This window comes from Pseudomonas sp. YNh (genome assembly GCF_037993085.1).
GTDB lineage: Bacteria > Pseudomonadota > Gammaproteobacteria > Pseudomonadales > Pseudomonadaceae > Aquipseudomonas > Aquipseudomonas putida.
On the sequence record NZ_JBBMRJ010000002.1, the window covers coordinates 284,921 to 342,591 of the forward strand.

49 protein-coding genes and 2 pseudogenes (1 of these 51 cut by a window edge) are annotated in these 57,671 nt (G+C 62.8%); 24 read left to right on the plus strand and 27 right to left on the minus strand.

The features are described 5' to 3' along the window. Positions 1-2,859, plus strand: partial view of a hypothetical protein gene (locus tag WF331_RS03305; RefSeq protein WP_340622654.1) — the 3' portion only. It extends 1,902 nt beyond the left edge of the window; only the last 2,859 of its 4,761 coding nucleotides appear in the window; its start codon lies off the left edge, out of view; its stop codon occupies positions 2,857-2,859. An 18-nt stretch (positions 2,860-2,877) separates the two neighbouring features. Here the strand turns inward: WF331_RS03305 and WF331_RS03310 are convergent, their stop codons facing one another. Continuing rightward, entirely contained in the window at positions 2,878-3,153 is a 276-nt protein-coding gene (locus WF331_RS03310; protein ID WP_003249289.1) for a polyhydroxyalkanoic acid system family protein, read from the minus strand. 124 nt (positions 3,154-3,277) lie between these two features. On the opposite strand from WF331_RS03310, the gene ubiE reads away from it, so the two are divergent. From ubiE to WF331_RS29230, 13 genes and pseudogenes are all read left to right on the plus strand, one after another. Continuing rightward, positions 3,278-4,048, plus strand: coding sequence for a bifunctional demethylmenaquinone methyltransferase/2-methoxy-6-polyprenyl-1,4-benzoquinol methylase UbiE (gene ubiE / locus WF331_RS03315; protein ID WP_016501988.1), 771 nt, complete (start codon positions 3,278-3,280; stop codon positions 4,046-4,048). Then, positions 4,048-4,671: a ubiquinone biosynthesis accessory factor UbiJ gene (locus tag WF331_RS03320; RefSeq protein ID WP_016501989.1), complete on the plus strand. Its 624-nt coding sequence runs from the start codon at positions 4,048-4,050 to the stop codon at positions 4,669-4,671. The genes ubiE and WF331_RS03320 overlap by 1 nt, the downstream gene beginning before the upstream one ends. Beyond that, positions 4,668-6,290, plus strand: coding sequence for a ubiquinone biosynthesis regulatory protein kinase UbiB (ubiB, locus tag WF331_RS03325; protein WP_016501990.1), 1,623 nt, complete (start codon positions 4,668-4,670; stop codon positions 6,288-6,290). Before WF331_RS03320 ends, ubiB begins: the two co-directional genes overlap by 4 nt. Positions 6,291-6,362: 72 nt before the next feature. Beyond that, positions 6,363-6,755, plus strand: coding sequence for a phosphoribosyl-AMP cyclohydrolase (gene hisI, locus WF331_RS03330; RefSeq protein ID WP_019472588.1), 393 nt, complete (start codon positions 6,363-6,365; stop codon positions 6,753-6,755). Position 6,756: 1 nt separating this feature from the next. Further along, positions 6,757-7,092, plus strand: coding sequence for a phosphoribosyl-ATP diphosphatase (locus WF331_RS03335; protein ID WP_016489563.1), 336 nt, complete (start codon positions 6,757-6,759; stop codon positions 7,090-7,092). A 164-nt stretch (positions 7,093-7,256) separates the two neighbouring features. Continuing rightward, positions 7,257-7,529: a twin-arginine translocase TatA/TatE family subunit gene (locus WF331_RS03340; protein WP_016489564.1), complete on the plus strand. Its 273-nt coding sequence runs from the start codon at positions 7,257-7,259 to the stop codon at positions 7,527-7,529. Between the two features lie 3 nt (positions 7,530-7,532). Further along, positions 7,533-7,910, plus strand: a complete 378-nt coding sequence (gene tatB / locus WF331_RS03345) for a Sec-independent protein translocase protein TatB (protein ID WP_016501992.1) — start codon at positions 7,533-7,535, stop codon at positions 7,908-7,910. After that, entirely contained in the window at positions 7,907-8,695 is a 789-nt protein-coding gene (tatC, locus tag WF331_RS03350; RefSeq protein ID WP_016501993.1) for a twin-arginine translocase subunit TatC, read from the plus strand. Before tatB ends, tatC begins: the two co-directional genes overlap by 4 nt. Next, positions 8,692-9,399 carry a 16S rRNA (uracil(1498)-N(3))-methyltransferase gene (locus WF331_RS03355; protein WP_284358944.1) on the plus strand — a complete coding sequence of 236 codons (708 nt, stop codon included), beginning with the start codon at positions 8,692-8,694 and terminating at the stop codon, positions 9,397-9,399. Before tatC ends, WF331_RS03355 begins: the two co-directional genes overlap by 4 nt. A 218-nt stretch (positions 9,400-9,617) precedes the next feature. Further along, positions 9,618-10,562: pseudogene (locus WF331_RS29215) on the plus strand (methyl-accepting chemotaxis protein); the annotation flags it as partial. Between the two features lie 141 nt (positions 10,563-10,703). After that, on the plus strand, positions 10,704-11,417 hold the full coding sequence (locus WF331_RS29220; RefSeq protein WP_371321170.1) for a methyl-accepting chemotaxis protein: 714 nt from the start codon (positions 10,704-10,706) through the stop codon (positions 11,415-11,417). A 263-nt stretch (positions 11,418-11,680) separates the two neighbouring features. After that, positions 11,681-12,721 (plus strand): annotated as a pseudogene (locus WF331_RS29225) (methyl-accepting chemotaxis protein); the annotation flags it as partial. 198 nt (positions 12,722-12,919) lie between these two features. Then, on the plus strand, positions 12,920-13,624 hold the full coding sequence (locus WF331_RS29230; protein ID WP_445324371.1) for a methyl-accepting chemotaxis protein: 705 nt from the start codon (positions 12,920-12,922) through the stop codon (positions 13,622-13,624). Between the two features lie 120 nt (positions 13,625-13,744). On the opposite strand, the gene WF331_RS03370 is transcribed toward WF331_RS29230, so the two are convergent. The 14 genes from WF331_RS03370 to hutC form a co-directional block, all read right to left on the minus strand. Next, positions 13,745-14,479: an amino acid ABC transporter ATP-binding protein gene (locus WF331_RS03370; protein WP_041168148.1), complete on the minus strand. Its 735-nt coding sequence runs from the start codon at positions 14,477-14,479 to the stop codon at positions 13,745-13,747. Further along, complete coding sequence (locus WF331_RS03375) at positions 14,472-15,434, minus strand: amino acid ABC transporter permease (protein WP_016501998.1); 963 nt, start codon at positions 15,432-15,434, stop codon at positions 14,472-14,474. The genes WF331_RS03370 and WF331_RS03375 overlap by 8 nt, the downstream gene beginning before the upstream one ends. Before the next feature lie 77 nt (positions 15,435-15,511). Then, positions 15,512-16,309: a transporter substrate-binding domain-containing protein gene (locus tag WF331_RS03380; RefSeq protein ID WP_024717349.1), complete on the minus strand. Its 798-nt coding sequence runs from the start codon at positions 16,307-16,309 to the stop codon at positions 15,512-15,514. Between the two features lie 280 nt (positions 16,310-16,589). Then, complete coding sequence (gene mdoH, locus WF331_RS03385; RefSeq protein ID WP_016501999.1) at positions 16,590-19,163, minus strand: glucans biosynthesis glucosyltransferase MdoH; 2,574 nt, start codon at positions 19,161-19,163, stop codon at positions 16,590-16,592. Next, the gene (locus tag WF331_RS03390; RefSeq protein ID WP_202916033.1) at positions 19,156-20,895 is read right to left on the minus strand and encodes a glucan biosynthesis protein G; all 1,740 of its coding nucleotides are present in this window, start codon (positions 20,893-20,895) and stop codon (positions 19,156-19,158) included. Before WF331_RS03390 ends, mdoH begins: the two co-directional genes overlap by 8 nt. 263 nt (positions 20,896-21,158) lie before the next feature. Continuing rightward, positions 21,159-21,596 carry a D-aminoacyl-tRNA deacylase gene (gene dtd, locus WF331_RS03395; protein WP_049275031.1) on the minus strand — a complete coding sequence of 146 codons (438 nt, stop codon included), beginning with the start codon at positions 21,594-21,596 and terminating at the stop codon, positions 21,159-21,161. Then, positions 21,593-22,564: a prolyl aminopeptidase gene (pip, locus tag WF331_RS03400; protein ID WP_016489576.1), complete on the minus strand. Its 972-nt coding sequence runs from the start codon at positions 22,562-22,564 to the stop codon at positions 21,593-21,595. Before pip ends, dtd begins: the two co-directional genes overlap by 4 nt. Before the next feature lie 78 nt (positions 22,565-22,642). After that, positions 22,643-23,446 (minus strand): N-formylglutamate deformylase, encoded by an 804-nt coding sequence (gene hutG / locus WF331_RS03405; protein WP_084966650.1) that lies wholly within the window; start codon positions 23,444-23,446, stop codon positions 22,643-22,645. Positions 23,447-23,456: 10 nt separating this feature from the next. Beyond that, positions 23,457-24,662, minus strand: coding sequence for an imidazolonepropionase (gene hutI / locus WF331_RS03410; protein WP_084966651.1), 1,206 nt, complete (start codon positions 24,660-24,662; stop codon positions 23,457-23,459). A gap of 15 nt (positions 24,663-24,677) precedes the next feature. Beyond that, positions 24,678-26,081 carry an amino acid permease gene (locus WF331_RS03415; protein WP_016502004.1) on the minus strand — a complete coding sequence of 468 codons (1,404 nt, stop codon included), beginning with the start codon at positions 26,079-26,081 and terminating at the stop codon, positions 24,678-24,680. Between the two features lie 151 nt (positions 26,082-26,232). Next, positions 26,233-27,765: a histidine ammonia-lyase gene (gene hutH / locus WF331_RS03420; protein ID WP_016502005.1), complete on the minus strand. Its 1,533-nt coding sequence runs from the start codon at positions 27,763-27,765 to the stop codon at positions 26,233-26,235. 108 nt (positions 27,766-27,873) lie between these two features. After that, positions 27,874-29,547: a urocanate hydratase gene (gene hutU / locus WF331_RS03425; protein WP_016502006.1), complete on the minus strand. Its 1,674-nt coding sequence runs from the start codon at positions 29,545-29,547 to the stop codon at positions 27,874-27,876. 216 nt (positions 29,548-29,763) lie between these two features. Continuing rightward, positions 29,764-30,336, minus strand: a complete 573-nt coding sequence (locus WF331_RS03430; RefSeq protein ID WP_284358968.1) for a HutD/Ves family protein — start codon at positions 30,334-30,336, stop codon at positions 29,764-29,766. Then, positions 30,333-31,043: a histidine utilization repressor gene (hutC, locus tag WF331_RS03435; protein ID WP_169725194.1), complete on the minus strand. Its 711-nt coding sequence runs from the start codon at positions 31,041-31,043 to the stop codon at positions 30,333-30,335. Before hutC ends, WF331_RS03430 begins: the two co-directional genes overlap by 4 nt. Before the next feature lie 144 nt (positions 31,044-31,187). Between hutC and WF331_RS03440 the strand changes: the two genes are divergently transcribed. Next, entirely contained in the window at positions 31,188-32,552 is a 1,365-nt protein-coding gene (locus tag WF331_RS03440; RefSeq protein WP_284358970.1) for a formimidoylglutamate deiminase, read from the plus strand. A 116-nt stretch (positions 32,553-32,668) separates the two neighbouring features. Here WF331_RS03440 and WF331_RS03445 read toward each other — a convergent pair whose 3' ends face one another. The 5 genes from WF331_RS03445 to WF331_RS03465 all read right to left on the minus strand — a co-directional run bounded on the left by WF331_RS03445 (position 32,669) and on the right by WF331_RS03465 (position 37,964). Then, entirely contained in the window at positions 32,669-33,241 is a 573-nt protein-coding gene (locus WF331_RS03445; RefSeq protein WP_016502010.1) for a lipocalin family protein, read from the minus strand. Continuing rightward, entirely contained in the window at positions 33,238-33,492 is a 255-nt protein-coding gene (gene bamE, locus WF331_RS03450) for an outer membrane protein assembly factor BamE domain-containing protein (protein ID WP_003249234.1), read from the minus strand. Before bamE ends, WF331_RS03445 begins: the two co-directional genes overlap by 4 nt. A 227-nt stretch (positions 33,493-33,719) precedes the next feature. Next, positions 33,720-34,316 carry a DUF924 family protein gene (locus WF331_RS03455; RefSeq protein ID WP_016502011.1) on the minus strand — a complete coding sequence of 199 codons (597 nt, stop codon included), beginning with the start codon at positions 34,314-34,316 and terminating at the stop codon, positions 33,720-33,722. Positions 34,317-34,319: 3 nt separating this feature from the next. After that, positions 34,320-35,330, minus strand: a complete 1,011-nt coding sequence (locus WF331_RS03460) for a class 1 fructose-bisphosphatase (RefSeq protein WP_012274595.1) — start codon at positions 35,328-35,330, stop codon at positions 34,320-34,322. A 183-nt stretch (positions 35,331-35,513) separates the two neighbouring features. After that, positions 35,514-37,964, minus strand: a complete 2,451-nt coding sequence (locus WF331_RS03465) for a glycogen/starch/alpha-glucan phosphorylase (protein ID WP_016502012.1) — start codon at positions 37,962-37,964, stop codon at positions 35,514-35,516. Positions 37,965-38,148: 184 nt separating this feature from the next. On the opposite strand from WF331_RS03465, the gene WF331_RS03470 reads away from it, so the two are divergent. Continuing rightward, complete coding sequence (locus WF331_RS03470; RefSeq protein ID WP_003249225.1) at positions 38,149-38,553, plus strand: YkgJ family cysteine cluster protein; 405 nt, start codon at positions 38,149-38,151, stop codon at positions 38,551-38,553. Between the two features lie 184 nt (positions 38,554-38,737). Here the strand turns inward: WF331_RS03470 and typA are convergent, their stop codons facing one another. Next, entirely contained in the window at positions 38,738-40,561 is a 1,824-nt protein-coding gene (gene typA / locus WF331_RS03475; protein ID WP_016502013.1) for a translational GTPase TypA, read from the minus strand. A 127-nt stretch (positions 40,562-40,688) separates the two neighbouring features. After that, a complete protein-coding gene (gene thiI / locus WF331_RS03480) occupies positions 40,689-42,143 on the minus strand; it encodes a tRNA uracil 4-sulfurtransferase ThiI (protein WP_016502014.1) in 1,455 nt (484 codons plus the stop codon). A 470-nt stretch (positions 42,144-42,613) separates the two neighbouring features. On the opposite strand from thiI, the gene glnA reads away from it, so the two are divergent. The 3 genes from glnA (at position 42,614) to ntrC (ending at position 46,894) form a co-directional block, all read left to right on the plus strand. Further along, positions 42,614-44,020: a type I glutamate--ammonia ligase gene (gene glnA, locus WF331_RS03485; protein ID WP_016489592.1), complete on the plus strand. Its 1,407-nt coding sequence runs from the start codon at positions 42,614-42,616 to the stop codon at positions 44,018-44,020. Positions 44,021-44,375: 355 nt separating this feature from the next. After that, a complete protein-coding gene (glnL, locus tag WF331_RS03490; protein WP_016489593.1) occupies positions 44,376-45,461 on the plus strand; it encodes a nitrogen regulation protein NR(II) in 1,086 nt (361 codons plus the stop codon). Then, a complete protein-coding gene (gene ntrC, locus WF331_RS03495) occupies positions 45,458-46,894 on the plus strand; it encodes a nitrogen regulation protein NR(I) (protein WP_016502015.1) in 1,437 nt (478 codons plus the stop codon). The genes glnL and ntrC overlap by 4 nt, the downstream gene beginning before the upstream one ends. Positions 46,895-47,351: 457 nt before the next feature. Here the strand turns inward: ntrC and WF331_RS03500 are convergent, their stop codons facing one another. Continuing rightward, the gene (locus WF331_RS03500; RefSeq protein ID WP_016502016.1) at positions 47,352-47,789 is read right to left on the minus strand and encodes a hypothetical protein; all 438 of its coding nucleotides are present in this window, start codon (positions 47,787-47,789) and stop codon (positions 47,352-47,354) included. On the opposite strand from WF331_RS03500, the gene trmL reads away from it, so the two are divergent. Further along, positions 47,788-48,249: a tRNA (uridine(34)/cytosine(34)/5-carboxymethylaminomethyluridine(34)-2'-O)-methyltransferase TrmL gene (gene trmL / locus WF331_RS03505; RefSeq protein WP_013974580.1), complete on the plus strand. Its 462-nt coding sequence runs from the start codon at positions 47,788-47,790 to the stop codon at positions 48,247-48,249. The genes WF331_RS03500 and trmL overlap by 2 nt on opposite strands. Positions 48,250-48,374: 125 nt before the next feature. Here the strand turns inward: trmL and secB are convergent, their stop codons facing one another. From secB to WF331_RS03520, 3 genes are read right to left on the minus strand one after another with little or no spacing between them, the layout of a single operon-like run. Further along, entirely contained in the window at positions 48,375-48,860 is a 486-nt protein-coding gene (gene secB, locus WF331_RS03510; RefSeq protein WP_016489596.1) for a protein-export chaperone SecB, read from the minus strand. A 39-nt stretch (positions 48,861-48,899) separates the two neighbouring features. Further along, positions 48,900-49,154, minus strand: a complete 255-nt coding sequence (grxC, locus tag WF331_RS03515; protein ID WP_003249204.1) for a glutaredoxin 3 — start codon at positions 49,152-49,154, stop codon at positions 48,900-48,902. A gap of 1 nt (position 49,155) precedes the next feature. Beyond that, positions 49,156-49,569 (minus strand): rhodanese-like domain-containing protein, encoded by a 414-nt coding sequence (locus WF331_RS03520; RefSeq protein ID WP_016502017.1) that lies wholly within the window; start codon positions 49,567-49,569, stop codon positions 49,156-49,158. A 206-nt stretch (positions 49,570-49,775) separates the two neighbouring features. On the opposite strand from WF331_RS03520, the gene gpmI reads away from it, so the two are divergent. The 4 genes from gpmI (at position 49,776) to WF331_RS03540 (ending at position 55,029) form a co-directional block, all read left to right on the plus strand. Then, the gene (gpmI, locus tag WF331_RS03525; RefSeq protein WP_197863764.1) at positions 49,776-51,311 is read left to right on the plus strand and encodes a 2,3-bisphosphoglycerate-independent phosphoglycerate mutase; all 1,536 of its coding nucleotides are present in this window, start codon (positions 49,776-49,778) and stop codon (positions 51,309-51,311) included. Positions 51,312-51,541: 230 nt separating this feature from the next. Beyond that, positions 51,542-52,858, plus strand: coding sequence for a murein hydrolase activator EnvC family protein (locus WF331_RS03530; protein WP_059394467.1), 1,317 nt, complete (start codon positions 51,542-51,544; stop codon positions 52,856-52,858). 78 nt (positions 52,859-52,936) lie between these two features. Next, positions 52,937-54,253 (plus strand): S41 family peptidase, encoded by a 1,317-nt coding sequence (locus WF331_RS03535; RefSeq protein WP_016502020.1) that lies wholly within the window; start codon positions 52,937-52,939, stop codon positions 54,251-54,253. An 8-nt stretch (positions 54,254-54,261) separates the two neighbouring features. Further along, complete coding sequence (locus WF331_RS03540) at positions 54,262-55,029, plus strand: divergent polysaccharide deacetylase family protein (protein WP_016502021.1); 768 nt, start codon at positions 54,262-54,264, stop codon at positions 55,027-55,029. Between the two features lie 175 nt (positions 55,030-55,204). Here WF331_RS03540 and WF331_RS03545 read toward each other — a convergent pair whose 3' ends face one another. Then, positions 55,205-57,151, minus strand: a complete 1,947-nt coding sequence (locus tag WF331_RS03545; RefSeq protein WP_229609090.1) for a BCCT family transporter — start codon at positions 57,149-57,151, stop codon at positions 55,205-55,207. Positions 57,152-57,671: the final 520 nt, after the last annotated feature.

The window sequence follows — 57,671 nt, forward strand, 5'->3', positions numbered from 1 at the left end:
CACCCGCACCTGCACCCGAACATTACCGCGCTGACGCACCTGCTCAATGTGCCGGTCGAGCTGCTGGACGGCCTTTTGCAACGCCTCAGACGCCCGGTCCAAGTCTTGTTCAAGGCGTGGACGGAGGATCTGGCCACCCACCTGTTCAACGCCCGCATCGACACCATGTTATTGGCCTCAGCCAGCAATAGCGTATCCAATGCCCAGGAAGTGCGGGCTTTGGTGAAGGAGGCTGCCTGGGCGATCTTCAATACCGTCACCCAGCTTTGGCATGGCCCGATGACCACCCTGGCGTGGCTGGTCGTGGCGCTGTCGGCGGCCAAGGAAGACGTGGAGGCGCTGATCAAGCGCAGCGGTGACAACAAGATCGTCGCCGCCATAGACCTGCTCACCAACATGGCCTTGCTCCTTGCCCACCGCCCGGCAACGCCCCCTGCCAACAGCGAAGCGGCCGTTACGTTGCGTTTTTCAGGCCCTGCACCGAAGGAAGAATCCCCGCCCCCGGCGCTCGAGCAGCCACAGGAGAAACCCTGGCAAGCCCCCGTCGAGGCGCCGCAGCCCACGCGGGTGCGTGTAGAAAGCTGGCATGACGAGCAGCGCCTGAGCAACCTGTCGGTACAGGAGCGCCAGTCACTGGCCCAACTGCAAGCCTCGCAGTCACTCGAAGGGCACGCGCCACTGACAAGGGGCCGTTTGCGTGGGTTGTTCAATATCGCCGGCCGTTACTACGTCAAGCTGGGCGATGACGTCTATGAAGTCATCGAGACCTGGAACGGCATGCAGATCATCGGCCCAGAGCCGAGCAGCAGCGAATGGGTGTCCCAATGGGATGGCGCCCCGGACGGCTACCATATCGTTGGTCGTGAACGCCCAAAAGGCCCTTGGTTGACGCGCTGGCATGGCCAATGGACTTTGAATCTTACCCTCTTTGGCGGCATGCCAAGGAACAGGCTGTCCATCAACGCGGAAAACCGCCAGCGGTTCGACACGTTGAGCGCAACCGCCACGGCTAACCAACAAGCGCTGAATCAGATGGCACCCCTGATGGAACGCAGCCAAGTGCAACTGCAGGTTTATGACGACCTCGCGCGGGAATACAGCATGGGTGTCGATGCACTACCTGCACATGAGCGTGATACACCGCCGCCAGCCTTGCAGCTTCAGAGGCAGGCACTCAAAGCCCAGCGCCTACGGCACTTACCGGAAATCAGGGCATCCGCGCTCTACCTGGAACGGCAAAGCACGCTGCTACACGGGAATATCGAAGTGTTCAAGGAGATGGCCGAACCACGGTTCAGCAAATTCGACACCCGAGCCCCGAGCCGACGCCGATACGGCAACTGGTACGGTGCAGCCATCGAAAACGACATGCTGCTGTGCCGCCGCTTGCTGGAGCAGGTCGACCACCAGGCACTGAGCGCACAGTCCATCGGGCTGCCCCGCGTTCCAGAGACTGCCGAGCAGATACAGCAATACCTCGATTATTGCGAACGGGTACGCGATTCCAGCCAGGCCAGCCGCCGCCTGCTTGTCGTCAGCCAGCGGCTGGACCGGACCTTGGCGCAAGTACTGCCGGACCCCAAGATCGAATTTGCCGACAAAGCCACAAAACTCGCCCAGACCATTCGACGCAGGACGTATTCGACACTGGTCATTCGGGCCCAGTTGCTCAGTGACCTGGCCTACCTCGCCGTGGACAAGACTCGGCTCTCTGCGGACACGGCCGAGCATTTGCTTGCGATGCGCGCGCCGCTCAGCGGCATCGAATTCAGCCGTACGATCTGGAGCCAGGACGGTCTGGAAGCCACCGAAGAGACGGCCCAGGTCAAAGCCGAACTGCTTGAGGATATCCTTCAGAAATACCGTACCGTGCTGGACCGCGCCCAATACATGAAGACACTGGACTCGCCTGCGCTGGTCGCTGACGTGCTGGACGAATATATACGCGAACTGTCCACCATTACCCAGATCACGGAGCAGCAACTGAGCGCGACCTTGACCAATCTCGACAGCGGCATCACTCTCCCCCCGCCAACGCCCTATCATCGCCCCGCAACGATCAGGCGCCGGGTCATCCGTGTTGACCGAGGTCGACCGCTGTTGGTGGAAATCGACCAAATGGGCAATCGGGCCATCCAGCGCAGTGCATTCAACCAGGAGCCTGCGGGCAGTTTCGCGCAACGCGACGGGGTGTGGCATGCCGTGCCTGAGCAAGCGCGGCCGGCCCGGCACGACCGGGCACAGCTGCGCCAGCGAGCAAGCCGCCTGCTGGCAGAGGTGGATGGGAAAATTGCCTTCGCCGCTCACTATGCCGATGAGCCCAACAGCCTGGCCGACTTTCTGGAATGGCCGGCAGGTGACATGCGCGAAGTGCAGCAGCAACTGACCGAGCTGAACAATCCACTGGATTCCAGCTTGGTCGACCTCCTTCGGGCAGCGGTGGACCGCGTCCATCACGAAAGGCTTCGGCTGCTCACCGACGCATACCTGAACACCCGCCATCCCGACGGCAAGGCCCTTCGCTTCCTGGCTGAGCAGAAGCGGGTACGGATCAGGCAGACCGTGATTCGCCGGCAGCTACGTCACGCCAATGATTACCTCGACGTCTACGAGATTCGCGATGTGCAAGCGCCACAGCGGTTACTGTGGGAGGCGCATTTTCACTATCCCAGCCTGGAAGCGAGGGGGCATGACTTCGTCAAGGGCCACCTCAAATTCTGGGATGCAGGCGTAAGGGGCCGCAAGGCCCTGCTTGAGCAAGCAGCAAGCGCACGGGAGCGCATCGCGATCTACCGCGGCGATCTGCGCCTGGAGCAAGTGATTGGCATCATTCCCTTCCCGGCGGACGCCCCGCAATAGCCAGAGAGCGGCCCTGGCTCAGGCCAGGGCCTTGTCCAGCGCCCGCTCGATCTCGCCCTTGATGGTACCGCTCATCATCGACAGCATCATGCCCAGTTTCAATTCGACACGGATGCTGTCGTCGCCAATGTGCACACTGCCATTGGCGCCACTGCGCGCAACGTCCACGCGGTCACCGTTCCAGGTGGCCTTGAGGTCGTACTCACGGCTGAGCTTGTCGACCAGCGCTTCGGCCTTGGCGCGGGCGGCATCACGGCCTAGGGAGTGTTTGCGTTCGACGCTGATCTGGGTCATGCGGGCGTTCCTGAAGATGTAGACATAATCAGCATTATGCCCGCCCCTGCCCACTGGCACACCCCGCCAAGACAAATCCGCCCGTTCGCCCTAGAATGGCGGTAATTTTTTCCGGTGAAGCGATATGAACGACCAGCGCAAAGGCGACCACGCCGAACCCACCACCCACTTTGGCTATCAGGACGTACCTGAAAGCCAGAAGGCGAAAAAAGTCGCCGAAGTGTTCCACTCGGTGGCAGCCAAGTACGACCTGATGAACGATGTGCTTTCCGGCGGCATGCACCGCCTGTGGAAGCGCTTTACCATCGAGCTGTCGGGCGTGCGCAGCGGCAACCGGGTGCTGGACATCGCCGGCGGTACCGGTGACCTGGCCGCCAAGTTCTCGCGCCTGGTCGGCCCGACGGGTCAGGTGGTACTGGCCGACATCAACGAGTCGATGCTCAAGGTTGGCCGTGACCGCCTGCTGGACCGCGGTGTGGCCGGCAACATCGAGTTCGTCCAGGCCGACGCCGAAAAACTGCCGTTCCCGGACAACCACTTCGACTGCGTGACCATCGCTTTCGGCCTGCGCAACGTCACCCACAAGGACGAAGCCATCCGTTCGATGCTACGCGTGCTCAAGCCCGGTGGCCGTCTGCTGATCCTGGAATTCTCCAAACCGACCAGCAAGCTGATGTCCAAGGCCTACGACGCCTATTCGTTCGCTTTCATGCCGCTGGCCGGCAAGCTGATCACCAACGACTCGGAAAGCTACCGTTACCTCGCCGAATCGATCCGCATGCACCCGGACCAGGAAACCCTGAAGAGCATGATGGTCGAGGCCGGTTTCGACCGCGTCACCTACCACAACATGACCAGCGGCATCGTTGCCGTGCACCGGGGGATCAAACCCTGATGCTGCTGGCCGGGCTGCTCGCCAGCGTCGAACATGGCCTGAACCGCGTCCTGCGCATGGACAGCACGGCCCTGCCGCGGCTGGCCGCGCTGGAAGGCAAGGTCATCGAGATCGACTGCCGCCAACCGGCCCTGCAGGTCTTCATCCTGCCCGATGAAGACGGCCTGATGCTTGCCGCCCACTGGGAAGGCGGGGTCGACTGCAGCCTGCGCGCACCGGCCGGCAGCCTGGTGCAACTTGCCCTGGCCAGGGACAAGACCGCCGTGCTGCACAGCCCGCAGGTAGAACTGCATGGCGACAGCGCCGTGCTGCTCGACCTGTTCGGCGTGCTGCAGGACCTGGAGCTGGACTGGGAGCACGAGCTGCAACGCTGGCTCGGCCCGGTCGCCACGGCCATGCTGGCAGGCCACATTCGCCTGCGTGCACGCTGGACCCGCCAGGGCCTGGCGCGCTTCAGCCAGAACCTTTCCGAGTACCTGGCCGAAGAGTCCCGCACCCTGGTAGGCAAGCGCGAAGCCGAAGCCGCCTTCAGTGAACTCGATGCCCTGAAGCTCGATACAGAACGCCTCGAGGCGCGCATCAAGCGCCTCTCCCGATCCCTTGATACCAGCGAAAACGCATGAAGCTGCTCGCCGTCCGCCGTCTTTTTCGCATCCAGCGCGTGGTGATTCGCTACCGTCTCGATGACCTGCTGTTCGAACAGCCCTTGCTGCCCTGGTGGCTGGCCAGTCTGCGCCTGCTGATGCCGTGGCGCTGGCTGCCACGCAAGCCCACCGAACTCAGCCGTGGCGCGCGCCTGCGCCTGGCGCTGCAGGACCTGGGGCCGATCTTCATCAAGTTCGGCCAGTTGCTGTCCACCCGCCGCGACCTGCTGCCCACCGACATCGCCGACGAGCTGATGCTGTTGCAGGACCGTGTGCCGCCGTTCGACCCAAAACAGGCCGTGGCACTGATTGAAGCGCAACTGGGCGCGAAGGTTGGCGAGGTGTTCAGCCGTTTCGACGTCGAACCGCTGGCCTCGGCCTCGGTGGCCCAGGTGCACGCCGCACGCCTGAAAACCGGCGAAGAGGTGGTGGTCAAGGTGGTACGCCCGGGCCTGAAGCCGGTGATCGCCCAGGACCTGGCCTGGTTGTTCCTGATTGCCAAGGCCGCCGAACGCGCCTCGGCCGATGCCCGCCGCCTGCACCCGGTGGAAATCGTCGGTGACTACGAAAAAACCATCTACGACGAGCTCGACCTGCTGCGCGAGGCTGCCAACGCCAGCCAGCTGCGGCGCAACTTCGAAGGCTCCGAGCTTATGTACGTGCCCCAGGTGTACTGGGACCTGTGCCGCCCTAAAGTGCTGGTGATGGAGCGCATCTATGGCGTACCGGTGACCGACATGGCCACCCTGGCCGACCAGCGTACCGACATGAAGCTGCTGGCCGAGCGAGGCGTGGAGGTATTCTTCACCCAGGTATTCCGCGACAGCTTCTTCCATGCCGACATGCACCCGGGCAATATCTTTGTCAGCACGGTCAAGCCGTGGAGCCCGCAGTACATCGCTATCGACTGCGGCATCGTCGGCAGCCTCACCGCCGAGGACCAGGACTACCTGGCGCGTAACCTGTTTGCCTTCTTCAAGCGTGACTATCGCCGCGTCGCCGAGTTGCACATCGACTCGGGCTGGGTGCCAGCGCATACCAAGGTCAACGAATTCGAAGCGGCGATCCGCACCGTGTGCGAGCCGATCTTCGAAAAACCGTTAAAGGATATTTCCTTCGGCCAGGTGCTGATGCGCCTGTTCCAGACCGCGCGGCGCTTCAACATGGAAGTGCAGCCGCAGCTGGTGCTGCTGCAGAAGACCCTGCTCAATATCGAGGGTCTGGGCCGCCAGCTGTACCCCGACCTGGACCTGTGGAGCACCGCCAAACCCTACCTCGAACGCTGGATGCGCGACCGCTACAGCCCCAAGGCCGTGCTCGGCAACATTCATGGGCAGGTCGAGCAGTTGCCGCACCTGACCAACATGGCCCGCGACCTGCTCGAACGCCTGTCGCAACCGCACCTGAACGATCCGCAACTGCCGGAACGCCGCCGCCAGGGTGACCGCTGGGCCCTGCGCCTGCTGGGCGCCGGCCTGCTCGGTGGTGGCGCGGTGCTGGCCGCAGGCGCCGCCGAGGCCGCCAGCCTGGCCGCCCCTGCTGCCTGGCCGGCCTGGCTGATGCTGGCCGCAGGCCTTTACCTGATCGTGCGCCAATAGCCAGCCGCGCCTGTGGCTGGCACACTAGCGCAAAGGGCCCGATACAGGAGCGGGCCCGCTTTGGAGTCGACGATGAAAGACTGGCTGGACGAGATCAAGTGGAACAGCGACGGCCTGGTGCCGGCAATCGCCCAGGACCACAAGACCGGACGCGTGCTGATGATGGCCTGGATGAACCGCGAATCGCTGGCGCTGACCGCCACCGAACAGCGCGCCATCTACTGGTCGCGTTCGCGTGGCAAGCTGTGGCGTAAAGGCGAAGAATCCGGGCACGTGCAGAAGCTGCATGAGCTGCGTCTGGACTGCGACGCCGACGTGATCATCCTGATGGTCGAGCAACTGGGCCATATCGCCTGTCATACCGGCCGTGAAAGCTGCTTCTACCGCGTCTTTGAAGACGGCCAGTGGAAAATCGTCGACCCGGTCCTGAAGGACCCGGATGCCATCTACAGCGCAGGACACTGACATGAGCGACACCCTCAACCGCCTGGCCGAAGTGCTTGAAGAACGCAAGCAAGCGGCGCCTGACAGCTCCTACGTCGCCAGCCTGTACCACAAGGGCCTGAACAAGATCCTCGAAAAGCTCGGCGAAGAGTCGGTCGAAACGATCATTGCCGCCAAGGACGCTGCCGTCAGCAAGGATTACAGCGATGTCATCTACGAAACCGCCGACCTGTGGTTTCATAGCCTGGTGATGCTCAGCGCGCTGGGCCAGCATCCACAAGCCGTGCTTGACGAACTGGATCGCCGTTTCGGCTTGTCCGGGCATGATGAAAAGGCCGCACGCCAGCCATCTGCCTGATGTATTTTTGGGGCGTTGCACGCCCCTGTGGGAGCGGGTTCACCCGCGAAGCATGCAACGCGGTATATGGCACCGGCTGCGCCGGTGTTCGCGGGTAAACCCGCTCCCACAAGGGCCGCGCTGCCAGACAGATTTGCTGTACCTGTAAATTTCGGGAGTACGAAATGGGTATTTTTGACTGGAAACACTGGATCGTCCTGCTGGTCGTCGTGGTCCTGGTGTTCGGCACCAAGAAGCTGAAAAACTTCGGCAGTGACCTGGGCGAGTCGATCAAGGGCTTCCGCAAGGCGATGAACGAAGAAGAGACCAAGCCGGCCGAGCAGACTCCGCCGCCTGCCCAGCCTGTGCCGCCGGTGCAAAACACTGCCCAGCCGCAACAAGGCCACACCATCGAAGGCCAGGCCCAACCGGTCCAAGAGCCGCAGCGGAAAGACTGACCCATGTTCGGCATCAGTTTCAGCGAGCTGCTACTCGTAGGTCTGGTCGCCCTGCTGGTGCTCGGCCCCGAGCGCCTGCCCGGTGCCGCGCGCACCGCAGGCCTGTGGATCGGCCGGCTCAAACGCAGCTTCAACAGCATCAAGATGGAAGTCGAGCGCGAAATCGGCGCCGACGACATCCGACGCCAGTTGCACAACGAGCACATCCTGCAGATGGAAGAGGAAGCCAAGCGCATCCTCAACCCGATGACACCCCCTGCCCAGCCGCCGGTAACCACGGCCAGCGTGCAGCCACCTGCCGGGCTTGAGGCCAGGCCGGTCGAAGCACCTGCAACCCCGGTCGCATCCTCTGAACCGCCTCAACCGCCGCGAGCCCCATGAGCGAGAATCCGGAACACGACCAGCCGATGCCGCTGGTCTCGCACCTGACCGAACTGCGCACCCGCCTGCTGCGCTGTGTTGCCGTCATTTTCCTGATCTTTGCCGGGCTGTTTTCCTTCGCCCAGCAGATCTACACCCTGGTCTCGGCGCCGCTGCGCGACCATTTGCCGGCCAACGCGACGATGATCGCCACCGACGTGGCCTCGCCGTTCCTGACGCCGTTCAAGCTGACCATGATCGTCTCGCTGTTCCTGGCGATCCCGTTCATCCTGCAGCAGATCTGGGGTTTTATCGCACCGGGTCTGTACCGCCATGAAAGGCGCATCGCCATTCCGCTGCTGGTGTCGAGCATTCTGCTGTTCTACGCCGGTATGGCCTTTGCCTATTTCCTGGTGTTCCCGCTGATGTTCAGTTTCTTTGCCGCCGCCACCCCGGCAGGCGTGGCAATGATGACCGACATCGCCAACTACCTCGACTTCGTGATGACGCTGTTCTTCGCCTTTGGCGTCGCCTTCGAAATCCCGGTGGCAGTGGTGCTGCTGGTATGGATTGGCGTGGTCGACGTGAAGTACCTGAAGAAGGTCCGCCCTTACGTGATCATCGGCTGCTTCGTGGTCGGCATGATCCTCACCCCGCCGGACATCTTCTCCCAGACCCTGCTGGCCGTGCCCATGTGGCTGCTGTTCGAAGTCGGCGTGCTGTGCGGTAGCCTGATCCGCAAGCGCAGTGCCCACGACGAAGAAGCCAACGACCACAACGACCAGCCACCAGCGACCCAACCGTGAATCTGTTGCTCCTTGAAGAGGCCGATTTCGTCTCGGCCGACCGCGTCGTTCTTGCTGATCGGCGCTTTACCCACATGCAGGAAATCCACCGCGTAGCGGTGGGCGATAACCTGCGCGTGGGCCGTATCAACGGCCTGATGGGCAAGGCCACGGTGCTGCGCCTGGAACAGCACGAGGCCGAACTTGAAGTGGCCTTCGACCAGCAACCACCAGCCAAGCTGCCGTTGACCCTGGTGCTGGCGGTGCCGCGGCCGAAAATGCTGCGACGACTGTTCCAGACCGTGGCTACCCTGGGTGTATCGCGGCTGATCCTGGTGAACAGTTACAAGGTCGAGAAAAGCTTCTGGCAAACGCCTTTCCTGCAGCCCGAGAGCATTCGCGACAATCTGATGCTCGGCCTGGAACAGGCGCGTGACACGGTGCTGCCCGAGGTGATCATCGAGAAACGCTTCAAGCCTTTCGTCGAAGACCGCCTACCCGCCATCGCCGCTGGCACCCTGGGCCTTGTGGGCCACCCCGGCCCTTACCCCGCCTGCCCGCGTGCCGTGGAACAAGCCGTAACCCTGGCCATCGGCCCCGAAGGCGGCTGGATCCCCTACGAAATTGACCTGCTGGGCAAGGCTGGCCTGGCACCGGTGCAGCTGGGTGATCGCATCCTGCGGGTAGAGACCGCCGTCACTGCGCTGCTTTCGCGTATTTTCTGACGTAAACGCCGTTTTTTCGCCCATCAAGTTTCCCCCTCCCGGGCCGATGGCCTTGGCAACACAACAATTATTTGTGCTGCCAAGCCGCCGGGGAGTCGTACATGTACCAATGGTTAGCCCAATCGCTGGGCAATGTGAGCGTGAATCGCAAACTGGGGCTGGGTTTCGGCCTGGTGCTGCTGTTGACCCTGGCTATTACCCTGGCCGGCTGGCACGGCATGGACAGCATCATCGACCGTGGCGACAAGCTGGGTAACATCTCGGTCATCCAGCAGTACACCCAGGAACTGCGCATTGCCCGCCAGCATTACGAGCGCCGCAGTGATGACGCGTCGGTGGCCGAGCTGGAAAAAGCCCTGGCCAACCTCGACCGCCAGGTGCAGCTGATGCTCGGGCAGATCGAACACCCCGCCGACCGCCAGCGCCTGGAGCAGCAGCGCGAGGCCGTGCGCATTTACCAGCAGGCATTCAACGAGCTGAAACAGGCCGGCCAGCGCCGCGAGGCCAGCCGTAGCGTGCTCGGCGACAGCGCTGACAAGGCTGCAGAGCTGATCGGCCGCGTGCAGCGGGGCCTGCTGCAAGGCGGCGATATCAACCAGTACCAGCACGCGGTGGACGTCAGTGCCCTGCTGCAACAAGCGCGTTTCCAGGTGCGGGGCTACACCTACAGCGGCAATGCCGAGTTCCAGCAAACGGCGCTGAAAGCCATCGACCAGGCCCTCGCCGAGCTGCGCGCATTGCCGGCCAAAGTGCCGGCCGAGCATGCCGCCGGTCTCGACGATGCCGCCACCGCCATGGGCGGCTACCGCGATGCGGTCACCCAGTTCGGCAATGCCCAGGCCGCCAGCGAGCAGGCCCTGCAGCATATGGCCGAGCAAGGTACGCTGCTGCTACAGACCAGCCAGGCGATGACCACTTCGCAAACCGCCGTGCGTGACGCCGGCGCGACCCAGGCCAAGACCCTGCTCGCCGTGGCCACCGGGCTGGCCCTGGCCCTCGGCCTGCTGGCGGCATGGGCAATTACCCGGCAGATCATCATCCCCCTGCGCCAGACCCTGCGCGCCGCAGAGCGGGTCGCCAGTGGCGACCTGACCCAGAACCTGCAGGTAAACCGCCGCGACGAACTGGGCCAGTTGCAAGCGAGCATGCAGCGCATGACCCAAGGCCTGCGCGAACTGATCGGCGGCATCGGTGACGGTGTCACTCAGATCGCCAGTGCCGCAGAGGAGCTGTCGGCGGTAACCGAGCAGACCAGCGCCGGGGTCAACAACCAGAAGGTCGAAACCGACCAGGTAGCGACCGCCATGAACCAGATGACGGCCACCGTGCACGAGGTAGCCCGTAACGCCGAGCAGGCCTCGGAAGCCGCGCTGATGGCCGACCAGCAAGCCCGCGAAGGCGACCGGGTGGTGGGTGAGGCTGTGGCACAGATCGAGCGGCTGGCGGGTGAAGTGATCAACTCCAGCGAAGCGATGAACCAGCTCAAGGCCGAGAGCGACAAGATCGGCAGCGTGCTCGACGTGATCAAATCGGTGGCTCAGCAGACCAACCTGCTGGCCCTCAACGCGGCTATCGAAGCCGCTCGCGCCGGTGAGGCCGGGCGTGGCTTTGCCGTGGTGGCCGATGAAGTACGCAGCCTGGCCCAGCGCACCCAGCAGTCGACTGAAGAGATCGAAGAGCTGATTGCCGGCCTGCAAAGCGGCACCCAACGGGTGGCCAGCGTGATGGACAACAGCCGCCAGCTGACCGACAGCAGCGTCGAGCTGACCCGCCGCGCCGGCAGCTCGCTGGAGACCATTACCCGCACCGTGTCGTCGATCCAGGCGATGAACCAGCAGATTGCCACGGCAGCCGAGGAACAGACAGCCGTGGCCGAGGAGATCAACCGTAGCGTGATGAATGTGCGGGATATATCCGACCAGACCTCGGCGGCAAGTGAAGAGACGGCCAGTTCCAGCGTGGAGCTGGCGCGGCTGGGGACCCACCTGCAGGGGTTGGTGGGGCGGTTCAAGCTTTGATCTGAGGGATGGATCACCTGCACTGGCCTCTTCGCGGGTAAACCCGCTCCCACAGGTATCGCGCAGGTTTCAAGGGCTGAGCAGTACCTGTAGGAGCAGGTTTACCCGCGAAGAGGCCAGTGCGGGCAGAACCCTCCTACAGTTCGCAGCGAAATTTCCTACCTGGCTTTCAGGTCAAGTCCTACAGCTCCGCTGCCGATTGGCAGAGGTGAGATGCCAGCAATGCGCTTGCATCCCCTTTCTTAAATGGACGGAGACTCATCATGCTCGGATACCTCAACCGCAAGCTCGGCAACATCAGTGTCGCTGCCAAGCTGGCCCTCGGCTTTGCGGTGGTCCTGCTGCTTACCCTGGCCACCACCCTCAGCGGCTGGCGCGCACTGGATGGCGCCATTACCCGCTCGGAACAGCTGAGCGAGATCGGCCTGATCAACGACCTCACCAAAGACCTGCGCGCAGAGCGCATCACGTATCGCGTGCTTAACGACGACGCCAGCAAAGCACAAGTTACCCGCATCCTTGACCAGCTGGACGCCATGCTGTCCACGCTGCAGCAACGCAGCAACGTTGATGAGTCTCGCCAGTTACTGAGCGAGAAGCTGGCGATGCTGCAGCGCCTGCGCGACACCTTCAGCGAGCTGCAAAGCAGCGTCATCAAACGTACTGCCCTGCGCGAAACCATGCAGGCACAGGAACATAAGCTAAACGAGGTCATCGAGAATCTACAGACCCAAGCCCTGCTGAACATGTCGGCCGACGGCCAGCGTAGTGCCGTACTGAGCCTGATGGATAACCTCACCCGGCATGTCGATGGCGCTAACCAGCAAAGCCTGATGCCGGCCTATACCTTCTCCCCCGTCGAGGAATTCACGCGGGTGGGCGAACGTGCGCTGGACGCCGCCGATACCAGCCTTGGGCAATTGCTACAAAACCTCGAGCCGCTGGGCTTGCCACACGCGCTCACCGAGCAACCCGGTACCGAGTTGGCCAAATACCGGGCCAGCCTGGACCAGTACCGCCGCGCGGCCGTGCGGGTTGAGCAACTGCAGAATGCGATGGAGCAAATGGGTGATGAACTGGCCGCAGTGAGCGTGCAACTAAGTGAACGCAAGATCGAACAGCGCGACAGCGAAGCCTTGGCCGCCCGCTCGCTGCTGACCGGCGTAGCGCTGCTGGCACTCGCAATGGGGGTGTTGGCCGCCTGGCTGATCACCTTGCAGATCACCCAGCCATTGCGCCAGACGCTGGCCGTGGCTGCACGCATAGCCAAAGGCGACCTGAGCCAGGTTGACGCGGTGCAACGCCGTGACGAGATGGGCCAGTTGCAAAGCCGCATGCGTGAGATGACCTTGAGCCTGCGCGAGCTTATCGGGGGTATCGACCAAGGCGTCGGCCAGCTGTCACAGGCCGCCTCACAGCTGGCAGCCAGCAGCGAGGACACCAAACTGAAGATCAACCAGCAGCGCGAGGAAACCGACCAGGTGGCCACCGCCATGAACCAGATGAGCGCCACCGTTCAGGAAGTGGCACAGAACGCCGAGCAGGCCTCGCTGGCTGCAACCAACGCCGACCAGCAGGCCCAGGTGGGCGACCAGGTGGTGGCCGAAGCCATCGGCCGTATCGAGCAACTGGCCGGGCAGATGGACCATTGCCTGGCGGCCATGCAGCACCTGGCGGGCGAGAGCCAGCGTATTGGCAGCATCCTCGATGTGATCAAGTCGGTGTCCGAACAGACCAACTTGCTGGCCCTGAACGCGGCTATCGAGGCGGCACGGGCGGGAGAAGCCGGGCGCGGCTTTGCCGTGGTGGCCGATGAAGTGCGCGGTTTGGCCAAGCGTACCTCGACTGCGACCGAAGAGATTGGCCAGCTAATCGACAGCCTGCACAACGGTACCGACGAGGTGACCCGCTTGCTGGACAGCAGCAAGAACCTGACCGAGCAGAGCGTGGAGCTGAGCCGACGCGCGGGGGATGCACTAAGCCAGATCACCGACACCGTGTCGAGCATTCAGGGCATGAACCAGCAGATCGCCACGGCCAGCGAGGAACAAAGCGTGGTGGCCGAGCAGATCAACCGAAGCGTGATCAATGTGCGGGATGTGTCGGATCAGACCAGTGCGGCCAGCGAACAGACGGCGGCCTCGAGCGGGGAGCTGGAGCAGTTGGGGCAGCAGTTGCGGGGGATGGTTGGGCGGTTCAGCATTTGAGGTTACAGGGGCTGCTTTGCAGCCCAATCGCCGGCAAGCCAGCTCCCACAGGCATGACGCTGACCTGCTTTTTGTGGGAGCTGGCTTGCCGGCGATTGGGGCGCAAAGCGCCCCCGCTTTTTACAGCACCTGGCGCAGGAAAGCCTGCGCGCGCGGGTCCTTCGGCGCATCGAAGAACGCCCCTGGCGCGGCATCTTCCAGCAGCTTGCCGTGGTCGAAGAACAGCACCCGGTCCGCCACTTCGCGGGCAAAGCCCATTTCATGGGTGACGCAGACCATGGTCATGCCTTCCTGGGCCAAGGTCTTCATCACGTCCAGCACTTCGCCGACCATTTCCGGGTCAAGCGCCGAGGTCGGCTCGTCGAACAGCATCACTTTCGGGTCCATCGCCAGGGCACGGGCAATCGCCACGCGCTGTTGCTGGCCGCCCGACAAGCGCGACGGGTACTCGTTGGCCTTCTGCGAAATACCCACCTTCTCCAGCAACGCCCGGGCCTTGGCTTCACGCTCGGCCTTGTTGCGCTTGCGCACCACCTTCTGCGCCAGGCACAGGTTTTCCAGCACGGTCATGTGCGGGAACAGGTTGAAGTGCTGGAACACCATGCCGACTTCGCGGCGGTAGGCGTTGATGTCGGTCTTCGGGTCGGCCAGTTGCAGGCCGTCGATGGCCACATGGCCTTGGTCGAAATGCTCCAGGCCGTTGAGGCAGCGCAGGAAGGTGGACTTGCCCGAACCCGATGGGCCGAGCACTACCACCACTTCGCCTTTGGCGACCTGGGTGGTGACGTTGTCGACAGCCCGTACCACTTGGCCACGGGTGTCGAAGACTTTCAGCAGGTCACGGACTTCAATCACTTTGCGCAAGCCTCCGCTCGAGCCGGCTGGCCAGGTGCGACAGCGGCAGGTTGATCAGCAGGTACAGACCTGCCACGCAGAACCAGATCTCGAAGGTCGAGAACGAGGTGGTGATGGCCTCGCGGCCGCTCTTGGTCAGTTCGGTGATCGCGATCACCGAAACCAGCGAGGTGTCCTTGACCAGGCTGATGAACTGGCCAGCCAACGGCGGCAGCACGCGCTTGAAAGCCTGCGGCAGGATCACGTGGCGCATCGACTGGCCAGCGTTCAGGCCCAGCGAGCGCGCGGCTTCGTTCTGGCCCTTGGTGATGGACTGCACGCCAGCACGGACGATTTCAGCCACGTAGGCGCCCGTGAACAGTGCCAGCGCCGCCACCCCGGCGAACTCGCGGGACAGGTTGAGCACGGTGCCGATGAAGAAGTAGAAAATGAAGATCTGCACCAGCAGCGGCGTGCCGCGCACCAGTTCGACATAAACGGTCGAGAGGTCACGCAGGGTCGGGTTGCTGGACAACCGGCACAAGCCCGCGAACAAGCCGATGACCAGGCCCAGCGCGCCGGATACCACCGACAGCCACAACGTGGTCCACAGGCCCCAGGCCAGCGGGCCGGCTGCCCAATGGCGGGTGACGCCAATCTGGTCGCCTTCGGCCACATCGTCGCCGCGGCTCAGTTGCAGGCTGTCCTTGGCCACTTCAAGCACCTGCTCGTCACCTTGCTCGTCCTTCAGCGTGACGCGGGCGTTATCGCCGGCAATGACAATCTCCTGCACGGTGCCATAACCGGCAGCGCGCTGAACGTCTTCAGCCTTGTAGGCGAAGTACTGCGGTACGCGGTTCCAGCGCCACTCGTAGGACATCATCGAGGTGGCCATGTACAGGCTGATCGCCAGGCCGACCAGCACCAGGGCGGTCAGCCCGTGCCAGGGCCACTGGGCTTTCTTGTGTTTGATCACGTGGGGTACTTCCGTAAATGCGAACGCGCAGGGTTTGCCTGCGCGTCGGGGTCAAAGCCGGGCTTGTGGCCTGGGCCTTATTCCATGTCCTTCAGCCAGTCCTTGTTCTTGAACCACTTGTCGTGAATACGATCGTAGGTCCCGTCATGCTTGATCTGGTGCAGGAAGTTGTTGATGAAGTTGATGCTGTCGTAGTCGCCTTTCTTCAGGCCGAAGGCCAGCGGCTCGTAGGTGAAGGGCTCTTCGAGGAACAGCAGCTTGCCGGCACCGGCTTTCTCCACGGCTACCACGTTGTATGGGGCGTCGTAGACGAAGGCATCAGCCTTGCCGTTGACCACGTCCATCACCGCTTCCTGTTCGTTGTCGTAGCCGTGGTACTTGGCTTTGCCGATCAACTTCTTGGAGACCATTTCACCGGTGGTGCCCAGCTTGGAGGTCAGGCGGTACTTCTCGTTGTTCAGGTCTTTGTACGACTTGATCTCGCCCGCCAGTTCCTTGCGGATCAGCAGGGTCTGGCCAACCACGATGAAGGGTTCGCTGAAGTTCAGGCGCAGGTTGCGTTCCTGGGTCAGGGTCATGCCGCTGCCGATCATGTCGAACTTGTCGGTCAGCAGGGCCGGGATGATGCCGTCATAAGCCGTGGAGACCGCTTCGAACTTGACGCCCATGGACTTGGCCATGGCCTTGAGAATGTCGACTTCGAAGCCGATGATCTCGCCACGCTTGTTGGTCATCTGGAACGGCATGTAGGTCGGGTCCATGCCCACCTTGAGGGTGCCGCGCTTGACCGCGTCATCGATGGCGCCTGCCTGGGCCGCAGTTACAGCGACCAGGGCGGTTACACCGACCAGCAGTCGCGAAAGGTATTGCTTGATCATCACCAAGTCCCCTAGCAAGAAAAGTAGCGAATCTTATTGTGTTGGCACGGCCGTACCGGCCGAGGCGTCGTATCGGAATGGGATGCTAACGCATGGCGGCTCGGGGACCTAGCGCCGGGGGGGACTTTGTTGGCCAAAATCCGATTAGGCAGGAAGATTGGGGAGCCTTCATCGCCGGCAAGCCAGCTCCCACAGGATTCACATAGGCCAGAGGCTTGCGCAATACCTGTGGGAGCTGGCTTGCCGGCGAATGGGCCGCAAAGCGGCCCCAGGCCGATCAGGCGCCGACGAGTGCCGGTTGGCCTTCGTTCTCGGGGTGCAGCGGCAACAGCGGCGAGTGCGGGTCGTTCTTGATAGAAGCGCGCCACACATCGATCCACGCCGCGTTGTGCTCTGCCCACACCTGCTCGTGCAGGCGGGCCAGCGCCACCGGGTCGCTGAGCAGGGCCAGGCGGGTGTTGAGGTCCAGCCCTTGAGGCCCGACTTCCATGGCCTTGGCCACGCGCTCGGCACGCAGCGCTTCAATCGGCGCCGCCTGGCCATGACGGGCAGTGGCCATGGCGCAAGCCAGGGCGTTCTGCCGTGGGTCGACCACAGCCCGCACAAAGCCGTCATGCAGGGCATGCCAGCGGTTTTCGTGGGTGTACTGGTCGGTAGCCAGCAGCTCTTGCGGGGTGGCGTATTCCTCGGGGATGAGGAACAGCTTCTCGTCCTTGGCGGCCAGGCCTAGACGGGTGCGGCTGGAGATCACCGAAACCGGGATCGACAGCATCAGCGAGCCAACGATTGGCGCCAGCCACCACAGGAAGGCCGGGTTCAGCCAGGCCACCAACCCAGCCCAGGCAATACCCAGCAAGGTTTGCGGGCCGTGGCGACGCATAGCCTCGCCCCACGGCGTGGAGTCGTCGTCACGCTGCGGCGAGTTCCAGGTCGCAGCCCAGCCGAGGAACGCGGCCAGCACGAAGCGGGTGTGGAAGATCATGCGCACCGGGGCCAGCAGCATGGAGAACAGCATCTCCATCAGCATCGACAGGGTGACCTTGACCCGTCCGCCAAACTCGACAGCGCCCTTGGCCCAGATCAGGATGATGCTCAGCAGCTTGGGCAGGAACAGCAACACGATGGTAGTGGAGAACAGCGCCACGGCCTTCTCCGGGTGCCACTGCGGCCATAGCGGGTAGAGCTGGTACGGTTCGATGAAGTACTGCGGCTCCATCAGGGTGTTGGTCGCCAGCAACGCGGTCGACAGCACCAGGAACAGGAACCACAGCGGCGCCGACAGGTACGACATCACCCCGGTAAGGAACACCGCACGGTGTACCGGGTGCATGCCCTTGACCAGGAACAGGCGGAAGTTCATGAGGTTGCCGTGGCACCAGCGGCGGTCGCGCTTGAGCTCGTCGAGCAGGTTGGGCGGCAGCTCTTCGTAGCTGCCCGGCAAGTCGTAGGCGATCCACACGCCCCAGCCGGCACGGCGCATCAGCGCGGCTTCGACGAAGTCGTGGGAAAGGATTGCACCGGCGAACGCGCCCTTGCCCGGCAACGGCGCCAGGGCGCAGTGCTCGATGAACGGCTTCATGCGGATGATCGCGTTGTGGCCCCAATAGTGCGACTCGCCCAGCTGCCAGAAGTGCAGGCCAGCGGTGAACAGTGGGCCGTACACGCGGGTGGCAAACTGCTGCATGCGTGCATAGAGGGTGTCCATGCCCGAAGCTTTCGGCCCGGTCTGGATGATGCCGGCGTCCGGGTTGGCCTCCATCAGGCGCACCAGGCTGCTCAGGCACTCGCCGCTCATGACGCTGTCGGCGTCGAGCACGACCATGTACTTGTACTCGCCACCCCAGCGACGGCAGAAATCGTCGAGGTTGCCGCTCTTGCGCTTCACCCGGCGCCGACGGCGGCGGTAGAAGATGCGCCCGAAGCCTTTGGTTTCACGGCACACGTCCAGCCAGGCTTGTTGTTCGGCCACGGCGATGTCGGTGTCGTTGGTGTCGCTGAGCACGAAGAAGTCGAAACGGTCGAGGTTGCCGCTGGCGGCCACCGACTCGAACGTTGCGCGCAGGCCGGCAAACACGCGCGGCACGTCTTCGTTGCAGATCGGCATCACCAGCGCGGTACGCGCCTCGGGTGCAATTGGCTCGTTGCCGGCGCTGCTGCCCGAAATCTTGTATTTGTCGCGACCGGTGAGCAGCTCGAGGAAGCCCATCAGTGCGGTCCAGAAGCCCGCCGACACCCAGCAGAACAGGATGCCGAAGAGGACCAGGATGGAGGTTTGCAAGGCATACGGCCATACCTGCACCACGGTATCCCACAGCGGCTGGCTGAGGACTTCGTCAAGGTCGACGAACGACCAGCCCTGGTACGGCAGGATGCCCTTCATGTACCAACCGGCGACGATGGTCTGGCCGATCATCAGGGTCAGCAGGATATAACGGCGGATCGAGCCAACCGTGCGCCAGCGTGCCGGCGGCAGCTCGCGCTTGGGTGGCTGCGGCGCGTTGGGGCGGCCGGTCATGCGCCTCCACATGCGGATCAGCACGTTGGTGCGCCAAGGCTCAGGCACAACTTTGGTGCGCTTGATCGGTGGGGCGATCTTCAGGCACAGGCGGCCGCTGCCGTCGACGCCGAGCATTTCGGCGTCTTCCAGTTCGGCAGCGCTGCCCACGGTGAGGCGCGGGCCCACCGAGGCCTGCACGGCGTCGGTGGGGCTGGCGGCCGGGTCGGCCGCCAGGCGTTGGTGCAGCTCACTGAACGACGTGCAACTGGCGAGTTCCGCCCGTTGCTCGTCACTCAGTGGCAGGTGAGCCAGGTACTCGCCAAGCGATACTGGCCTTGCGTTTGAGTTACTCATCGGCAGGCAACTGATAGCTCCAGGTCTCGGTCAGCACCTTCTCGGTGGTGGCCGGGGTCCCGTTGGTGGGCGCCGCATCGGCGGCAGGTTGTTCGGCCTTGGCAGGTTGCTCAGCCTTGGCGGCTTTCTCGGCCTTGGCATGCTTGGCTGCGGCCTTGTCCTGCTTGGCGTCCTGGGCAGGCTTGGCGGGCTCGACCGGCACATCACGCACCAGCGCGGCACGCATGCCGGTGGATTTGTTGGCTTCCTTGACCTTCAGGCGCAGGGTCAGGCGCCAGCCCTTGGTCTCAGGGTTATAGCGCAGATTGTTCTCGACCACCTCGGCGTTGTCGTCAACGCTGATCTGGCTGCGCACTGCGGCGTCTTCCGGCAATGCGGCCAGGGCCGGGCCGGCGAAGTCGACCAGGAAGGCCACGCTGCCGTCTGGCTGGCGGATCAGGTTGGACTGCTTGACGTCACCGGTGGAGCGCAGGGTCTGCTTGACCGAGCCCAGCTCAGGCGCCTGGAATTTCGCCTCGTCGATGGTCCAGTGCAGGCGGTAGGCGTACTCGATCGGCTTGCCTGCCTCCGGCAGTTTCTCCGGGCTCCAGAAGGCCACGATGTTGTCGTTGGTCTCGTCTGCAGTCGGGATTTCGACCAGGTCGACGGTGCCCTTGCCCCAGTCACCCTTCGGCTCGATCCAGGCGCTTGGGCGCTTCTGGTAGTTGTCGTCGAGGTCTTCATAATCGCTGAAGGCACGCTGGCGCTGCATCAGGCCGAAACCACGCGGGTTCTCGACGCTGAAGTTGCTCACGGCCAGGTGTTTCGGGTTGTTCAGCGGGCGCCACAGCCACTCACCATTGCCGGCGTGGATCGACAGGCCTTCGGAGTCATGCAGGGCCGGACGGTAGTTGAGGACCTTGGACGGCTGGTTGGGGCCGAACAGGAACATGCTGGTCAGCGGGGCAATGCCCAGGCGGCTGACCTGGTCACGCAGGAACACGCGGGACTGCACGTCGACCACGGTGTCGTTGCCCGGGCGCAGGGTCAGCTTGTAGGCGCCGGTGGAGCGCGGCGAATCCAGCAGGGCGTAGATCACCAGGTGCTTGTCGGCCGGCTTGGGCTTCTCGACCCAGAACTCGGTGAAGCGCGGGAATTCCTCGCCCGACGGCAGCGCAGTGTCAATGGCCAGGCCACGGGCCGACAGGCCATACACATGGCCCTTGCCGACCACGCGGAAGTAGCTGGCGCCCAGCAAGGTCATGATCTCGTCTTGCTTGTCAGCCTTGTTGATCGGGTACAGCACGCGGAAACCGGCATAACCCAGGTTCTTGGTGGTTTCCGGGTCGTGTGGCACGTCACCGAACTCGAAGCGGCTCGGGTCGTACTTGATTTCCTCGACCTTGGATGCGGTGACCTCGTTGATTTTCACCGGGGTGTCGAAGTGCATGCCCTGGTGGTAGAACGACAGCTTGAACGGGGTCTTGTCCTTGGCCCACTCGGCCTTTTCCTGCAGGAAGTGAATCTTCTGATAGTCCGCGAACTTCATGTCGCGGAACACGGCCGGCAGGTTGCTTTTTGGTGCATCGTACTTCTGGCCGGCCAGATCCTTTGCCTTGGCTGCAACATCGTCAAGATTGAATGCCCACAGCTGGCCCGCGCTCATCAGGCCGACCACTGCCACACTGGCCATCAGGGCCTTGCGTAGCCGGATGCCGGGGATTCTTGATGCTTTTTGGGGACTAACAATCACGAGCAACCCTCGCCGAAAACAGATCATGAAACCAACGGCCAGCGACAAATGCCGGGTTGGCGAGCACTGTTCGGACCCCGTGAGGGCGTAATGATTCCCCAAACGGATCCAGACAATGCTCGAGTCAGAGTGAAACGAACCTGCGAACGCAGGTCCATGCAGCGCGCGATTATCCAGCAGGTCGCGTGACAACGCATCAGGCTGGAACAACTATTTATCGTACAAAACCCCTTGTTTTCCTATAAACAAAGGGTTTTTTGACCTCATATTTGTAACATAAATGTTACGGGGCCATCATTGACCAGATGCACCTGCATGTCTGCCCCGAATTGCCCGCTCGCCACGTCGGCATGCTGGCGCTTCGCTTGCTGCAAAAGATAGTCGAACAATTCAGCCCCGAGGGCCGGCGGCGCTGCCGTCGAGAAGCTCGGACGCATGCCGTTGCGGGTGTCCGCCGCCAAGGTGAACTGCGACACCAGCAACAAACCACCCCCGACATCCTTGAGCGACAGGTTCATCTTGCCCTGCTCATCGCTGAATACACGGTAGTTCAGCAGCTTGTGCAACAGCTTATCGGCCTGCTCGCGGGAATCTTCAGGCTCGACGGCCACCAGCACCAGCAAACCCTGGTCGATCGCGCCAACCACCTGCCCCGCCACTTCAACCCGCGCACCGCGCACGCGCTGCAGCAAACCCCTCATGCTTCTTCCAGGGGCAGGTCGAGCAGGCGCCGGGCCATCTGGTCGGCTGCCCGCACCAGGGCATCGGTGATGCCCGGCTCGGACGCGGCGTGGCCGGCGTCGCGGATCACCTTCAGTTCGCTGTTCGGCCAGGCCTGGTGCAGGGCCCAGGCGTTGTCCAGCGGACAGATCACGTCATAGCGACCGTGCACGATCACCGCTGGCAGGTGGGCGATCTTCGGCAGGTCGCGGATCAACTGGTCCGGTTCGAGGAAGGCGTTGTTCATGAAGTAGTGGCACTCGATCCGGGCGATCGACAGCGCCCGCTGCGGCTCGGAGAAGCGGTCGACCACCAGCGGGTTCGGGCGCAGGGTGGCGGTACGGCCCTCCCAGGTAGACCACGCCTTGGCGGCGTGCATCTGGGCAATCTGATCGTTACCGGTGAGGCGCTTGTGGAAGGCCTTGACCAGGTCGCCGCGTTCTTCCGGCGGAATCGGCGCGATGTAGTCCTGCCAGTAGTCGGGGAACAGGCGGCTGGCGCCCTCCTGGTAGAACCACTCGATCTCCTGCGGCCGGCACAGGAAGATGCCCCGCAGGATCAGCCCATGCACACGCTCGGGGTGGGTCTGGGCGTAGGCCAGGGCCAGGGTCGAACCCCACGAGCCGCCGAACAGCACCCATTTGTCGATGCCCAGGTGCTCGCGGATGCGCTCCAGGTCCTCGACCAGGTGCCAGGTGGTGTTGTTCTCCAGGCTCGCATGGGGCGTGGAGCGGCCACAGCCGCGCTGGTCGAAGGTGATGATGCGGTACAGGTTGGGGTCAAAGTAGCAACGGCTCTGGGCGTCGCAGCCAGCACCCGGGCCACCGTGGATGAATACCACGGGCAGACCTTCCGGCGAGCCGCTTTCATCGACATACAGCACATGCGGCGCTTCCACGGCCAGATCGTGCCGGGCGTAGGGTTTGATCTGCGGGTAGAGGGTCTGCATTGCGCACTCCGTGTGAGGATATTGACTGCCGTTGGGCATCATAAACCTGAATTGCGCTTTGAGCACCGCCTCTTCCACTCAACGCTGGTATCGTTCTGCCCCCCAAGCCAGCAGCGCTTGCAAAAGCTGCTTCAGAACCACCTGCGTCGGTTGCGCCAGGTCTTCCCGGTAGGTAAACGGCTCGGTTTCCTCCATGTACGTGCTTTGCGCCAACTCCAGCTGCACCGCATGGATATGCTTCGCGGGGTCACCATAGTGCCGGGTGATGTGTCCGCCTTTGAACCGACCATTCAACACATGACTGTAACCTGTCGCTTCGGCGCACACGCCCTGCAACCGCTCGGCCAGCACCGGATCGCAGCTGGCGCCATTGAAGGTACCCAGGTTGAAGTCCGGCAACTTGCCATCGAACAGGTGCGGGATGCGCGAGCGGATCGAGTGGGCATCCCACAACAGGGCATAGCCAAACTGCTCGCGCAACCGGTCCAGTTCGCGACGGAGGGTGTCGTGATACGGGCGCCAGATCTGTTCCAGGTAGCGTTTGCGTTCTTCGCCAGACGGCGCCAACCCCTCCTTGAACAGCGGCTCGCCTTCGAACAACGTGGCCGGATACAGGCCAGTGGTGGCGCCGGCGTACAGTGGCTTGTCGTCATCCGGGCGGTTCAGGTCGATGACGAAACGCGAGTACTCTGCGGCTACCACGCTGGCGCCCAGGTCGCGGGCAAAGTCGTACAGCTGCGGGATGTGCCAGTCGGTGTCCGGCAAGCTGCGCGCCTCATCGACCAGGCCATCACGCACGGCGTCGCTCAGGCGCAGGCCGGCGTGGGGCATGCTGATCAGCAGCGGCAGGCGGCCTTGGTGAAAACTCAGAACCTTGTCCATCGTGCCTCGCTCAGTTGGATATTTCGTGGCCCTTGCGCACCACGCGCTTGGGCAGGTCGCCACCCAGCCAGTAGGCCAGGTCGGCGGGGCGTTCGATTTGCCAGGCGACGAAGTCGGCTACCTTGCCCACTTCCAGCGAGCCGTGGCTGTCGCCCAGGCCCAACGCCGTGGCGGCATGCACGGTGACGCCGGCCAAGGCTTCTTCCGGCGTCATGCGGAAACACGTGCAGCCCATGTTCAGCATCAGCCGCAGCGACAGCCCTGGCGAGGTGCCGGGGTTGAGGTCGCTGGCCAGGGCAATCTTCACCCCGTGGCGGCGCAATGCATCCATCGGTGGCAGCTGGGTTTCACGCAAGAAATAGAAGGCGCCCGGTAGCAGCACGGCGACCGTGCCGGCTGCGGCCATGGCAATGGCGTCTTCCTCGGTCATGAACTCCAGGTGGTCGGCCGACAGCGCCTGGTAGCGGGCCGCAAGGCTCGAGCCATGCAGCGACGACAGCTGTTCGGCGTGCAGCTTGACCGGCAGGCCCAGCTCACGCGCCTTGATGAACAGCCGCTCCACCTGGGCCGGGGAGAACGCCAGGTGTTCGCAGAAGGCATCCACCGCATCCACCAGGCCTTCGGCGGCCAGGGCCGGCAGCATCTCGTCACAAATGTGCGCGATGTAGTCGTCGGCCCGGCCGGCGTACTCCGGCGGCAGGGCGTGCGCGGCCAGGCAGGTGGCGCGCACCGCCAGCGGCAGCTCGTCGGCAAGGCGCCGGGCCACGCGCAGCATCTTGCGCTCGTTGGCCAGGTCCAGGCCATAGCCGGACTTGATCTCGAGGGTGGTCACACCATCGCGCATCAGCGCCTGCACCCGCTGGCGGGCACTGGCGAACAACTCGTCCTCGCTGGCCGCGCGGGTGGCCCGCACGGTACTGGCGATACCGCCGCCCTGCGCGGCGATTTCGGCGTAGCTGACGCCTTGCAGGCGCTGCTCGAACTCGCCACTGCGGTTGCCACCGAACACGGCGTGGGTGTGGCAATCGATCAGCCCGGGGGTGACCCAGGCGCCGCCCAGGTCCACCGTGCGGTCAGCGTCGACCGGCGCCAGCTCGGCGCGTGGGCCGATCCATTCGATCAGGCCGGCGCTGGTGACGATGGCCGCGTCTTCGATGGCCGAGTAACGGCCCTCGGCCATGGTTGCCACATGGCAATGCTGCCAGACGGTTCTCATGCACAATCTCCTTTGCTAGCGGTGCAGCTCGACAGGCTCTGCTACGGGCTGGCCCTGCCCTGCGCGCGGCTTGCACCACAGCAGATAGGACGCCACCAGGAACACCACCCATATCACGCCGACGATCAATGCCGCCTGGGTATCCGGGAAGTAGCCGAGCACGCCAAAGATGAAGACCATGAACGCAATGGCCATGGCCGGGCCGTATGGCCAGAACGGTACCGGGAACTTGAGCTGGGCCACTTCCTCACGGCTCATGCTGCGGCGCATGGCCACTTGGGTGAGCAGGATCATCAACCACACCCACACGGTGGCGAAGGTGGCGATCGAAGCGATCAGCAGGAACACGTTCTCAGGGATCAGGTAGTTGAGCAGCACGCCGATCAGCAGCGCGGCGCCCATCACCACCACGGTCATCCATGGCACACCGTGTTTCGACAGCTTGCCGAAACTGCGTGGCGCATGGCCTTGATGGGCCAGACCATACATCATGCGGCCAGCACCGAAGATGTCACTGTTGATGGCCGAGATCGCAGCGGAAATCACCACCACGTTCAGCACTGCGGCGGCAGAGCCAATCCCCAGGTTGCTGAAAATCTGCACGAACGGGCTACCTTCGCTGCCGATCTGCGGCCACGGGTACAGGCACATCAGCACGAACAGGGTGAGCACATAGAACAGCAGAATGCGCAGGGGCACGGCGTTGATTGCCTTGGGGATGACCCGCTGCGGGTCCTTGGCTTCACCGGCAGTCACGCCAATGATCTCGATACCGCCGAAGGCGAACATCACCACGGCAAAGGAGGCGATCAGCCCGCCCACGCCATTGGGCATGAAGCCGCCATGGTCGAACAGGTTGCTCACACCGACGGCATGCCCGGTACCCACCTGGCTGAAACCGAAGGCCATGATGCCGAGGCCGGCCAGGATCATCGCGACGATGGCGCCAACCTTGAGCAGCGACAGCCAGAATTCCATCTCGCCGAACACCTTGACGTTGCACAGGTTGAGGCCGCCGATCAGGAAGACGATGCCCAGCACCCAGATCCAGCGGGCCACTTCCGGGAACCAGAAGCCCATGTAGATACCGAAGGCGGTGACGTCGGCGATGGCGACAATGACCATCTCGAAGGCGTAGGTCCAGCCGAGGATGAAGCCGGCCATGGGGCCGAGGTAGGTACTGGCGTAGTGGCCGAAGGAGCCGGCCACCGGGTTGTGCACGGCCATTTCGCCGAGGGCGCGCATGACCATGAACACAGCGGCACCGCCGATCAGGTAAGCCAGCAGCACGGCCGGGCCGGCCATCTGGATGGCTGAGGCGGAGCCGTAGAACAGCCCGGTTCCGATGGCAGAACCGAGGGCCATGAAACGGATGTGGCGGGCATTTAGCCCGCGCTTGAGACCTTGAGCTTGTTGCATGTCACGTCCTTAAATTGTTTTTGTGGTCGTGAGATCAGGGGGCTGGCATGCAGCCCTTTCGCAGCACAAGGCTGCTCCTACAAGGGAGCGCGTCGCTTTTGCAGGAGCAGCCTTGTGCTGCGAATGGGCCGCACAGCGGCCCCAGGGGGCATTACAGGCTTGGCAGCACACCTGCCGGCAGCAAACCGGTCAAACTACCCTTGGCCAACAGTTCCACAGCCTTTTCGATGTCCGGCGCGAAGAAACGGTCACGGTCGTAGTGCGCCACTTCGCTGCGCAGCGCCTGGCGTGCTTTCTCCAGCTTGGCCGAAGTCTTCAGGCCTTTGCGCAGGTCCAGGCCCTGGCATGCGCCCAGCCATTCGATGGCCAGCACGCCACGGGTGTTTTCGGCCATTTCCCACAGGCGCTTGCCGGCAGCCGGGGCCATCGATACGTGGTCTTCCTGGTTGGCCGAGGTCGGCAGGCTGTCGACGCTGTGGGGGTGCGACAGGGCCTTGTTCTCGCTGGCCAGGGCGGCAGCGGTGACCTGAGCGATCATGAAGCCGGAGTTGACCCCACCGTTTTCCACCAGGAACGGCGGCAGCTGGGACATGTGCTTGTCCATCATCAGCGAGATGCGGCGCTCGCTGAGCGAACCGATTTCGGCGATGGCCAGGGCCAGGTTGTCGGCGGCCATGGCCACCGGTTCTGCGTGGAAGTTGCCACCGGAAATCACGTCACCCTCGGCAGCGAACACCAGCGGGTTGTCCGACACGGCGTTGGCTTCGATGCCCAGCACCTCGGCAGCCTGACGCAGCTGGGTCAGGCACGCGCCCATGACCTGCGGCTGGCAGCGCAGCGAGTACGGGTCCTGGACCTTGTCGCAGTTCTTGTGCGACAGCGACACTTCGCTGGAATCGCCCAGCAGGTCGCGGAAACACGCGGCAGTGTCGATCTGGCCGCGCTGGCCACGCGCTTCGTGAATACGCGCATCGAACGGCGAACGCGAGCCCAGTACGGCTTCGACGCTCAGGCCGCCGCAGGCGATAGCCGCAGCGTACAAGTCTTCGGCATAGAACAGGCCACGCAGGGCATAGGCGGTGGACGCCTGGGTGCCGTTGAGCAGGGCCAGGCCCTCTTTGGCAGCCAGGGTCAGCGGTTCGAGGCCGGCAACCGCCAGGGCTTCGGTGGCCGACAGCCACTGGCCCTTGTAGCGTGCTTTGCCTTCGCCCAGCAGCACCAGCGACATGTGCGCCAGCGGCGCCAGGTCGCCGGAAGCACCCACCGAGCCTTTCAGCGGGATGTGCGGGTAGACTTCGGCGTTGACCAGGGCGATCAGCGCATCGATGACTTTGCGGCGAATGCCGGAGAAGCCACGGCTGAGGCTGTTGATTTTCAGCACCATGATCAACCGCACCAGGTCGTCATCCAGCGGCGCGCCAATGCCAGCGGCGTGGGACAGCACCAGCGAGCGCTGCAGGTTTTCCAGGTCGTGGCTGGCGATGCGGGTCGAGGCCAGCAGGCCGAAACCGGTGTTGATGCCGTAGGCAGTGCGGTCTTCGGCAATGATCTGCTCGACACAGGCGACGCTGGCGTCGATGGCCGGCGCGGCGCTGGCATCCAGTTGCAGGCGCACGGGCGCGGCATGGATCGCGCGCAGCTGGGCCAGGGTCAGGGTGCCGGGCTTGAGGGTGAGTTCGGTCACGTTACTACTCCAAATCGCGTGGAGCCGCAGGCCCGTTCGTGGGTGCCTGCGCGCTCCTTCTTGTTGTTCAGTATCACCCCTGGCGGGGTGCGATCCAAAGCGTGGCAATCAGCCAGTGATCATCGGCAGGTCCAGGCCCTGCTCCTTGGCGCAGTCGATGGCGATGTCATAACCGGCATCGGCGTGGCGCATGACGCCAGTCCCTGGGTCGTTGGTCAGTACACGGGCGATGCGCTCGGCGGCTTCATCGGTGCCGTCGCAGACGATGACCATGCCCGAGTGCTGAGAGAAGCCCATGCCCACGCCACCACCATGGTGCAGCGACACCCAGGTAGCGCCGCCTGCGGTGTTCAGCAGGGCGTTGAGCAGCGGCCAGTCGGACACAGCGTCCGAGCCATCACGCATGGCTTCGGTTTCGCGGTTGGGGCTGGAGACCGAACCCGAGTCCAGGTGGTCACGGCCGATCACGACCGGTGCCGACAGCTCGCCGCTGCGGACCATTTCGTTGAAGGCCAGGCCCAGCTTGGCGCGCAGGCCCAGGCCAACCCAGCAGATACGTGCCGGCAGGCCCTGGAAGCTGATGCGCTCGCGGGCCATGTCCAGCCAGCGGTGCAGGTGGGCGTCGTCGGGGATCAGTTCCTTGACCTTGGCGTCGGTCTTGTAGATGTCCTCGGCCTCGCCAGACAGCGCCGCCCAGCGGAACGGGCCTACGCCGCGGCAGAACAGCGGACGGATATAGGCAGGGACGAAGCCCGGGAAGTCGAAGGCATTGGCCACGCCCTCTTCCTTGGCCATCTGGCGGATGTTGTTGCCATAGTCGAAGGTCGGGACGCCCTGCTTCTGGAAGTCCAGCATGGCCTGCACGTGCACGGCCATCGACTGCTTGGCGGCCTTGACCACTGCAGCCGGTTCGGTCTGCGCGCGGTCGCGGTACTGCTCCCAGGTCCAGCCGGCAGGCAGGTAGCCGTTGAGCGGGTCGTGGGCGCTGGTCTGGTCGGTGACCATGTCCGGGCGCACGCCACGCTTGACCAGCTCTGGCAGGATTTCGGCAGCGTTGCCGTGCAGGGCGATGGAGATGGCCTTGCCTTCGGCGGTGTATTTGGCGATGCGCACCAGGGCGTCGTCGAGGTCGGTGGCCTGCTCGTCGACGTAGCGGGTTTCCAGACGGAAGTCGATGCGGCTCTGCTGGCATTCGATGTTCAGCGAGCAGGCGCCAGCCAGGGTAGCAGCCAGTGGCTGGGCGCCGCCCATGCCGCCGAGGCCTGCGGTGAGTACCCACTTGCCTTTCAGGCTGCCGCCGTAGTGCTGGCGACCGGCTTCGACGAAGGTTTCATAAGTGCCCTGGACGATGCCCTGGCTGCCGATGTAGATCCAGCTGCCGGCGGTCATCTGGCCGTACATGGCCAGGCCTTTGGCGTCCAGTTCGTTGAAGTGTTCCCAGTTGGCCCAGTGCGGCACCAGGTTGGAGTTGGCAATCAGCACGCGCGGGGCATTGCTGTGGGTCTTGAACACGCCGACCGGCTTGCCCGACTGCACCAGCAGGGTTTCGTCGTCTTCCAGGCGGGTCAGGGTTTCGACGATCTTGTCGTAGCATTCCCAGTTGCGGGCGGCGCGGCCGATACCGCCGTACACCACCAGTTCTTTCGGGTTTTCCGCAACCTGTGGGTCGAGGTTGTTCATCAGCATGCGCAGTGGCGCTTCGGTCAGCCAGCTTTTGGCGGTCAGCTTGTTGCCACGTGGGGCACGGATTTCAACGTCACGGTATTTGTTGTTGTCGGTCACGGGAAAGGTCCTCTGCGGTCGTCCGCGGGCGGGTATGTCGTGGTCAATATACAAACACACCTTTACTTGTATGTACAAGCATGGACAACCAAAATATTCGGACCTGTTGTTCCTGCTTTGATTTTTTTTGGGGGGGGGTGAAGCGAGCGTCGGTCCGGCTTGAGTTTTGCGGCGGCGCTCGATCTCACAGGCGATGAAAATGTATCGCCAAGCCCATCAGCGAGAAATGAGCTCAATCAAGCAAAACCGCCCCTGACCCTCCAGCCCAAGCAACTCATCGTTGCCCTCCAGCCGCAGGCAGTCATACAACCCCAACCGCTGCACCTCACGCCCCGCCATGGTCACTTCCACGTGGCTGCTGGCAGCAAACAACAGCACTGTCGACGCCGAGCTGTACAAACGGCTCGTGCCATCAAACCACTGCAACCTCGCCCGGTACCGCTGCGGTGCATAGATCAGGTTGAAATCGCGGATCGCCCCACCCAGCAGCTTGCAACTGACCTGGCTTTCGCCGCTGAAGGCAAAGGCATCGAATGGCAGCAACGGCCGGCTGGGCTGGCCATCGACCAACAGGCGCATGCCATCGCCCTGCAGCACGGTGATGATCCGCTGGTAACCGGCGAAGGTGGAAAAGCCGCCAGACTCTTCGATATCGGCAATCGACAGGCGCCAGCCAAAGCCGTCCAGGCCCTCTCCACTGTCGCGGGTGATCTCTTCGGTGAAACCGCCACCGTTCTTCCACGGCATGCGCGGGTAATCCTGTGCGCGCAACAACTGCAGCTGGCTCATTTGCTGAAACGTCCTTCCAGGCGATGACGGGAACCGGGGTGGATCAGCCGGGCTGCGGTTACCGGCTGGCGGCCGGACCAGGTACGACGGCGGATCAGCAGGCAAGGTTCGCCCCGCTCGATCTGCAGCAGGCGGCATTCTTCCGGCTCGGCCAGGATGGCTTCGACCACGTGCTCACCCTCGGTCAGCGGCGCTACCTGGGACAGGTAGGCATATGGCGTCTGCCGGGTGAAATCCTGCTTGAGATAGTCGGGTGCGATCGCGGCGTTGACGTAGCGGTCCTCGATCTGCACCGGCACGCCGTTCTCGAAATGCACGATCAGCGAGTGGAACACCCGCTGGCCTTCACGCATGTCCAGGGCCAGGGCACGTTCGGAACCGGCTGCTTCCTCGGTGAGCGTGATCACCTGGCAGCTATGCTGATGGCCGCGCGCGGCAATTTCATCGGCAATGTTGTTGACTTCGAACAACGCCGAACGGCCCTTTGGCTCGGCTACGAACGTGCCGACCCCCTGCATGCGCACCAGCAGGCCGTCGGCCGTGAGTTCGCGCAGGGCACGGTTGATGGTCATGCGACTGAAGCCTAGCTCGTTGACCAGTTCACTCTCCGAGGGGACCCGGTGATGCGGCGGCCAGCTGCCGTTGTCGATCTGCTGGATGATCATCTGTTTGACCCGGGCATACAGCGGCGCCGGGCCCTCGCCCATCTGGGCAACCAGCGCGGAGACAGGAGGTGTCGGCACGGCGTTGGATCCTTGTGCATAGGGAATGAACGGTAGCTTGCCGCAGTTTACCAGGCAGGCAAACGCCTGTATATGTATATACAAGTTAACAATAACAGGATTTGACCGATGTCCGCCTACTTCGCCGAACGCGCTCTGTTGCCTACGGGCTGGGCCAGCCATGTCCGTATCGAGGTCGCCAGCGATGGCCATGTGACCCGCATCGAGCCGGGCGCTTCGGCCGAAGGCGCCGAGCGCCTGGCCGGCCCGATGCTGCCCGGCATGCCCAACCTGCACTCGCACGCCTTCCAGCGCGCCATGGCGGGTTTGGCGGAAGTCGCCGGCAACCCCAACGACAGCTTCTGGACCTGGCGCGACCTGATGTACCGCCTGGTCGGGCAGATCACCCCGGAGCAGCTGCAGGTCATCGCCCGCCAGTTGTATATCGAGATGCTCAAGGCCGGCTACACCTCGGTGGCCGAATTCCATTACGTGCATCACGACCAGGCAGGCAAGGCCTACGCCGACCCGGCCGAGCTGTCCCGCCGTATCAGCGCGGCCGCTGCCGACAGTGGCATTGGCCTGACCTTGTTGCCGGTGTTGTACAGCTACGCCGGGTTTGGCGGGCAGGCTCCGAACGACGGGCAGCGGCGCTTCATCAACTCCACCGAACAGTACCTGCAACTGCAAACGCAACTGGCCCCGTTACTGGCCGCGCAACCCGCTCAGCATCTGGGCCTGTGCTTCCACTCGCTGCGTGCGGTGACGCCTGGGCAGATTGCCGAAGTGCTGGCGGCCAGCGACAAGCAATGCCCGGTGCATATCCATATTGCCGAGCAGCAGAAGGAAGTGGACGACTGCATGGCGTGGAGCGGCCTGCGCCCGCTGCAATGGTTGTACGAGCATGTAGAGGTGGACCGTCGCTGGTGCCTGGTGCATGCCACCCATGCCGAGCCGGATGAAATCACCGCCATGGCCCGCAGTGGCGCGGTGGCCGGGTTGTGCCTGACCACCGAGGCCAACCTGGGCGACGGGATTTTCCCGGCGGTGGACTTCCTGGCCCAGGGCGGGCGTATGGGTATTGGCTCGGACAGCCATGTGTCGCTGAGCGTGGTGGAAGAGCTGCGCTGGCTGGAATATGGCCAGCGGCTGCGTGACCAGCGACGCAACCGCTTGTACCGCGGCGATCAGCCGATGGTCGGGCGCACGCTGTACGACGCTGCGCTCGCGGGCGGTGCACAGGCACTGGGGCAAGCGGTCGGGGAACTGGCCGTGGGCAAGCGCGCCGACTGGCTGGTACTGGATGGACAGGACCCCTACATCGCCCTGGCGGATGGCGATGCCATTCTCAACCGCTGGCTGTTTGCTGGCGGGGATCGCCAAGTGCGCGATGTGATGGTGAACGGGCAATGGGTGGTGCGTCAGGGGCGGCATGCCCAGGAAGAGGAAAGCGCGGGGGCGTTTGCCGGGGTGCTGCGGCAGCTCTTGGGCTGAGCGTATTGGGGCTGCTTTGCAGCCCTTTCGCGGCACAAGGCCGCTCCTACAGGGGAACGCGTATCCCTGTAGGAGCGGCCTTGTGTCGCGAAAGGGCCGCAAAGCGGCCCCAAAAATCAGTGCATTTTTACGATTTGCTGATCGGACGCCCGCCAGATCAGCCGGCTGGTGTCATACCCCTGCTGGCGTGCCTTGGCCAGCAGGTGCTCGCGCTCCCAGGCCGGCAGCGTCGGCGTGCGTGACAGTATCCACAAGTACTTGCGGTCCGGGCTGCCGACCACTGCCGTGCGGTAGCGATCGTCCACGTACAGAATCCAGTATTCGCCCCGAGCCACGCCAGGCACCAGCTTGGTAAACCAGTTATCAAACTCTACCCACAGTTTATCGGTGTGCCCGGGCTCCTGGATGCTTGCGTGCCCCTCGGCACGCAGCCACTCATCACCGATGGTGCGGCAGCGGTTGAGCACACCAAACGTGCCATCAGGCTTGAGATTGTAGTGCGCCTCGGACTGCTCGCAGCCGGTCTGGTAGCGCATGGGCAGGCGCGCCAGTTCGAACCATTTGCCCTGGTAGCGCTTGAGGTCGACGTTGCCAGCGGTCTTCGGCGCCAGCGGGTCGTGTACGGAGCCCGCGCAACCACCCAGCAGCAACGCCAGGCATACCCCCATCAGCAGGTACAGACGCCTCATTTGAGGCCCTGCCCTGAATACATCAGCACCTTGTCAGCCGCGTACTGCACGCTGATGAAGCTCTTCTCGTCCCCCCAGGTGCAGCTGCTCATGCCCAGCGCGCCAGAGCACTCGGTCGGCGTACCGAGCAACTGCTCGACCTCGGCCTTGTTCATACCGGCCTTGATCTTGGAATAGTTTTCCTGATTGATCTTGCTGCAGGCAGTCAGGACGACGCACAGCGACAACAGGGCGAGGGAACGCAACGACATGAAGGACACTCCTGAAGAGGGGAAACAGGCGAGTGGCCTGCAGTGACCTTCGACGGGAAAATCCCTCCCGGGTTCCCTGCCCTACCCCCTTTGCACCTACACCATTGGTCGGATGGCCATTACTGTGCGATTAATCACAAAGCATTAATCACGCGCAAATAAAAAGGCCGCACCCTTTCAGGTGCGGCCTCGTGTCGCGACGGCCTGCGCAGCAGGCCCCGTGGGCTTCAGAATCTGGACCCGGGCTCCAGCAAAAAGTCCATCTCTTCGCTGGTGCTCGGCCGCTCCAGCACCAGGTTGCGGTGCGGGAAGCGCCCAAACCGGGCAATCACCCGCTGGTGCTGCTCGGCATAGTCAAGGAAGCCTTCGAACAGCCGCCGGCTGGCTTCGGGCTGCTCGTCCAGCAACAACTGATAACGCTCGACACAGAGGTTCTGCCAGTCCAGCACCTCGGCATGCTCCAGCACCAGCAGCACGAACACACGCTGGATCGGCAGCAGCTGGTAGTCCCAGCCCTTCTGCAGGCCCTGCATGGCGACCACCTGGGCACGCCGGTCGCCTTCAAAGGCGCGCGGCGTGTCGCGATAGAGCATGCGCGGCAGCTGGTCCAGCAAGATCAGCAGGCCCAGCCAGCCCTGCGGGCTTTGCTGCCACTCTTCGAGCCCACCCGCCAGGGCGTGCTCGACCAGGTCGCCAAACAGCGCATGGGCATCGGCATCGTGATGCTTGCCGAACCACAGCGTGCTCTTCTCGTCAGCCACGGCCTGGGCACTGGTGCCCCAACCGAACCACCATTCCAGCAACGGCTGCCAAGGTGCGAGCATGACTTACTCCTTGTGGTAGGCGGTGACGCGCTCTACCTCTTCCTTCGAGCCAAGGATCACCGACACGCGCTGGTGCAGGCTTTCTGGCTTGATGTCGAGGATGCGATCGTAACCGTTGGTAGAGGCGCCGCCTGCCTGTTCGATGATGAACGACATCGGGTTGGCTTCGTACATCAGGCGCAGCTTGCCTGGCTTGCTTGGCTCGCGGGCGTCACGTGGGTACATGAACAGGCCGCCACGGGTCAGGATGCGGTGCACGTCGGCCACCATCGAGGCGATCCAGCGCATGTTGTAGTTCTTTTTCAGCGGACCGGTTTCGCCGGCCAGCAGTTCGCCCACGTAGCGTTGTACCGGGGCTTCCCAGTGACGCTGGTTGGACATGTTGATGGCGAACTCGGCGGTGGTAGCCGGTACCTGGATGTTTTCGTGGGTCAGGACGAAGCTGCCCAGTTCGCGGTCCAGGGTGAAGCCCTTGACGCCGTTGCCCAGGGTCAGGATCAGCATGGTCTGCGGGCCGTAGATGGCGTAACCGGCGGCGACCTGCTCGGTGCCTGGCTGCAGGAAAGCTTCTTCGTTCAGGCTTTCGTTCTGGCTCAGGTACTGGTTAGGGCAACGCAGCACCGAGAAGATGGTGCCGACCGAGACGTTGACGTCGATGTTCGACGAACCGTCCAGTGGGTCGAAGACCAGCAGGTACGCGCCTTTCGGGTACTTGCCCGGGATCTGGTAGGCGTTGTCCATTTCTTCGGAAGCCATGCCGGCCAGGTGGCCGCCCCATTCGTTGGCTTCCAGCAGGATATCGTTGGAAATCACGTCCAGCTTCTTCTGGACTTCGCCCTGCACGTTTTCAGTGCCCATGCTGCCCAGCACGCCGCCGAGGGCGCCCTTGGACACGTGATGGCTGATTTCCTTGCACGCACGCGCCACCACTTCGATCAGGAAGCGCAGATCGGCAGGGGTATTGTTGCTGCGGGTCTGCTCAATCAGATAGCGACTCAGGGTAACGCGGGACATGTATGGCTCCGAAAGGATTGGGGGAGTAAAAACCCCCGCAGTTTACAGGGAGAGTGGCGGGCTAGCGAGCAATGAGACTCGCCACGGCTCTCAGACGGCACAATAGGTCGCTAGTTCAGCCTTCGCCAGGCCGGTGGTCCGGTAATGCGCCCGTTCGCGGGCACGCCCGCGAACGGCCTCACCTCAATCCAACGCCTTCCAGATCTCGGTGGCATATTCGCGAATGGTGCGGTCCGACGAGAACCAGCCCATCCGTGCCGTGTTCAACACCGCCATGCGCCACCACTCCTGCGGCGTGTGCCACAGTTCCTCGACCCGCCGCTGGGCATCCCAGTAGGCATCGAAGTCGGCACACACCAGGAAGCGGTCGTAGGCCACCAGCCCGTCGATCAACCCGGCGTAGCGTGAAGGGTCGTCTGGCGAGAACACACCGCTGCGAATGGCCTGCAGCACGTCGCTCAAGCGGTTGGAAGCGGCAATGGCGGCATTGGCACCAAAGTCACCGGCACGCTTGCGCGCCTCGACCTGCTGCGCGGTCAGGCCGAAGATGAACATGTTGTCGGCGCCTACCTGTTCGCACATTTCCACGTTGGCACCGTCCAGGGTGCCGATGGTCAGCGCACCGTTCAGGCCGAACTTCATGTTGCTGGTACCGGAGGCTTCATAACCGGCCGTGGAAATCTGCTCGGAAAGGTCTGCCGCCGGGATGATGCTTTCAGCCAGGCTGACGTTGTAGTTGGGCAGGAACACCACCTTGAGCAGGCCGCGCACGGTCGGGTCGTTGTTCACCACCCGGGCGATGTCGTTGGCCAGCTTGATGATCAGCTTGGCCTGGTGGTAGCTGGCCGCAGCCTTGCCGGCGAAGATCTTCACCCGCGGCACCCAGTTGGTGCCAGGGTCGTTGCGTATGGCCTGGTACAGTGCCACGGTGTGCAGCAGGTTGAGCAACTGGCGCTTGTACTCGTGGATCCGCTTGACCTGCACATCGAACAGCGCCTCGGGGTTCACCGTGACACCAATGCGGTCCTGGATGATGCTGGCCAGGGCGCGCTTGCTGTGCAGGCGCTGAGCGGCGAACTGCTTGCGGAAGCCCGCCTTGTCAGCAAACGGCACAAGGCCAGCCAGAAGCCCTTCAGGGTCGTCCTTGAGCCCCGGCCCGAGCGCTTCGACCAGCATCTCGGTCAGCAGTGGGTTGGACTGGTACAGCCAGCGGCGGAAGGTAATGCCGTTGGTCTTGTTGTTGATTCGTTGCGGGTAGAGCTTGTGCAGCTCTGAGAACACAGTGCTCTTCATCAGCTTGCTGTGCAGCGCCGACACGCCGTTGACGCTGTGCGAGCCGAGAAACGCCAGGTTACCCATGCGCACCCGACGGCCGTTGTCTTCCTCGATCAGCGACACCGCGCGCAGCACGTCGAAATCGTGCATGCCTTTGGCCCGCAATGCGTCGATATGGTAGGCGTTGATCAGGTAGATGATCTGCATGTGCCGCGGCAGCATGCGCTCCATCAGGGCTACCGGCCAGGTTTCCAGGGCTTCGGGCAGCAGGGTGTGGTTGGTGTAGGCGAGCGTGCCAACGGTCAGCTCCCAGGCCTTGTCCCACGGCACCTCGTGCTGGTCCACCAGCAGCCGCATCAGCTCTGCCACGGCAATCGACGGGTGCGTGTCGTTGAGCTGGATGGCGGCTGCGTCGGGCAGGTTGAGCAAGTCCTTGTGCATGTTCAGGTGCCGGCGCAGCAAATCCTGCAACGAAGCCGACACGAAGAAGTACTCCTGGCGCAGGCGCAGTTCCTGCCCGGCCTCGGTGCTGTCGGCCGGGTACAGCACGCGGGAAATACTCTCGGCCCGCGCCACTTCGGCCACCGCCCCCAGGTGGTCACCGGCATTGAAGCGCTCCAGGTGCAGCTCTTCCAGCGCCCGCGCACGCCACAGGCGCAAGGTATTGACGCTGGACCCACGCCAGCCCACCACGGGCGTGTCGTAGGCCACCGCCCGCACCGTTTCGCCAGGCGACCAGACCTGGCGCTGGGTACCACTGGCGTCGTTCACGGTTTCGACACTACCGCCGAAGCTGATCGGGTAGATCACCTCGGCACGCTCGAACTCCCAAGGGTTACCGAAGTCCAGCCAGTTCTCGGTCTGTTCCTGCTGCCAGCCATCGACCACGGCCTGCCGGAACAACCCATGCTCGTAGCGGATGCCGTAACCATGGGCAGCGATGCCCAGGGTGGACATGCTTTCCATGAAGCACGCCGCCAGCCGTCCGAGGCCACCATTACCCAGCGCGGCGTCGGGCTCGAGCAGGCGGATACGCTCCAGGTCCACATCCAGCCCTTGCAGCGCATCACGGGCGATGTCCAGCAGCCCAAGGTTGCTCAGGCTGTCGTACAGCAAACGCCCGATGAGGAACTCGAGGGAAAGGTAATAGACCCGCTTCTGGCTACGGCGGTAGGCCAGACGGGTATGGTCCATCCAGTGGTCGACCATGTGATCGCGAGCGGCCAAGGCAATGGCTTCGAACCAGTCGTGGTCGAACGCATGCTCCGGGTCCTTGCCGACCGCGTAGGTCAGCTTGTTCAGTACAGCGGCGCGAAATTCGGCCACCTCGGCGTCACGTGCTTCGGGTTCCTGGGACATGCGGCATCCTCTGGCAAGTTGACGAAAGCGGAGGGAGATTGATGAGACTAGCCCCTTCGACAGGGAGTGACAGTTACTGTTCGCAGTTTTCATGCCCACTTTGCCAATCCGGCAAAAGGTTGTTCATAAATTGAACAATTCCGGTATCATCGCGCGCCCCAAGACCGTGATCCACCCTATAAAGATGAAAACGACCCTGATCGCCGCGGCCGAAGTCGACCGCCTGGAGACCTGGCAGCGCTATACCAGCAACATGTGCCATGGCTGCCATTCGACCTGCTGCACCCTGCCGGTGGAGGTGAAGATCAAGGATCTGATCCGCATCGGCGTGGTAGACGAGTTCGAGAAAGACGAGCCGCCGAAGAACGTGGCCAAGCGCCTGCAAAAAGAAGGCATCATCGAGCGCTTCAACCAGAAGTCGGGAATCTTCACCCTGACCCGGATGAGCAACGATGACTGCATGTACCTGGATCGTAAGAGCCGGCTGTGCACCATTTATGACAAGCGCCCGGATACCTGCCGCAACCACCCCAAGGTCGGGCCGCGGCCAGGGTATTGCGCCTATAAGCCCAAGGTAGTCGGGCGCTGATCGTCAGCCTTCAAGGGCCTCTTCGCAGGCTTGCCCGCGCCCACAGGCTGTTCACAACATTCAGAACCTGTGCAGCACCTGTGGGAGCGGGCAAGCCCGCGAAGGGGCCAACGCAAATCCTGAAGGTATAAAAAAACGCCCCCGGCCTTTCGACCGGGGGCGTTTTCATTCAGCCAAAGCTAACTTAGCTGTTTTTGGCTTTCTTGGCAGCGCGGGTACGCTCGCTTTCGTCCAGGATCTTCTTGCGAAGACGGATGGACTTCGGCGTTACTTCGCACAGCTCGTCTTCCTGGATGTATTCCAGAGCCTGTTCCAGGGTGAAGCGAACTGGCGGAACCAGAGCGATGACTTCGTCTTTACCCGAAGCACGCATGTTGTCGAGCTTCTTGCCCTTGGTAGGGTTGACGCCCAGGTCGTTGTCGCGGCTGTTCTGGCCGATGATCTGACCGTTGTAGATCTCCTGACCGTGCTCGACAAACAGCTTGCCACGCGCCTGCAGGGTTTCCAGCGAGTAGGTCAGCGCCTTGCCGGTTTCGACCGAAACCAGTACGCCGTTCTGACGGCCGGACATGTGGCCGGACTTCACCGCGTCGTAGCGGTCGAAGATCGAGGTCAGGATGCCTGCACCGTTGGTCAGGGTCAGGAACTGGTTACGGAAACCGATCAGACCACGCGCCGGGATGTTGTATTCCAGGCGTACACGGCCCTTGCCATCCGGAACCATGTTGGTCAGGTCGCCTTTACGCAGACCCATTTCTTCCATCACCTTGCCCTGGGCTTCTTCAGGGATGTCGATGGTGACGTTCTCGAACGGCTCTTGCTTGACGCCGTCTACTTCACGAATGATTACTTCCGGGCGACCCAGGGCCAGCTCGAAGCCTTCGCGACGCATGGTTTCGATCAGTACCGACAGGTGCAGTTCGCCACGACCCGAGACCTTGAACTTGTCTGGGGAATCGGTTTCTTCAACGCGCAGGGCAACGTTGTACAGCAGCTCTTTGTCCAGACGGTCCTTGATGTTACGGCTGGTGACGAACTTGCCTTCCTTGCCGCAGAACGGCGAGTCGTTGACCTGGAAGGTCATCGAAACGGTTGGCTCGTCAACGGTCAGCGGCTTCATCGCCTCAACGGCAGTCGGGTCGCACAGGGTGTCGGAGATGAACAGCTCGTCGAAACCGCTGATGCAGACGATGTCGCCAGCCTGGGCTTCTTCAACGTCAACGCGGTGCAGGCCGTGGTGGCCCATCAGCTTGAGGATACGGCCGTTACGCTTCTTGCCGTCAGCGTCGATGGCAACAACCGGGGTGTTCGGCTTGATGCGACCACGGGCAATACGACCAACGCCGATAACACCCAGGAAGCTGTTGTAGTCCAGTGCGGAGATCTGCATCTGGAACGGGCCGTCACGGTCAACAGCTGGCGCTGGAACGTGGTCGATGACAGCCTGGTACAGAGCAGTCATGTCTTCGCCCATTTCGGTGTGGTCCAGACCGGCAATGCCGTTCAGGGCCGAGGCGTAGACCACTTTGAAGTCCAGCTGCTCGTCGGTAGCGCCGAGGTTGTCGAACAGGTCGAAGATCTGGTCCAGAACCCAGTCAGGACGTGCGCCCGGACGGTCAACCTTGTTGATCACGACGATTGGCTTCAGGCCGGCTTCGAAGGCCTTCTTGGTCACGAAGCGGGTTTGCGGCATAGGGCCGTCTTGAGCGTCGACCAGCAGCAGCACGGAGTCGACCATCGACATTACACGCTCAACCTCGCCACCGAAGTCGGCGTGGCCGGGGGTGTCGACGATGTTGATGTGGTAGCCGTTCCAGTTGATGGCGGTGTTTTTCGCCAGAATGGTAATACCGCGCTCTTTTTCCTGGTCGTTGGAGTCCATGACGCGCTCGTCGTTGAGCTCGTTACGCTCCAGAGTGCCGGACTGACGCAGGAGTTTGTCGACCAGGGTGGTTTTACCATGGTCAACGTGGGCGATGATGGCGATGTTACGCAGATTTTCGATCACAAGTGTATCTCGATCAGAGGATTCGGTTGCCGCCAGTGTAGGCGGCCAATATGTACTGTTTAAGGCTCAGCGGGCCCGGCGGTCGGGAGGGCGATGGCGGATACTGCCGCCAAACAGCCCCGGCGTCTTATGTCGGACGATAAACACGCACATTGGCATGTCCCTCACTGAGCAGATGGTGTGCGTGCAAACGGCTCATCACACCCTTGTCGCAATACAGCAAGTACTGGCGCGTCGGATCCAGATGCTTGAACTTGCTGTTGATGGCATAAAACGGCATGGCCTGGACTTCGATACCTTCCAGCACCAGGGGTTCGTCTTCCTGGGCATCGGGGTGACGAATGTCGATGACGATCTGGCCCGACAGTGCCTCGGCCACTTCCTCGATTTCGACATCCTTGCCCAGCTCGTCGATCACATGGTCGATGGAGATCAGCTTGGCGCGCTCCAGGGCGCGCTCCAGCACGGCCATGTCGAACTGCTTTTCTTCATGCTCCATGCGGTGGCGCTTGGCGTGAGTGGTCGGGTTTACCGAAATCACGCCGCAGTATTCTGGCATGTGCTTGGCGAAGTCGGCGGTGCCGATTTCGTTGGCCTGGTCGATGATGTCCTGCTTGTGGCTGGCCAGCAAAGGGCGCAGCACCAGCTTGTCGGTGGCCGAGTCGATGATCGACAGGTTCGGCAGAGTCTGGCTGGACACCTGGGAAATGGCCTCGCCAGTTACCAGGGCGTCGATCTCCAGGCGGTCAGCCATGTGCGCGGCGCCGCGCAGCATCATGCGCTTGAGGGTCACGCCCATGTAGCTGTTGTCGACCTTGTTGAGGATCTCGCCGACCACTTCTTCGAACGGCACGCTGATGAACAGCACGCGCTGGCTGCTGCCGTACTTCTTCCACAGGTAGTGGGCCACTTCCATCACACCCAGCTCGTGGGCACGGCCGCCGAGGTTGAAGAAGCAGAAGTGGGTCATCAGGCCACGGCGCATCATCTGGTAGGCCGCCACGGTGGAGTCGAAGCCACCGGACATCAGCACCAGGGTCTGCTCCAGGGCGCCCAGCGGGTAGCCGCCGATGCCCTGGTGCTGGTTGTGGATCACGTACAGGCGCTGGTTGCGGATTTCGATGCGCACCAGCACTTCAGGCTTCTTCAGCTCGATGCCGGCGGCGCCACACTGCTGGCGCAGCTGGCTGCCGACGTAACGGTCGACGTCCATCGAGGTGAAGTCATGGTGGCCACCGCGCTTGCAGCGCACGGCGAAGTGCTTGCCGGCCAGCAGGTGGCCGAAGTGGTGCTTGCACTTGGCAACGATGTCGTCGAAGTCACCCAGCGGGTATTCCTCAACCTGCAGGAAGTGGGTGATACCCGGTGTGCAGGTGAGGCGCTCGATGATCTCGCGCTGGACCTTTTCGTCCTCGATGCGGGTGACCACTTCGAGATTGTCCCAGACACCATCGACCGCGAGCTCAGGATCGAGGTCCTTGAGCACGTTGCGGATGTTCTTGGCGAGCTGGCGGATGAAGCGCTTGCGCACCGGCCGGCTCTTGATGGTGATTTCTGGGAAGACTTTGACGATAAGTTTCATTGGTTAACAGCGCGCGCAGGGCCTGCCGAAAATGTGGGGCGCGAATTATAGCGGAAACTGCTCAGGATTTGACCAACTTTTGTACAGAAGGTTGGATTTATATTGCCTGTACCGGCCTCATCGCCGGCAAGCCTGCTGCCACAGGACTTCGGCAGGCCTCAAGATCTGCGCCCTCTCTGTGGGAGCCGGCTTGCCGGCGATGAGGACCTTAAAGGAAGCACCCAACCCAACCAATGCACCCTATTGGTGCGTTGATGCCAAAAACCGCATCGTAAGGGTGCACTTTTCCCCACCAACCCGCCGCCAAATGCCCGCAAACGCCTGCTTTTATCCTACCCTCGCCATTTTCGGGCACTGGCATGCAATTTGCTCCCTTGTGAGGCAGGTAAGCTTGGCCGACTATCCGCGCCCGGCAACACCCTTTTTCCAGGGCAGCGGCCCACCGCGCTCTAGACCCTCCGGAGGACAACATGTCGAAGTCGGTTCAACTCATCAAAGATCATGACGTCAAGTGGATTGATCTGCGTTTCACGGACACCAAAGGCATTCAGCACCACGTGACCATGCCGTCGCGTGATGCGCTGGACGAAGACTTCTTCGAAGTCGGCAAGATGTTCGACGGTTCCTCCATTGCTGGCTGGAAAGGCATCGAAGCTTCCGACATGATCCTGATGCCGGTTGACGACACTGCCGTCCTGGACCCGTTCACCGAAGAACCTACCCTGATCATCACCTGCGACATCGTCGACCCGTCGAGCATGCAGGGCTACGATCGCGACCCACGTGCGATCGCCAAGCGCGCCGAAGAGTACCTGAAGAGCACCGGCATCGGTGACACCGTATTCGCAGGCCCGGAGCCAGAGTTCTTCATCTTCGACGAAGTGAAGTTCCACTCGGACATCTCCGGTTCGATGTTCAAGATCTTCTCCGAGCAAGGCTCGTGGATGACCGGCGCTGACGTGGAAGGCGGCAACAAAGGCCACCGTCCAGGCGTGAAAGGCGGCTACTTCCCGGTTCCGCCGTTCGACCACGACCACGAAATCCGTACTGCCATGTGCAACGCACTGGAAGAAATGGGCCAGACCGTTGAAGTTCACCACCACGAAGTGGCGACTGCCGGCCAGAACGAAATCGGCGTCAAGTTCAACACCCTGGTGAAGAAAGCTGACGAAGTACAAGCCCTGAAATACGTCGTGCACAACGTTGCCGACGCTTACGGCCGTACCGCTACCTTCATGCCGAAGCCACTGTACGGCGACAACGGCTCGGGCATGCACGTGCACATGTCGATCTGGAAAGACGGCAAGAACACCTTCTCGGGTGAAGGCTATGCCGGCCTGTCCGACACCGCCCTGTACTTCATCGGCGGTATCATCAAGCACGGTAAGGCCCTGAACGGCTTCACCAACCCGTCGACCAACTCCTACAAGCGTCTGGTCCCAGGCTTCGAAGCCCCGGTAATGCTGGCCTACTCGGCTCGCAACCGTTCCGCCTCGATCCGTATTCCTTACGTCGGCAGCCCGAAAGCCCGCCGTATCGAAGCACGCTTCCCGGACCCATCGGCCAACCCGTACCTGGCCTTCGCGGCCCTGCTGATGGCTGGCCTGGACGGCATCCAGAACAAGATCCACCCAGGCGATGCTGCCGACAAGAACCTGTACGACCTGCCACCAGAAGAGGCCAAGGACATTCCGCAAGTGTGCGGCAGCCTGAAAGAAGCCCTGGAAGAGCTGGACAAAGGCCGTGCGTTCCTGACCAAGGGCGGCGTGTTCTCCGATGACTTCATCGATGCCTTCATCGAGCTGAAGTCGGAAGAAGAGATCAAGGTCCGTACCTTCGTGCACCCGCTGGAATACGAGCTGTACTACAGCTGCTGATCTGATCGGCGCCTCGCGCCGGTAAAATGATCACGACGGCCTCCTTCGGGAGGCCGTTTTCGTTTGCGCCCCACGCAGAACCCTCGCCACTCACGCTATGCTCTATCTTGGTGCAAGATTGAGTGCAGTGCCCCGAATTGCTCCCCAATCTGGTTCACATTAAACGTTTCACCAAGACATTCTGATCCGAATTTGCGCAGATCCAGGCCTTTATCGGCAAATCCCGCTTCTTTTCGGAGCTTTGGTTTGTTTCTTGCATTTTTCTGTGGAGAGACTGGCATCAGCAGATGCACCCCGAGCCCGGACCTGGCCAAAGAAGTGCCAGGCAAGCGCCAAAAGAGGTCAACGACGCCTTATGACCATCAGCGATGCGCAGCACCGTCTGCTTCTGGACAACCTGACCACCGCCACGTTGCTGCTCAACGCCGAGCTGCGCCTGGAGTACATGAATCCGGCCGCGGAAATGCTACTGGCCGTCAGTGGTCAACGTAGCCATGGGCAGTTCATCAGCGAGCTGTTTACCGAATCGACCGAAGCGCTCAGTTCGTTGCGCCAGGCGGTGGAGCAGGCGCACCCGTTCACCAAGCGCGAAGCGCAGCTCACCTCGCTGACCGGGCAGACCATTACCGTCGACTACGCGGTAACCCCCATCCTGAACCAGGGCCAGACCCTGTTATTGCTGGAGGTGCACCCGCGCGACCGGCTGCTGCGCATCACCAAGGAAGAGGCCCAGCTGAGCAAGCAGGAAACCACCAAGATGCTGGTGCGCGGCCTGGCCCACGAAATCAAGAACCCCCTCGGCGGCATTCGCGGCGCAGCCCAGTTGCTGGCCCGCGAGCTACCCGAGGAAGGCCTGCGCGACTACACCAATGTGATCATCGAAGAGGCCGACCGCCTGCGCAACCTGGTCGACCGCATGCTCGGTTCGAACAAGCTGCCGTCGCTGGCCATGACCAACATCCACGAAGTGCTGGAGCGGGTCTGCAGCCTGGTCGATGCCGAAAGCCAGGGTTGCATCACTTTGGTGCGCGATTACGACCCAAGCCTGCCGGACGTGCTGATCGACCGCGAGCAGATGATCCAGGCCGTACTCAACATCGTGCGCAATGCCATGCAGGCGATCAGTTCGCAGAACGAACTGCGCCTGGGCCGCATCACCCTGCGCAGCCGCGCCTTGCGCCAGTTCACCATCGGCCATGTACGCCACCGCCTGGTCGCGCGGGTGGAGATCATCGATAACGGCCCGGGCATTCCGCCGGAACTGCAAGACACCCTCTTCTATCCCATGGTCAGCGGCCGCCCGGACGGTACCGGGTTGGGCCTGGCCATTACCCAGAACATCATCAGCCAGCACCAGGGCCTGATCGAGTGTGAAAGCCACGCAGGCCACACCGCCTTCTCGATCTACCTGCCCCTGGAACAAGGAGCCACCGCCTCATGAGCCGAAGTGAAACCGTATGGATCGTCGACGATGATCGCTCCATCCGCTGGGTCCTGGAAAAAGCCCTGCAACAAGAAGGCATGACCACCCAGAGCTTCGACAGCGCAGATGGCGTAATGGGCCGCCTGGCACGCCAGCAGCCGGATGTGATCATTTCCGATATCCGCATGCCGGGCGCCAGCGGCCTCGACCTGCTGGCACAGATCCGCGAGCACCACCCGCGCCTGCCGGTCATCATCATGACCGCCCATTCCGACCTCGACAGCGCCGTGGCGTCGTACCAGGGCGGTGCTTTCGAGTACCTGCCCAAGCCGTTCGATGTGGACGAAGCCGTCTCGCTGGTCAAGCGCGCCAACCAGCACGCCCAGGAGCAACAAGGCCTGGATGTGCCGCAGAACCTGGCGCGCACACCGGAAATCATCGGCGAAGCCCCGGCGATGCAGGAGGTGTTCCGCGCCATCGGCCGCCTCAGCCATTCCAACATCACCGTACTGATCAACGGCGAGTCCGGTACCGGCAAAGAGCTGGTCGCCCACGCCTTGCACCGTCACAGCCCGCGTGCATCGTCGCCGTTCATTGCCCTGAACATGGCGGCCATCCCGAAGGATTTGATGGAGTCCGAGCTGTTCGGCCATGAGAAAGGTGCTTTCACCGGTGCTGCCAACCTGCGCCGGGGCCGCTTCGAACAGGCGGATGGCGGCACCTTGTTCCTCGACGAAATCGGTGACATGCCCGCCGACACCCAGACCCGCCTGCTGCGGGTGCTGGCCGATGGCGAGTTCTACCGCGTTGGCGGCCATGTGCCGGTCAAGGTCGACGTGCGCATCATCGCTGCGACCCACCAGAACCTGGAGTCGCTGGTGCAGGCGGGCAAGTTCCGTGAGGACTTGTTCCACCGCCTGAACGTGATCCGCATCCACATTCCGCGGCTGGCCGACCGCCGCGAGGACATCCCTGCCCTCGCCCGCCACTTCCTCGCGCGCGCTGCGCAAGAGCTGGCAGTCGAGCCGAAGATCCTCAAGCCGGAAACCGAAGAGTTCATCCGCAACCTGCCGTGGCCAGGCAACGTGCGGCAAATGGAAAACACCTGCCGCTGGATCACCGTGATGGCCTCCAGCCGCGAGGTGCTGATCGGCGACCTGCCGCCCGAGCTGCTGAACCTGCCACAGGATGCCGCACCGGTCACCAACTGGGAGCAGGCCCTGCGCCAGTGGGCCGACCAGGCGCTGGCACGCGGGCAGTCGAACCTGCTGGACAGCGCGGTGCCGAGTTTTGAACGGATCATGATCGAGACTGCGCTCAAGCACACCGCAGGACGGCGCCGGGATGCGGCGCTGTTGCTGGGTTGGGGGCGTAATACCTTGACGCGCAAGATCAAGGAGCTGGGCATGAATGTGGCGGGTGGGGATGACGAGGAAGGGGACGAGCACTGATTAGCCGGTAAATCTCCCGATCTTTGGGGCTGCTGCGCAGCCCATCGCGACACAAGGCCGCTCCCACAGGGATGGCGCCGCCTCCGAACTGAGCGGCGTCCTGTGGGAGCGGCCTTGTGTCGCGGTGGGCCGCAAAGCGGCCCCAGCTATTTCAGCCCGGATGCACCGATCCTGTGCCCAATGCACCTCCGGAAGGCACAAACCCCCTCAAAACCCGGCCAAATCCCCCTCAAAGCCCAACATTCACGGGCTTTGCAAAATTGGCACGCCCCCTGCAATAGCTAATACATACCCAGTTTCGGGGGCCCTGGTACAGGCAGGCCGGGTGAACCCCTCTTTTATTCGCAGCACCGCCCGTTTTGGGGACCTCGGTACAGGCAGGCCGGGTCATCCCCCCTTTATACGCAGTAACCCCTTTTGGGGACCCTGGTACAGGCAGGCCGGGATATCCCCTCTTTTATTCGTGCAGTTTCACCTGCACCCGCCAACGCCCATCGTCCTCTGCACCGGCCCACTCGCCGTGCAGGGGACGCGCGGCAATCACAGTCAGCAGCAACCCTTCGTCACTGTTCTGCACCCGCCAACTGACCGGTTTGCCTTGCAGGCTCAATTGCCCTTGCTGGCTCTTGCCCTGGGCCTGGAACAGCAGCGCAACCGTACCTTCCACATTCTCGCCATGCAGCTTGGGTTCTTCGTTGAACCACAACGTCAGGCCATCCTGCATCACCTCCACCTGCTGGAGCTCACGCTCGTCGGGCGCGGTCAGGCGGCCAATCATCAGCCCTACCATCAAACCGACAATCGCCAGTGACAGCATTACCCGAGGGAAGGCCTTCGAACGCACGTCCGGTTCAGGAGTAGAATGCCCGTCATCTTCACGCTTGGAGCCGTGCATGTTTCACGTCATCCTTTTTCAACCAGAAATTCCGCCGAATACCGGCAACATCATTCGCCTGTGCGCCAACAGCGGCTGCGACCTGCACCTGATCGAACCCATCAGCTTCGAACTGGATGACAAGCGCCTGCGTCGCGCGGGGCTGGATTACCATGAGTATGCCACGCTCAAGCGCCATGAGAGTCTGGCCGGATGCCTGGAAAGCCTCGGTAATCCAAGGCTGTTCGCCTTTACCACCAAGGGCTCGCACCCGTTCCATGAAGTGGCCTATCAGCCGGGCGACGCCTTTCTGTTCGGGCCAGAAAGCCGCGGTTTGCCGGCCGAGGTGCTGGACAGCCTGCCGGCCGAACAGCGTCTGCGCCTGCCGATGCGGCCGGGGTGCCGTAGCCTGAACCTGTCCAATACCGTGGCGGTGACGGTGTATGAGGCCTGGCGGCAAAACGGGTTTGCCGGGAGCTGATTTCTTACCTGCAAGGGCCCTTTCGCGGGCTCGCCCGCTCCCACATTGAAATGTGTACGCCAATCCGTAGGGGGAGCGGGCAACAAAAAGCGCCCCGAGAGGCGCTTTCTTGATACCGGCAGTGATTACTGTACGGTCGGCACTTCGCCGGCTTCCTGCATGCGCTGCATTTCTTGCGCGTACAGGGCGTCGAAGTTGACCGGCGACAGCATCAGGGCCGGGAACGAACCACGGGTCACCAGGCTGTCCAGGGTCTCGCGGGCGTACGGGAACAGGATGTTCGGGCAGAACGCACCCAGGGTGTGGCTCATCGAAGCCGCATCCAGGTTGGCGATCAGGAAGATACCGGCCTGCTGCACTTCAGCAATGAAAGCCACTTCGTCACCGTTCTTGACGGTTACCGACAGGGTCAACACCACTTCGTGGAAGTCACCTTCCAGGGCTTTCTGCTTGGTGTTCAGGTCCAGCGCAACGCTCGGCTCCCAGGTCTGACGGAAGATCTGCGGGCTTTTCGGGGCCTCGAACGACAGGTCGCGCACATAGATGCGCTGCAGGGAGAACTGAGGGCTGTTGTCTTCTGCAGCAGCGCCGTTGGTCTGTTGGTCAGTCATGGCAGGTCCTTATCCTAATGTTTTTGAATGCAGTGCAAATCAGGCCGCCAGCAGCGCGTCGAGCTTGCCGGCGCGCTCCAGGGCATAAAGGTCATCGCATCCACCGACATGGGTGCTGCCGATCCAGATCTGCGGCACCGACGTACGGCCAGCCTTCTGGCTCATCTCGGCACGAACCTGCGGCTTGCCGTCGACCTTGATTTCCTCGAAGGCCACGCCCTTGCTCTCGAGCAGGTACTTGGCGCGCATGCAGTAGGGGCAGTAGTCGCTGGAATAGACGATGACGGGCTTCATATCACTTCACCAGGGGCAGGTTATCGGCTTTCCAGCTGGAAACGCCACCGCTCAGTTTGGCGGCGGTGTAACCAGCCTTGAGCAGTTCGCGGCAGTGGGTGCCGGACTGCTGGCCCATCGCGTCGACGACGATCAGGGTCTTCTCTTTGTGCTTGTCCAGCTCGCTCATGCGGGCGGCCAGCTTGTCCTGCGGAATGTTGATCGCACCGACGATGTGGCCGGCGGCGTATTCCTTGGCAGTACGGATGTCGATGACCAGGCCCTTGTCGGCATTGACCAGGGCGGTCAGTTGGCCATTGCTCAGGCTCTGGCCGCCGCGGCGGATTTCATTGAGCAGCAGCAGGACCAGCAGAACAACGAAGATCGCAACCAGGATGTAGTGATCTGTCGCGAATTGAATCAGGTGAGCAACCATCAGCGGTGTTCCAGGCGATTGAAAATGCCGGCCAGTATACACAGCCCCCCAGTACCACCAAAGCCCGACGGGCCGGCCGCAAAGGTACCTTCATGTTGCCGCATGGGCCGCGCTGGTCAGGGAACAGGACGAATATTCGCCGCAGGTGGCGTATTTGCCCTAAAATGCGTGTCTTTATCATCTTTGAACAACCGTGAGTTTGATTGATGACGAGCACGCCCAAACCCCTGGTCCTGATTATCCTGGATGGCTTCGGCCACAGCGAAATCCCCGAACACAACGCTATCTTTGCCGCCAAAACGCCGGTCTATGATCGCCTGCGCGCCACCCAGCCGCATGGCCTCATTTCCGGCTCGGGCATGGATGTCGGCCTGCCGGACGGGCAGATGGGCAACTCCGAAGTCGGTCACATGAACCTGGGGGCCGGCCGCGTCGTCTACCAGGACTTCACCCGCGTCACCAAAGCCATCCGCGATGGCGAGTTCTTCGAGAACCCGGTGCTCACCGCTGCCGTGGACAAGGCCGCCAGTGCCGGCAAGGCCGTGCACATCCTCGGCCTGCTGTCCGATGGTGGCGTGCACAGCCACCAGGACCACCTGGTGGCCATGGCCGAACTGGCTGCGCAGCGCGGTGCAGAAAAAATCTACCTGCACGCCTTCCTCGACGGCCGCGACACCCCGCCACGCAGCGCACAGTCGTCCATCGAACTGCTCGACGGCACGTTCGCCAAGCTGGGCAAGGGCCGCATCGCCACCCTGATCGGCCGCTACTTTGCCATGGACCGCGACAACCGCTGGGACCGTGTCAGTGCCGCCTACAACCTGATCGTCGACAGCGCCGCCGAGTACACCGCCGACACCGCCCAGGCCGGCCTGGAAGCGGCCTACGCCCGTGACGAAAGCGACGAGTTCGTCAAAGCCACGCGCATTGGTGAAGCGGTCAAGGTTGAAGATGGCGATGCCGTGATCTTCATGAACTTCCGCGCCGACCGCGCCCGCGAACTGTCGCGTGCGTTCGTCGAAGCCGACTTCAACGAGTTCCCGCGTGCCCGCCTGCCAAAACTGGCGGCCTACATCGGCCTGACCCAGTACTCGGCCAAGATCCCCGCCCCCGCAGCCTTTGCACCGTCCAGCCTGAACAATGTGCTGGGCGAGTACCTGGCCAAGAACGGCAAGACCCAGCTGCGCATCGCCGAGACCGAGAAGTACGCTCACGTTACCTTCTTCTTCTCGGGCGGGCGTGAAGAGCCGTTCGAAGGCGAAGAACGCATCCTGATCCCGTCGCCAAAGGTTGCCACCTACGACCTGCAGCCGGAAATGAACGCGCCAGAAGTGACCGACCGCATTGTCGAAGCCATCGAGCAGCAGCGGTACGACGTGATCGTGGTCAACTACGCCAACGGCGACATGGTCGGCCACACGGGCGTGTTCGAGGCGGCGGTCAAGGCGGTCGAAGCGCTGGATACCTGTGTAGGGCGCATTGTCGAAGCGCTGGACAAGGTGGACGGCGAAGCGCTGATCACCGCCGATCACGGCAACGTCGAGCAGATGGAAGACGAATGCACCGGCCAGGCGCACACCGCGCACACCACCGAGCCGGTACCGTTCATCTATGTGGGCAAGCGCAACGTCAAGGTACGCGATGGCGGCGTGCTGGCCGACGTGGCGCCGACCATGCTGAAGCTGCTGGGGCTGGAAAAGCCGGTGGAAATGACCGGTACGTCGATCCTGGTCGACGCCTGATTCGGTGTATCGGGGCCGCTTCGCGACCCTTCGCGGGCACGCCCGCTCCCACAGAACCGGCTGCACTCGCTGCTTTTGTGGGAGCGGGCATGCCTGCGAAGGGCCGCGAAGCGGCCCCAATTGCACATGAATTCCAGACCAACGCCCCCCTGCTCCCGCAGCGAGGCGTTTTTTTTGCCCGCCCGGGCGGGCATACTAGGCCAGTCTCCATCCTTGGTACGCCAAACCCCATGCTTCGCGCCCTGATCCTCCTAGCCCTGTCTTGCCTGCTCAGCCCGGCCTTCGCCGATGAGCGTGCGCAGACCCAGCAGCAACTGGACGCCACCCGCCAGGACATTGCCGAGCTCAAGAAGACGCTGGGCAAGCTCCAGGAAGAAAAGGCCGGCGTGCAAAAGGACCTCAAAGCCACCGAGACCGACATCGGCAATCTCGAAAAACAGGTGGAGGCTCTACAGCAAGAGCTAAAAAAGACCGAGGGCGATCTGGAGCGCCTTGAAACCGAGAAAAAAAAACTCCAGAGCGCCCGCGTTGAACAACAGCGACTGATCGCCATTCAGGCCCGGTCGGCCTACCAGAACAACGGCCGCGAGGAATACCTCAAGCTGCTGCTCAACCAGCAGAACCCCGAGAAGTTCGCGCGCACCCTCACCTACTACGATTACCTGAGCAAGGCGCGCCTGGAGCAATTGCGCACCTTCAACGAGACCTTGCGCCAGCTGGCCAACGTCGAACAGGACATTGCCGGCCAGCAGCAACAGTTGCTGGCCCAGCGCGCCGACCTCGACAGCCGCCGCCAGGCCCTGGAAGCCGAGCGAGGCAAGCGCCAGCAGGTGCTGGCCAAGCTCAATGGCGACATGAAGGACCGCGACCAGAAGTTGCAGGCCCGCGAGCAGGACCAGGCCGACCTGGCCAAAGTCCTCAAGACCATCGAGGAAACCCTGGCCCGACAGGCCCGCGAAGCTGAAGAGGCGCGCAAGAAAGCCTTGCTGGCCCAGCAGGAAGCGGAAAAACGCCGCCAGCAGGAGGCCCTGGCCGCTGCCGCTGCCCGCGAACGGGCCCAGGCACCTGTGGAGCCCGTGGAGCCACCGAAAAAGGCTCGTACCACCCTCGGCCCGATGGTTTCCACCGACGGTGCAAGCTACGGCGGCGCATTTTCTTCGGCGCGGGGAAAACTTCCATGGCCCGTGAACGGTCGATTGCTGGCACGCTTCGGTGATGCCCGCGGCAGCGACGCCCGTGCAAAGTGGGACGGGGTGATGATCAGCGCCAACCCGGGCACCCAGGTACGTGCGGTGCACGGCGGGCGCGTGGTGTTCGCCGACTGGTTGCGCGGCGCCGGGCTTCTGGTCATTCTCGACCATGGCAACGGTTACCTGAGCCTGTACGGCCACAACCAGAGCCTGCTCAAGAGCGCCGGTGATATCGTCAAGGCCGGTGAAGCCATTTCCACCGTTGGCGACAGCGGTGGCCAGGACGCGGCAGGCTTGTACTTCGCCATCCGCCAGCAGGGTCGGCCTACCGACCCTTCGCAGTGGTGCCGGGGCTAGTCAAATTTCTACGGCGTAGCCTGAATGCTGCGCCGATGCTCCCCACGGAGCGCTTACAGGATCAGGAGTTCGTTCGACATGCTGCACTCGCCTCGTCTCACCCAGCTGGCCCTGTCCATCGCCCTGGCGGTCGGCGCGCCCCTGGCCACCGCCGCAGAGCCGGCCAAGGCCGCCGCAGTGCCAGCCACCGAGGTGACCGCCAAGGCACCGCTGCCGCTGGAAGAGCTGCGCACCTTCGCCGAGGTCATGGACCGCATCAAGGCTGCCTACGTCGAACCGGTGGATGACAAGACCCTGCTGGAAAACGCCATCAAGGGCATGCTCAGCAACCTTGACCCGCACTCCGCCTACCTCGGCCCCGAGGACTTCCAGGAGCTGCAGGAAAGCACCAGCGGCGAGTTCGGTGGGCTAGGCATCGAAGTGGGCCAGGAAGACGGCTTCATCAAGGTGGTCTCGCCCATCGACGACACCCCGGCTTCGCGTGCCGGTGTGCAGGCGGGCGACCTGATCGTCAAGATCAACGGCGCCCCGACCCGTGGCCAGACCATGACCGAAGCGGTCGACAAGATGCGCGGCAAGATCGGCGAGAAGATCACCCTGACCCTGGTGCGCGACGGCGGCAATCCGTTCGACGTGACGCTGGCCCGCGCAGTCATCCAGGTCAAGAGCGTGAAGAGCCAGTTGCTGGAGAACGACTACGGCTACATCCGCATCACCCAGTTCCAGGTCAAGACCGGCGACGAAGTGGGCAAGGCGCTGGCCAAGCTGCGCAAGGACAACGGCAAGAAGTTGCGCGGGGTAGTGCTGGACCTGCGCAACAACCCGGGCGGCGTGCTGCAGTCGGCGGTAGAAGTGGCCGACCACTTCCTGACCAAGGGCCTGATCGTCTACACCAAGGGCCGCATCGCCAACTCCGAACTGCGCTTCTCGGCCGACCCGGCCGACGCCAGCGAAGGCGTACCACTGGTGGTGCTGATCAACGGCGGCAGTGCCTCGGCCTCCGAGATCGTCGCCGGTGCCCTGCAGGACCAGAAGCGCGCCGTGCTGATGGGTACCGACAGCTTCGGCAAAGGCTCGGTGCAGACCGTGCTGCCGCTGGCCAACGACCGCGCCCTGAAACTCACCACCGCGCTGTACTACACCCCCAACGGCCGCTCGATCCAGGCCCAGGGCATCGTGCCGGACATCGAAGTGCGCCCGGCCAAGCTCACCGCCGAAGTCGACACCGAAAACTTCAAGGAAGCCGACCTGCAGGGCCACTTGGGCAACGGCAACGGCGGCGCCGACCGCCCGACCGGCAGCAGCAAGCGCAAGGAACGCCCGCAGGATGATGACTTCCAGCTGAGCCAGGCCCTGAGCCTGCTCAAAGGGCTGAACATCACCTCGGGCAAATGATCCACACGATGCGTTACCTGCTGTGTCTGCTGTTCTGCCTGTTGGCCGGGGTCGCGCAAGCGGCGCCGGCCGGCAAGGCCTACATGAGCATCATCATCGACGACCTGGGCCAGAGCCCCGACCGTGACAGCCGAACCCTTGCCCTGCCTGGGCCGGTGACCATGGCTATCATGCCCGACACCCCGCACGCCAGCGACTTCGCCCGCCAAGCCCACAAGGCGGGCAAGACGGTGATCCTGCACATGCCCATGGACCCGGCCACCGGGCCGTATGCCTGGCACCCGGGCATCGCCATCGACGAACTGGCCCGCCGCCTGGAGGCGGCCTTGGCGAAGGTGCCCTACGCCGCCGGCATCAACAACCACATGGGCAGCCGCATGACGGCACAGCGCGAACCGATGGCCTGGTTGATGGGTGAACTGCAGCAACGCCACCTGTTCTTCGTCGACAGCCGCACCAGCGCCGCCACCGTGGCCGCAGCCGAGGCCCAGCGCATCGGCCTGGCCCACGTTTCGCGGGATGTGTTCCTCGACGATGTGCGCACAACCGAGGCGATCACCGGGCAGTTGCAGCAAGGCATCGCCCTGGCGCGCAAGCAAGGGTCTGCAGTATTGATCGGGCATCCTTACCCACAAACCCTCGAAGTGCTGGAACGGGCACTGCCACAGCTCAAGGCCCAGGGCATCGAACTGATCAGGCTCAGCCAGATGATCGCCGTGCGCAGCAACCAAGCGATGCCTGGGCATGGCAAGAATGGCCGCTACACCAATCGCTGAGAAGCTGGGGCTGCTTTGCAGCCCTTCGCGGGCACGCCCGCTCCCACAAGATTGTCACAGGGCCGGAAGCCTGCGCGATCCCTGTGGGAGCGGGCATGCCCGCGAAGGGCCGCAAAGCGGCCCCAATAAAAAAACCCCGCTAAGTGAGCGGGGTTTTCTTTTGCATCAACAGCAATCAGCTGTACACACGCCCCAGCAACTGGCGGTGGCTTTCGAACTGATCCAGCACATCACGCACGATCTGCTCCGGCGCAAAGCCCATCAGGTCATACTCCTGGCTGCCGTCGTGCAGGTACACCTCGGCGCGGTAGTAGCGCTGACGCACTTCCGGTTCGCCTTCAACCGGCGCCTCGCTCGGCGCGGCCATGTAGCCGTCCAGGCTCACTTCGTAAACGAACGGGTTGCCCTCGTCCATCATCACCCGCAGGCCCATCATGTTGCGCGACTGGCCAACACGGGTTTCCACCTCGAAGCCCAGGGTCTGCAACTGCGCGGCCGCTTCTTTCAGCGCCGGGCTGACCTGCTTGTCCATGAAGCGCTGCACCACAGCCTGGGTCGGTTGCAGCTCCAGCTGGGTCAGGCGCTCGCTGAAACCGCGACGGCCACGGGCGGCCAGCTCGGCGCGTTCGCTTTCTACTGCAACGTCCTGCTTCATGGCCTTGTACAGGCCGAACATGAACAGCACCAGCACCACCGAGAACGGCAGGCCCGCCAGCACGACCATGGTCTGCATGGCTTCGAAGTTGCCGGCAAACAGCAGGCCGATGGTGACCAGGGTGATGACCACCGACCAGAACACCACCATCCAGTGCGGGGCGTCTTCGTCGACCTTGCCGCCTTTGCACGACAGGTTGGCCATCATCACCGCACCGGAGTCAGCCGGGGTAAGGAACAGCACAAAGCCGACAAATACCGCCACACCAATCACGATCTTCGCCGCCGGGAAGTATTCCAGCAGCTGGTAGATCGACATTGACGGCTGTTCCAGCGCGGTCTTGCCCAGCTCCACCGCCCCCTGGTTGATCACCAGGTCCAGTGCGGTGTTGCCGAAGATCGACAGCCAGGCCAAGGTGAACCCCAGCGGGATCAACAGCACACCGCTGACCAGTTGGCGCACGGTACGGCCCTTGGAGATACGGGCAATGAACATACCGACGAACGGGCCCCAGGAGATCCACCAGGCCCAGTAGAACACGGTCCACAGGCCCAGCCAGCGCTCGGACTTGCCGGCTTCGCCTTCGTACACGTACAGGTCGAAGGTTTTCAGCACGATGCCGTTGAGGTAGTCGCCAACGTTCTGCACAAAGCCGTTGAACAGGTGCAGGGTGTTGCCCGCCAGCAGCACGAAGAGCAGCAGGCCGCTGAACAGCAGGATGTTCAGGTTGGACAGCCGGCGAATGCCGTTTTCCACGCCCGATACCGCTGCCACGGTGGCCACGCCGGCCATGACCAGGATCACCACCAACAGGTTGGTCTGGCTGTGCTCCATGCCGAACAGGTACTCAAGGCCCGAGGACACCTGCATCGAGCCGATCCCCAGGTTGGTCACCAGGCCCAGCAGGGTCACGAACATGCCGAAGATGTCCACCGCGTTGCCGGCAGCACCCTTGACCCAACGCTCACCCACCAGCGGGTACAGCGCCGAGCGCAGTGCCAGCGGCTGGTTGTGACGGTAGGCGAAGTAACCCACGGCCAGGCCGACCAGGGCGTAGATCGCCCAGCCATGCAGGCCCCAGTGCAGGAAGGTCAGCTGCAGGCCCTGGCGCGCAGCTTCGAGGCTGGCCGGGGTACCTTCCGGTGGGTTGAAGTAGTGGTCCAGCGGCTCGGAAGCGCCGAAGTACAGCAGCGAAATGCCGATGCCGGAAGAGAACAGCATGCCGGCCCAGGCGCCGTAGCTGAAGTCAGGCTGGTCGTCCTTGCCACCCAGCTTGAGCTTGCCGTAATCGGAGAAGGCCAGGTAGACGACGAACAGCAGGTAACCACAGATCACCAGCATGTAGTACCAGCCAAAGGTACGCGTCAGCCATTTCTGGGCCACGCCCAGCACCTGGCCGGCAGTATCGGGTACAGCGATCAGCAAGGCAGTCAGAACAAGGATCATCAGCGCGGAGGTGAAGAACACTACGCGGTTGACCCGTACCCTCTCGGCGGGGGGCTTGGTAAGTGAGGCAGAACTCATTGCACGAATGCTCCGGGCAGTACGGCTTTGTGGAGGCTAATCATTCTTTCCCGAGCAATTGGTGGAATATCCCCACTGCGTCAGGTGTTATAAAAGCACCCTGGAAACCGTGATCCCGAATCGATACGTTGCAAAAAAACAGACAGGTGGCCTGCAGAAAATGCCCACGCATCCGCAGAGGTGCGCGCATTCGTCACAGATCACCCCGCCCGCTCCAAGGGCCTGTCGCAGGGCCAGTGGCCGTACGGCAGAATCTGCATTTCGCATCGCTCATGCCCGTCAACGCCTTGTATTCCGGGGGTTACGCGATTTCCTGGGGTGTCAATCCGTGCCTTCTTGACCGCCTGAAAAACTGTCAATGGCACAAATTGTCGCAGAGCTTATTCTTTATTGATTGAACGTTCAATCAAAACAAAATAGACTGGCCTTCGCCGAGTCAGCCGCCCGTCGTCTGCTCGCAGGC

Coding starts and splice junctions, on each gene's coding strand:
- ubiB (WP_016501990.1), top strand. CDS start 4,668: ATGAAGCTGCTCGCCGTCCGCCGTCTTTTTCGCATCCAGCGCGTGGTG.
- WF331_RS03465 (WP_016502012.1), bottom strand. CDS start 37,964: ATGTCCCAGGAACCCGAAGCACGTGACGCCGAGGTGGCCGAATTTCGC.
- hisI (WP_019472588.1), top strand. CDS start 6,363: ATGAAAGACTGGCTGGACGAGATCAAGTGGAACAGCGACGGCCTGGTG.
- WF331_RS03470 (WP_003249225.1), top strand. CDS start 38,149: ATGAAAACGACCCTGATCGCCGCGGCCGAAGTCGACCGCCTGGAGACC.
- grxC (WP_003249204.1), bottom strand. CDS start 49,154: ATGAAGCCCGTCATCGTCTATTCCAGCGACTACTGCCCCTACTGCATG.
- tatB (WP_016501992.1), top strand. CDS start 7,533: ATGTTCGGCATCAGTTTCAGCGAGCTGCTACTCGTAGGTCTGGTCGCC.
- WF331_RS03440 (WP_284358970.1), top strand. CDS start 31,188: ATGTCCGCCTACTTCGCCGAACGCGCTCTGTTGCCTACGGGCTGGGCC.
- mdoH (WP_016501999.1), bottom strand. CDS start 19,163: ATGAGTAACTCAAACGCAAGGCCAGTATCGCTTGGCGAGTACCTGGCT.
- WF331_RS03335 (WP_016489563.1), top strand. CDS start 6,757: ATGAGCGACACCCTCAACCGCCTGGCCGAAGTGCTTGAAGAACGCAAG.
- dtd (WP_049275031.1), bottom strand. CDS start 21,596: ATGAGGGGTTTGCTGCAGCGCGTGCGCGGTGCGCGGGTTGAAGTGGCG.
- pip (WP_016489576.1), bottom strand. CDS start 22,564: ATGCAGACCCTCTACCCGCAGATCAAACCCTACGCCCGGCACGATCTG.
- WF331_RS03445 (WP_016502010.1), bottom strand. CDS start 33,241: ATGAGGCGTCTGTACCTGCTGATGGGGGTATGCCTGGCGTTGCTGCTG.
- hutG (WP_084966650.1), bottom strand. CDS start 23,446: ATGGACAAGGTTCTGAGTTTTCACCAAGGCCGCCTGCCGCTGCTGATC.
- WF331_RS03455 (WP_016502011.1), bottom strand. CDS start 34,316: ATGCTCGCACCTTGGCAGCCGTTGCTGGAATGGTGGTTCGGTTGGGGC.
- glnL (WP_016489593.1), top strand. CDS start 44,376: ATGACCATCAGCGATGCGCAGCACCGTCTGCTTCTGGACAACCTGACC.
- WF331_RS29220 (WP_371321170.1), top strand. CDS start 10,704: ATGAACCAGATGACGGCCACCGTGCACGAGGTAGCCCGTAACGCCGAG.
- WF331_RS03320 (WP_016501989.1), top strand. CDS start 4,048: ATGCTGCTGGCCGGGCTGCTCGCCAGCGTCGAACATGGCCTGAACCGC.
- WF331_RS03430 (WP_284358968.1), bottom strand. CDS start 30,336: ATGAGCCAGCTGCAGTTGTTGCGCGCACAGGATTACCCGCGCATGCCG.
- WF331_RS03520 (WP_016502017.1), bottom strand. CDS start 49,569: ATGGTTGCTCACCTGATTCAATTCGCGACAGATCACTACATCCTGGTT.
- WF331_RS29230 (WP_445324371.1), top strand. CDS start 12,920: ATGAGCGCCACCGTTCAGGAAGTGGCACAGAACGCCGAGCAGGCCTCG.
- hutC (WP_169725194.1), bottom strand. CDS start 31,043: ATGGGCGAGGGCCCGGCGCCGCTGTATGCCCGGGTCAAACAGATGATC.
- WF331_RS03310 (WP_003249289.1), bottom strand. CDS start 3,153: ATGACCCAGATCAGCGTCGAACGCAAACACTCCCTAGGCCGTGATGCC.
- WF331_RS03460 (WP_012274595.1), bottom strand. CDS start 35,330: ATGTCCCGCGTTACCCTGAGTCGCTATCTGATTGAGCAGACCCGCAGC.
- WF331_RS03415 (WP_016502004.1), bottom strand. CDS start 26,081: ATGCAACAAGCTCAAGGTCTCAAGCGCGGGCTAAATGCCCGCCACATC.
- thiI (WP_016502014.1), bottom strand. CDS start 42,143: ATGAAACTTATCGTCAAAGTCTTCCCAGAAATCACCATCAAGAGCCGG.
- bamE (WP_003249234.1), bottom strand. CDS start 33,492: ATGTCGTTGCGTTCCCTCGCCCTGTTGTCGCTGTGCGTCGTCCTGACT.
- WF331_RS03535 (WP_016502020.1), top strand. CDS start 52,937: ATGCTGCACTCGCCTCGTCTCACCCAGCTGGCCCTGTCCATCGCCCTG.
- glnA (WP_016489592.1), top strand. CDS start 42,614: ATGTCGAAGTCGGTTCAACTCATCAAAGATCATGACGTCAAGTGGATT.
- ntrC (WP_016502015.1), top strand. CDS start 45,458: ATGAGCCGAAGTGAAACCGTATGGATCGTCGACGATGATCGCTCCATC.
- WF331_RS03340 (WP_016489564.1), top strand. CDS start 7,257: ATGGGTATTTTTGACTGGAAACACTGGATCGTCCTGCTGGTCGTCGTG.
- WF331_RS03500 (WP_016502016.1), bottom strand. CDS start 47,789: ATGCACGGCTCCAAGCGTGAAGATGACGGGCATTCTACTCCTGAACCG.
- trmL (WP_013974580.1), top strand. CDS start 47,788: ATGTTTCACGTCATCCTTTTTCAACCAGAAATTCCGCCGAATACCGGC.
- tatC (WP_016501993.1), top strand. CDS start 7,907: ATGAGCGAGAATCCGGAACACGACCAGCCGATGCCGCTGGTCTCGCAC.
- gpmI (WP_197863764.1), top strand. CDS start 49,776: ATGACGAGCACGCCCAAACCCCTGGTCCTGATTATCCTGGATGGCTTC.
- ubiE (WP_016501988.1), top strand. CDS start 3,278: ATGAACGACCAGCGCAAAGGCGACCACGCCGAACCCACCACCCACTTT.
- hutI (WP_084966651.1), bottom strand. CDS start 24,662: ATGAGAACCGTCTGGCAGCATTGCCATGTGGCAACCATGGCCGAGGGC.
- secB (WP_016489596.1), bottom strand. CDS start 48,860: ATGACTGACCAACAGACCAACGGCGCTGCTGCAGAAGACAACAGCCCT.
- WF331_RS03530 (WP_059394467.1), top strand. CDS start 51,542: ATGCTTCGCGCCCTGATCCTCCTAGCCCTGTCTTGCCTGCTCAGCCCG.
- WF331_RS03540 (WP_016502021.1), top strand. CDS start 54,262: ATGCGTTACCTGCTGTGTCTGCTGTTCTGCCTGTTGGCCGGGGTCGCG.